54 protein-coding genes, 2 pseudogenes and 2 riboswitches (1 of these 58 running past the window's edge) are annotated in these 57,671 nt (G+C 38.6%); of the genes and pseudogenes, 43 read left to right on the forward strand and 13 right to left on the reverse strand.

The genetic code is table 11. The features are described 5' to 3' along the window. Nucleotides 1–26: 26 nt before the first annotated feature. The 9 genes from cyoE to OLD84_RS05340 all read left to right on the forward strand — a co-directional run bounded on the left by cyoE (nt 27) and on the right by OLD84_RS05340 (nt 6,825). Nucleotides 27–935 carry a heme o synthase gene (cyoE, locus tag OLD84_RS05300; RefSeq protein ID WP_209463771.1) on the forward strand — a complete coding sequence of 303 codons (909 nt, stop codon included), beginning with the start codon at nt 27–29 and terminating at the stop codon, nt 933–935. A gap of 500 nt (nt 936–1,435) precedes the next feature. Continuing rightward, entirely contained in the window at nt 1,436–1,711 is a 276-nt protein-coding gene (locus tag OLD84_RS05305) for a GNAT family N-acetyltransferase (RefSeq protein WP_209463770.1), read from the forward strand. Between the two features lie 116 nt (nt 1,712–1,827). Continuing rightward, nucleotides 1,828–2,058, forward strand: coding sequence for an excisionase family DNA-binding protein (locus OLD84_RS05310; protein WP_209463769.1), 231 nt, complete (start codon nt 1,828–1,830; stop codon nt 2,056–2,058). A gap of 115 nt (nt 2,059–2,173) precedes the next feature. Continuing rightward, nucleotides 2,174–3,082 (forward strand): RluA family pseudouridine synthase, encoded by a 909-nt coding sequence (locus OLD84_RS05315; protein WP_209463768.1) that lies wholly within the window; start codon nt 2,174–2,176, stop codon nt 3,080–3,082. A 219-nt stretch (nt 3,083–3,301) separates the two neighbouring features. Next, nucleotides 3,302–3,625 (forward strand): PadR family transcriptional regulator, encoded by a 324-nt coding sequence (locus OLD84_RS05320; protein ID WP_209463767.1) that lies wholly within the window; start codon nt 3,302–3,304, stop codon nt 3,623–3,625. Continuing rightward, nucleotides 3,618–4,178, forward strand: a complete 561-nt coding sequence (locus OLD84_RS05325; protein ID WP_209463766.1) for a DUF1700 domain-containing protein — start codon at nt 3,618–3,620, stop codon at nt 4,176–4,178. Before OLD84_RS05320 ends, OLD84_RS05325 begins: the two co-directional genes overlap by 8 nt. Continuing rightward, nucleotides 4,171–4,971 carry a DUF4097 family beta strand repeat-containing protein gene (locus OLD84_RS05330; RefSeq protein WP_209463765.1) on the forward strand — a complete coding sequence of 267 codons (801 nt, stop codon included), beginning with the start codon at nt 4,171–4,173 and terminating at the stop codon, nt 4,969–4,971. Before OLD84_RS05325 ends, OLD84_RS05330 begins: the two co-directional genes overlap by 8 nt. Nucleotides 4,972–5,338: 367 nt before the next feature. After that, nucleotides 5,339–6,091, forward strand: a complete 753-nt coding sequence (locus OLD84_RS05335; RefSeq protein WP_209463764.1) for a hypothetical protein — start codon at nt 5,339–5,341, stop codon at nt 6,089–6,091. 2 nt (nt 6,092–6,093) lie between these two features. Then, nucleotides 6,094–6,825, forward strand: a complete 732-nt coding sequence (locus OLD84_RS05340) for an ATP-binding cassette domain-containing protein (protein WP_245301621.1) — start codon at nt 6,094–6,096, stop codon at nt 6,823–6,825. Nucleotides 6,826–6,888: 63 nt separating this feature from the next. On the opposite strand, the gene OLD84_RS05345 is transcribed toward OLD84_RS05340, so the two are convergent. Beyond that, nucleotides 6,889–7,875 carry a DmpA family aminopeptidase gene (locus tag OLD84_RS05345; RefSeq protein WP_209463762.1) on the reverse strand — a complete coding sequence of 329 codons (987 nt, stop codon included), beginning with the start codon at nt 7,873–7,875 and terminating at the stop codon, nt 6,889–6,891. A gap of 253 nt (nt 7,876–8,128) precedes the next feature. Next, nucleotides 8,129–8,276, forward strand: a riboswitch (FMN riboswitch). 227 nt (nt 8,277–8,503) lie between these two features. On the opposite strand from OLD84_RS05345, the gene ribD reads away from it, so the two are divergent. From ribD to OLD84_RS05385, 8 genes are all read left to right on the forward strand, one after another. After that, complete coding sequence (gene ribD / locus OLD84_RS05350; RefSeq protein WP_209463761.1) at nt 8,504–9,619, forward strand: bifunctional diaminohydroxyphosphoribosylaminopyrimidine deaminase/5-amino-6-(5-phosphoribosylamino)uracil reductase RibD; 1,116 nt, start codon at nt 8,504–8,506, stop codon at nt 9,617–9,619. Beyond that, nucleotides 9,600–10,193 (forward strand): riboflavin synthase, encoded by a 594-nt coding sequence (ribE, locus tag OLD84_RS05355; protein ID WP_209463760.1) that lies wholly within the window; start codon nt 9,600–9,602, stop codon nt 10,191–10,193. The genes ribD and ribE overlap by 20 nt, the downstream gene beginning before the upstream one ends. A gap of 40 nt (nt 10,194–10,233) precedes the next feature. Continuing rightward, nucleotides 10,234–11,433: a bifunctional 3,4-dihydroxy-2-butanone-4-phosphate synthase/GTP cyclohydrolase II gene (locus OLD84_RS05360; protein WP_209463759.1), complete on the forward strand. Its 1,200-nt coding sequence runs from the start codon at nt 10,234–10,236 to the stop codon at nt 11,431–11,433. Nucleotides 11,434–11,447: 14 nt separating this feature from the next. Beyond that, a complete protein-coding gene (gene ribH, locus OLD84_RS05365) occupies nt 11,448–11,918 on the forward strand; it encodes a 6,7-dimethyl-8-ribityllumazine synthase (protein ID WP_209463758.1) in 471 nt (156 codons plus the stop codon). A gap of 385 nt (nt 11,919–12,303) precedes the next feature. Beyond that, nucleotides 12,304–14,181: an ABC-F family ATP-binding cassette domain-containing protein gene (locus tag OLD84_RS05370; RefSeq protein ID WP_209463757.1), complete on the forward strand. Its 1,878-nt coding sequence runs from the start codon at nt 12,304–12,306 to the stop codon at nt 14,179–14,181. Nucleotides 14,182–14,287: 106 nt separating this feature from the next. Next, nucleotides 14,288–14,857, forward strand: a complete 570-nt coding sequence (locus OLD84_RS05375) for a hypothetical protein (RefSeq protein ID WP_209463756.1) — start codon at nt 14,288–14,290, stop codon at nt 14,855–14,857. Between the two features lie 89 nt (nt 14,858–14,946). Next, nucleotides 14,947–15,996, forward strand: coding sequence for a C45 family autoproteolytic acyltransferase/hydrolase (locus OLD84_RS05380; protein WP_209463755.1), 1,050 nt, complete (start codon nt 14,947–14,949; stop codon nt 15,994–15,996). A gap of 218 nt (nt 15,997–16,214) precedes the next feature. After that, nucleotides 16,215–16,883, forward strand: coding sequence for a hypothetical protein (locus OLD84_RS05385; protein WP_209463754.1), 669 nt, complete (start codon nt 16,215–16,217; stop codon nt 16,881–16,883). A gap of 72 nt (nt 16,884–16,955) precedes the next feature. Here the strand turns inward: OLD84_RS05385 and OLD84_RS05390 are convergent, their stop codons facing one another. The 5 genes from OLD84_RS05390 to kynU form a co-directional block, all read right to left on the reverse strand. After that, a complete protein-coding gene (locus OLD84_RS05390) occupies nt 16,956–18,296 on the reverse strand; it encodes a CoA-disulfide reductase (protein ID WP_209463753.1) in 1,341 nt (446 codons plus the stop codon). Between the two features lie 34 nt (nt 18,297–18,330). Continuing rightward, on the reverse strand, nt 18,331–19,674 hold the full coding sequence (locus tag OLD84_RS05395; protein ID WP_209463752.1) for a sodium-dependent transporter: 1,344 nt from the start codon (nt 19,672–19,674) through the stop codon (nt 18,331–18,333). Nucleotides 19,675–19,775: 101 nt separating this feature from the next. Then, a complete protein-coding gene (gene kynA, locus OLD84_RS05400) occupies nt 19,776–20,627 on the reverse strand; it encodes a tryptophan 2,3-dioxygenase (protein WP_209463751.1) in 852 nt (283 codons plus the stop codon). After that, on the reverse strand, nt 20,624–21,265 hold the full coding sequence (gene kynB, locus OLD84_RS05405; protein WP_209463750.1) for an arylformamidase: 642 nt from the start codon (nt 21,263–21,265) through the stop codon (nt 20,624–20,626). Before kynB ends, kynA begins: the two co-directional genes overlap by 4 nt. After that, on the reverse strand, nt 21,265–22,533 hold the full coding sequence (gene kynU, locus OLD84_RS05410; protein WP_209463749.1) for a kynureninase: 1,269 nt from the start codon (nt 22,531–22,533) through the stop codon (nt 21,265–21,267). Before kynU ends, kynB begins: the two co-directional genes overlap by 1 nt. A gap of 1,457 nt (nt 22,534–23,990) precedes the next feature. Between kynU and OLD84_RS05415 the strand changes: the two genes are divergently transcribed. The 4 genes from OLD84_RS05415 to OLD84_RS05430 all read left to right on the forward strand — a co-directional run bounded on the left by OLD84_RS05415 (nt 23,991) and on the right by OLD84_RS05430 (nt 28,910). Beyond that, nucleotides 23,991–25,628, forward strand: a complete 1,638-nt coding sequence (locus OLD84_RS05415) for a thiamine pyrophosphate-dependent enzyme (protein WP_209463784.1) — start codon at nt 23,991–23,993, stop codon at nt 25,626–25,628. A gap of 80 nt (nt 25,629–25,708) precedes the next feature. After that, nucleotides 25,709–27,205: an aldehyde dehydrogenase family protein gene (locus tag OLD84_RS05420; protein WP_209463748.1), complete on the forward strand. Its 1,497-nt coding sequence runs from the start codon at nt 25,709–25,711 to the stop codon at nt 27,203–27,205. 60 nt (nt 27,206–27,265) lie between these two features. Then, a complete protein-coding gene (locus OLD84_RS05425) occupies nt 27,266–28,438 on the forward strand; it encodes a saccharopine dehydrogenase family protein (protein ID WP_209463747.1) in 1,173 nt (390 codons plus the stop codon). A gap of 163 nt (nt 28,439–28,601) precedes the next feature. Beyond that, the gene (locus OLD84_RS05430) at nt 28,602–28,910 is read left to right on the forward strand and encodes a DUF3870 domain-containing protein (RefSeq protein WP_209463746.1); all 309 of its coding nucleotides are present in this window, start codon (nt 28,602–28,604) and stop codon (nt 28,908–28,910) included. A gap of 228 nt (nt 28,911–29,138) precedes the next feature. Here the strand turns inward: OLD84_RS05430 and OLD84_RS05435 are convergent, their stop codons facing one another. The 5 genes from OLD84_RS05435 to mreBH form a co-directional block, all read right to left on the reverse strand. Next, nucleotides 29,139–30,578, reverse strand: coding sequence for an NAD-dependent succinate-semialdehyde dehydrogenase (locus OLD84_RS05435; protein WP_209463745.1), 1,440 nt, complete (start codon nt 30,576–30,578; stop codon nt 29,139–29,141). A gap of 27 nt (nt 30,579–30,605) precedes the next feature. After that, nucleotides 30,606–31,811, reverse strand: coding sequence for an acyl-CoA dehydrogenase family protein (locus tag OLD84_RS05440; protein ID WP_209463744.1), 1,206 nt, complete (start codon nt 31,809–31,811; stop codon nt 30,606–30,608). 24 nt (nt 31,812–31,835) lie between these two features. Further along, complete coding sequence (locus OLD84_RS05445) at nt 31,836–32,987, reverse strand: CaiB/BaiF CoA transferase family protein (RefSeq protein ID WP_209463743.1); 1,152 nt, start codon at nt 32,985–32,987, stop codon at nt 31,836–31,838. Nucleotides 32,988–33,241: 254 nt separating this feature from the next. Continuing rightward, a complete protein-coding gene (locus OLD84_RS05450) occupies nt 33,242–33,595 on the reverse strand; it encodes a DUF1428 family protein (protein WP_209463742.1) in 354 nt (117 codons plus the stop codon). A gap of 212 nt (nt 33,596–33,807) precedes the next feature. Then, nucleotides 33,808–34,815 carry a rod-share determining protein MreBH gene (mreBH, locus tag OLD84_RS05455; RefSeq protein WP_209463783.1) on the reverse strand — a complete coding sequence of 336 codons (1,008 nt, stop codon included), beginning with the start codon at nt 34,813–34,815 and terminating at the stop codon, nt 33,808–33,810. 443 nt (nt 34,816–35,258) lie between these two features. On the opposite strand from mreBH, the gene OLD84_RS05460 reads away from it, so the two are divergent. From OLD84_RS05460 to OLD84_RS05495, 8 genes are all read left to right on the forward strand, one after another. After that, nucleotides 35,259–36,326, forward strand: coding sequence for a CAP domain-containing protein (locus tag OLD84_RS05460; protein ID WP_209463741.1), 1,068 nt, complete (start codon nt 35,259–35,261; stop codon nt 36,324–36,326). Nucleotides 36,327–36,509: 183 nt separating this feature from the next. Continuing rightward, on the forward strand, nt 36,510–36,713 hold the full coding sequence (locus OLD84_RS05465; protein ID WP_209463740.1) for a hypothetical protein: 204 nt from the start codon (nt 36,510–36,512) through the stop codon (nt 36,711–36,713). Between the two features lie 137 nt (nt 36,714–36,850). After that, nucleotides 36,851–37,018: riboswitch (M-box (ykoK) riboswitch) on the forward strand. A gap of 250 nt (nt 37,019–37,268) precedes the next feature. After that, nucleotides 37,269–38,633: a magnesium transporter gene (gene mgtE / locus OLD84_RS05470; RefSeq protein ID WP_209463739.1), complete on the forward strand. Its 1,365-nt coding sequence runs from the start codon at nt 37,269–37,271 to the stop codon at nt 38,631–38,633. 287 nt (nt 38,634–38,920) lie between these two features. After that, nucleotides 38,921–39,916: a glutaminase gene (locus tag OLD84_RS05475; RefSeq protein ID WP_209463738.1), complete on the forward strand. Its 996-nt coding sequence runs from the start codon at nt 38,921–38,923 to the stop codon at nt 39,914–39,916. Between the two features lie 24 nt (nt 39,917–39,940). After that, nucleotides 39,941–40,606 carry an SOS response-associated peptidase gene (locus OLD84_RS05480; protein ID WP_209463737.1) on the forward strand — a complete coding sequence of 222 codons (666 nt, stop codon included), beginning with the start codon at nt 39,941–39,943 and terminating at the stop codon, nt 40,604–40,606. 137 nt (nt 40,607–40,743) lie between these two features. Next, entirely contained in the window at nt 40,744–41,214 is a 471-nt protein-coding gene (locus tag OLD84_RS05485) for a low molecular weight protein-tyrosine-phosphatase (protein ID WP_209463736.1), read from the forward strand. 18 nt (nt 41,215–41,232) lie between these two features. Then, nucleotides 41,233–41,505, forward strand: a complete 273-nt coding sequence (locus tag OLD84_RS05490; RefSeq protein ID WP_209463735.1) for a YtxH domain-containing protein — start codon at nt 41,233–41,235, stop codon at nt 41,503–41,505. 213 nt (nt 41,506–41,718) lie between these two features. Next, nucleotides 41,719–42,537, forward strand: coding sequence for a YihY/virulence factor BrkB family protein (locus OLD84_RS05495; RefSeq protein ID WP_209463734.1), 819 nt, complete (start codon nt 41,719–41,721; stop codon nt 42,535–42,537). Between the two features lie 16 nt (nt 42,538–42,553). On the opposite strand, the pseudogene OLD84_RS05500 reads toward OLD84_RS05495, so the two are convergent. Both OLD84_RS05500 and OLD84_RS05505 read right to left on the reverse strand, forming a co-directional pair. Continuing rightward, a pseudogene (locus OLD84_RS05500) lies at nt 42,554–42,872 on the reverse strand (heavy metal translocating P-type ATPase); the annotation flags it as partial. 24 nt (nt 42,873–42,896) lie between these two features. After that, on the reverse strand, nt 42,897–43,130 hold the full coding sequence (locus tag OLD84_RS05505) for a hypothetical protein (RefSeq protein WP_209463733.1): 234 nt from the start codon (nt 43,128–43,130) through the stop codon (nt 42,897–42,899). Nucleotides 43,131–43,228: 98 nt separating this feature from the next. Between OLD84_RS05505 and OLD84_RS05510 the strand changes: the two genes are divergently transcribed. The 14 genes and pseudogenes from OLD84_RS05510 to OLD84_RS05575 all read left to right on the forward strand — a co-directional run. Continuing rightward, nucleotides 43,229–44,101, forward strand: a complete 873-nt coding sequence (locus OLD84_RS05510) for a transporter substrate-binding domain-containing protein (RefSeq protein ID WP_209463732.1) — start codon at nt 43,229–43,231, stop codon at nt 44,099–44,101. Nucleotides 44,102–44,188: 87 nt separating this feature from the next. Continuing rightward, nucleotides 44,189–45,055, forward strand: coding sequence for a transporter substrate-binding domain-containing protein (locus OLD84_RS05515; protein WP_209463731.1), 867 nt, complete (start codon nt 44,189–44,191; stop codon nt 45,053–45,055). Nucleotides 45,056–45,067: 12 nt separating this feature from the next. After that, on the forward strand, nt 45,068–45,751 hold the full coding sequence (locus OLD84_RS05520; protein ID WP_209463730.1) for an amino acid ABC transporter permease: 684 nt from the start codon (nt 45,068–45,070) through the stop codon (nt 45,749–45,751). Nucleotides 45,752–45,934: 183 nt separating this feature from the next. After that, nucleotides 45,935–46,657 carry a hypothetical protein gene (locus OLD84_RS05525; RefSeq protein ID WP_245301620.1) on the forward strand — a complete coding sequence of 241 codons (723 nt, stop codon included), beginning with the start codon at nt 45,935–45,937 and terminating at the stop codon, nt 46,655–46,657. A 229-nt stretch (nt 46,658–46,886) separates the two neighbouring features. After that, complete coding sequence (locus tag OLD84_RS05530; protein ID WP_209463729.1) at nt 46,887–47,279, forward strand: OsmC family protein; 393 nt, start codon at nt 46,887–46,889, stop codon at nt 47,277–47,279. A 97-nt stretch (nt 47,280–47,376) separates the two neighbouring features. Continuing rightward, nucleotides 47,377–48,180 carry a YfkD famly protein gene (locus OLD84_RS05535; protein ID WP_209463728.1) on the forward strand — a complete coding sequence of 268 codons (804 nt, stop codon included), beginning with the start codon at nt 47,377–47,379 and terminating at the stop codon, nt 48,178–48,180. Between the two features lie 686 nt (nt 48,181–48,866). Continuing rightward, complete coding sequence (locus tag OLD84_RS05540; protein ID WP_209463727.1) at nt 48,867–50,177, forward strand: Na+/H+ antiporter family protein; 1,311 nt, start codon at nt 48,867–48,869, stop codon at nt 50,175–50,177. A gap of 109 nt (nt 50,178–50,286) precedes the next feature. Beyond that, nucleotides 50,287–51,075, forward strand: coding sequence for a delta-lactam-biosynthetic de-N-acetylase (gene pdaA / locus OLD84_RS05545; RefSeq protein ID WP_209463726.1), 789 nt, complete (start codon nt 50,287–50,289; stop codon nt 51,073–51,075). A gap of 423 nt (nt 51,076–51,498) precedes the next feature. Beyond that, entirely contained in the window at nt 51,499–53,079 is a 1,581-nt protein-coding gene (mbcS, locus tag OLD84_RS05550; RefSeq protein ID WP_209463725.1) for an acyl-CoA synthetase MbcS, read from the forward strand. A gap of 173 nt (nt 53,080–53,252) precedes the next feature. After that, a complete protein-coding gene (locus tag OLD84_RS05555) occupies nt 53,253–55,388 on the forward strand; it encodes an ATP-dependent Clp protease ATP-binding subunit (protein ID WP_209463724.1) in 2,136 nt (711 codons plus the stop codon). A 261-nt stretch (nt 55,389–55,649) separates the two neighbouring features. Next, on the forward strand, nt 55,650–56,072 hold the full coding sequence (locus OLD84_RS05560) for a hypothetical protein (RefSeq protein WP_209463723.1): 423 nt from the start codon (nt 55,650–55,652) through the stop codon (nt 56,070–56,072). A 2-nt stretch (nt 56,073–56,074) separates the two neighbouring features. Continuing rightward, complete coding sequence (locus OLD84_RS05565) at nt 56,075–56,356, forward strand: YwqI/YxiC family protein (RefSeq protein ID WP_209463722.1); 282 nt, start codon at nt 56,075–56,077, stop codon at nt 56,354–56,356. 84 nt (nt 56,357–56,440) lie between these two features. Continuing rightward, a pseudogene (locus OLD84_RS05570) lies at nt 56,441–57,030 on the forward strand (T7SS effector LXG polymorphic toxin). Between the two features lie 137 nt (nt 57,031–57,167). Further along, nucleotides 57,168–57,671, forward strand: partial view of a hypothetical protein gene (locus OLD84_RS05575; RefSeq protein WP_209463720.1) — the 5' end (the start) only. The gene runs 522 nt beyond the window's last position; the window shows 504 of its 1,026 coding nt (coding positions 1–504); it begins with the start codon at nt 57,168–57,170; the stop codon falls past the right edge of the window.

The raw sequence follows: 57,671 nt of genomic DNA on the forward strand, positions 1-57,671 counted from the left end.
TATGCAGTAATCAGAGGGGGATAGAGATGAACAACGAGATGACGTCTTCAGAGAAGATGGTAACAACGAATAACATAATCAGTGATTTGAAATCAATTTTAAAATTGAAAGTTCTAATAGCTAATATACTGCCTGTCTTTACTGCTTTCTGGTTAGCCATTTATATTACTGGCTCTTCTTTTACAGAGCATTTGGGCTTATTTTTGTTAACGATGATAGGAAGTACGCTCATTGTGGCTGGTGCATTGCTGTTTAATAATTGGTATGAAGTTGATCTTGATAAGGAAATGCTACGGACGAAATCACGGCCGACTGTGACAGGTAATTTTTCACTTCAAGCGGTATTTAGAACGGCAGTAGCTTTGACAGTACTTGGTTTAATCTTGATGCTATTCACCACGATAGAAGCGGCTGTTTATGCTTTCCTTGGATGGTTTGTATATGTTGTACTGTACACGGTATGGTCGAAAAGAAGGTATACACTTAATACGGTCATTGGTAGTTTATCAGGCGCATTTACACCTTTAATAGGTTGGGCGGCTATCGAACCTGCTTTTCATATAGTGCCAATTGTGTTATTTATGATGTTGTTCATTTGGCAAATACCACACACATTTGCAATAGCCATAAAAAGGCATGATGAATATAAAGCTGCAGGCGTTCCCATGCTTCCAGTTGTACATGGAATTGCATTTACCAAACGACAAATTCTTGTATATATTGCTTGTTTATTCCCATTACCTTTTTTCCTGTCAATGTTTGGGTCAATATTCATCGTAATTGCTACATTGCTCAATGTTGGTTTCTTATACTTGGCTATAAGAGGTTTTTACACGAATAATGAATTGAAATGGGCGCAACAAATTTTCATTTATTCACTAGTATATTTAATCGCCTTTTTCCTAGTAATGATTATCGCTTCGTTACTTGTGTGAAAATAGGAGCAAATCAGGATTTCTCTGTGTAGAGATTCTGATTTTTTATGGCCGTTTAACGGGCGGGTCGACTACATACGGCACGTCTTAGACTGCGCGGCTCGCCCAACCGAAACCGTTTGTACGTCGTAGAACCCCCACGGAATGAAATATGCTTATGCGCGCATTAGGTCGTGTAGAGTAACTGATTATTATCTTATTCGTCTTGAATTAGAAAATAATGGAATAAAATATGGAGCTACGATGACATATAGTACAGGGAAAGTTGACTTATGATCGGTATAGTTAGGAAGACCTGGTGAATGTCCTCTTGCTTATGGTTAGAGATGAACCGCGTTAGTTATTGCTAGATGATAGATTGTAATGTAATTCCATGGTACAATAAGTCCTAAAGTAAATAGTGAGTTTATTTTGGCAATATGTTATCCAATACTTACTTTATGTTGTGTTAACCGTATACAGGTGATAATTCCTAAAATTTTTTCAATGGAGGTTTCCAGATGGCTACTATTAATAAAGGGGAAAATAAATTTTACGTAGGCGATAGTATAAAGGATCCAATGGCAGAAATTACATTTGTACAGAATGGTGATAACAGGCTTATTATTGATCATACTTATGTATCGGACGAGCTTCGTGGACAAGGAATTGCTGGGGATTTAGTAGAAAAAGTAGTGTTGTTTGCACGGGAAAAAGGAAAAAAAGTTATGCCTCTATGTCCGTATGCTAAGGATAAAATTAAAAAAACGCCAGCGTATCAAGACGTGGTGGAGTAGTAAAGATTAGCGAACAGTGCCTGGCACTGTTCGTTTTCGGTAAAAAGAGAGATACTGCATTTTAAAAAATGAAAAGTATAGAGTAAATTGAGTTACAAAGAAAGGAATCATGCTCGATGTACCTTACAATAGAAGAGATTGCAGAATTCCTATCTATAGAAGAATCAAAAGTTAGAGCGTTTGTCATACAAGGTCGTATTCGTGCCATCCATGACGGCGAGCAGTACCTTATAAATAAGGATCAGTTCGATACACATTTTGAACAGGTTGAAAAATACAGGAAAATGATTCAAGATTATCTTAATGAACCGCTTCCTGAAGATATCGATGTGAAGGATGAGGATTAGATTCGCATCTAATCGGTTAAATTAAAGAGAAGAAGTTGATGTTTAAACTGTCCTTTTTAGTTCCTTTTGAAACACGCACTATAACGTATTATTTTTACATTAGAGGAGATCATACATGTCTAAGAAGCACAAGTCCACAAATAAAAAGCAAGCAAATTCGCTTATTTATACGGTGAAGGAAGAAACAGAATTATTGCCTTTTTTATTGGAGTCCATGTCCAATCGTAGTAGAAATTCAGTGAAGTCCATTCTCACAAGAGGTCAGGTTACGGTTGATGATCACATTGAAACAAAACATAATTATTCACTAAGCGCCGGACAAACCGTTACTATTTTAAAAAATAAAGCAGCGGTGAAGGAAAGTGCGTTAATTGGTATGTCCATTTTACATGAGGATGAAGACATTATTGTCATTAATAAGGAAGCCGGCTTACTTTCCATTGCTACAGAAAAAGAAAAGAAGCAAACCGCACATCATCAATTAATGGAATATGTTCGGCGTGAAGATCCACAGAACCGAATTTTCGTTGTGCACCGTCTGGATAAAGATACGTCAGGTGTCATGATGTTTGCTAAAAGTGAGAAAGCGAAGCGCACCCTTCAAGATGCATGGAAAGAAAATGTAAAAGAACGGACCTATGTTGCGTTGGTGGAAGGAGAAGTAGCGAAGGAAAAAGGGTATGTTTCGTCATGGATCAAGGAGAGCAAAACCCATCTGATGTATTCGAGTCCAACTAGAAATGATGGACAGCATGCAATTACGCATTATCAAGTCATCCGTTCCAATAAAGATTTCTCCTTACTGGATGTCCAGTTAGAAACAGGTAGGAAAAATCAAATTCGTGTTCATATGCAGGATTTGGGTAATCCAGTTGTCGGTGATAAAAAGTATGGCTCCAAACAAAATATAATTAGACGTCTTGGCCTTCACGCGAAAGTATTGGCTTTTACACATCCAACTACGGGTGAATTATTGCGATTTGAAGCGAAAGTTCCGAAATCGTTTTTGGTGAAGTCTAAGTGATGATGTTATTGGTATTGTATAACTAATTCGTCTCTCTCTAAAGAAATTGAAATAACGAGCACGAAAGCTTGAAATAATTTGAATGCCCCTGTTTATAGGGGTTATTTTTTATGAATTTTAATATAGTACCTTGCATAAAACAGTAGTAAGATGTATAGTATTTATTAAGGTACTGTTTATTATATAGTAGTGAACGGTGAAAAGAGGTGTAATTGATTCTTGAACATACAATTTAAAAAAGGTGTTTTAGAACTATGTGTGCTTGCGCTTTTAGATAAACAAGATCGATATGGCTATGAACTTGTACAAAAAATTTCTGACCGGATAGCTATATCCGAAGGCTCTGTATATCCATTATTAAGAAGGTTGAAAAAGGAAGAATACTTCACGACATACTTGCAGGAATCCAAAGAAGGTCCTTCGCGTAAATATTATAGGCTGACTGAAAAGGGAAGAGGTTACCTTCATCAGCTTATCGAGGAATGGCAGCAATTTTCTATTGGTGTGACTGAATTAATAAAGGAAGGTGTTCGTGATGAATAAAGAGCAATTCGTAAAAAAACTAGATGTGGCATTAAAAAAACTTCCTGAAGGGGAACGGCTGGATATTTTACAAGATTTCCAGGAGCATTTTTCCATCGGGAAAGAAGAAGGAAAAAGCGAGGAAGAGATTGCTGAGTCTCTGGGATCACCCAATCAAATTGCAAAGGAATTACTTGCTACCTATTATTTAGAAAAAGTGGAAGATGTATCCACAACTGGTAATATTCTGCGAGCCGTGTGGGCTGTTATTGGATTAGGATTTTTCAATTTAGTCATTGTGCTTGGGCCATTTATTGCATTTGTTTCGGTCTTACTTACAGGCTGGGTGTTGGCAGTTGCATTTATTGCTACTCCACTACTGGTTGTAGTTAATCTGGCCATTTATCCGGACACATTTCAATACTTTGACTTATTTTTCTCGCTCGCACTCGCGGGTCTGGGCCTATTGATTGCTATTGGAATGGTGTATGCAACACGTTTTGTTGCTACAGGATTTGTGCGTTATTTGCACTATAATGCAAAACTTGTGAAGGGTGGTTTGCAACATGGGTAACGTAAAAAAAGTAGCTGTTGTTGCTTTGCTGTTATTACTCATTGGTGGACTTGGAAGTATTTTTACATTTAATTTTAATGAACGGACGGCTATTGCTGAAACCAAAACTGCGGATACGGATAATATAACAGCTATTGATATTCGGATGAACAATGAGAAAGTAATCATTAAGCCTACAGAAGAACCCCAAGCAAGAATAGAGTTAACAGGAAACGAGGCAAACGATGATAAAACGGAATTGTCGGTGAAAGAAAATGGCAACACATTATCCATTGAAACAACGAAGCAGAGAGAGAAACTCTTTCAGTTTTTTTCTTGGGGAGGCGCGATGACGCTCACAGTATATCTCCCTGAAAAATCATATGAATCGTTAGTTGTCGATATAGATAATGGAAGTTTTCAAGCAGAACAATTAACGATAGAAGATATTAATGCATCAACAAATAACGGGGAAATTGCAATGGCCGATATTACAGCTGGAACTGTCAACGTGCATTCGAACAATGGAAAAATAAAGCTAGATCATGTCGCTGGAGAAATCAACGGCAAGACAAATAACGGGGCAATCTCTCTTGTAACCGAGGGACTGGAACGCTCCATTGATTTTGATACTGACAACGGGAGTATTACCATCCAGACAGACGAAGAACCAACAAATGCGGTATTAGATGTACGGGTGGATAACGGGAAAATCAATATCTTCGGAGATTCGGACTGGGATACTGTGATTGGGAATGGTGATAACCAGATTAAATTGACTACGAATAATGGGAGTATTACGGTGGAGAAGTAGGTTATTTAGAAAAGCAAAGCAATAAATTTTAGAAAAAACATAAAAAGTATTGAATCTATCGTTACGTAACCCTGTATAATGAACGTAACGGAGGTTGAGTAACTTGGCTTAACTTCGCTTCAAGATGCAAGGAAAGAGAATGTAAAAGTATTGGCTTTTACACACCCAACTACGGGTGATATAATGAAGTTTGAAGCAGATGTTCCGAAGCCATTTTTATCAACGTCAAAATAGCTAGGTAAGAATAGAATCTCACTTGTATCATGACGTGATGGTGGGATTTTATTTTCAATCAAAATTAACTTAAAATTCCAAGTTTTAAGTCATGAATCCAAAAATTAACAGTGAACCGTGGAGGAGGTTATGTATGTTAGCCAAGATTTTAAAAAGCTACGAATTCTTTCTAGTATTTAATAAAGAAGTTTTTTATAATAAGTTTTCATACCTATGGACGTTAGTAATACCAGGCTTCTTTCTTGTTATTAACACATGGGGGATTGGTAGTTCTTTCACCTACTCCGAATTTAGAGATGTGATGTTTTTCTATTGGAGTTTCATTATTTTAATGACAGCGGCTAATGGGATTGGGGTGGGGATTCTCGATATGCGAGATAATAATTATTTAAAAACGTATAAATATATCTCTGGTAGTAAAACACCTATCCTATTAGGGAGGATTGAATCACAATGCTTCTTTCTACTTGTTAACATTATATTTTTTACATTGGTAAGTGGGTTCGTATTCAATCAGCCAACAGGTTCCCTTCTTCTTACTGGAGCTTTTGTTTCGGTACTAGTGGCGATACCAGTATTCTTATTGCTGTTGATTGTTACGACTTTGCCTTTTGAATCTAATTCCGTTGCACAAGTCTTGATATTGTTTATTATAATGCTAGCTAATTTAACCAGCTTTAATTCTGACTTTCAACTGATGACCGATTACATACAAGTGTTTAACCCGGCAGTTGTCATAGGAAATAGCGCTACAGTCTTACATGATTTTTTCTTAGGAAATAGCAATAGTATGTTTATCATTTCGGTGGTTCCATTAATACTCTACTCCCTTATCGGGATGTTGGCATACTATCGTCTAGATATTATATCTAAGAAAGGAAGATGAATTTGAAAATTGATTCTTTACGTTTTTCATACAAAAGACATTCACCTCCAGTATTAGAGGATATAACGACAGCATTTTACCAAGATAAACTTAATGTGATCGTGGGCTTAAATGGAGCGGGAAAGACAACATTGCTTGATGTGATTACCGGTGTTCATACTGTAAATGGGTTTACACCCCCCTTTGAGGAAGGTGAAATTGTTTATCAATTACAGGGGATATTTATGCCGAATGTTTTAAAAGGGAGGGATGTTGTCAGACTGATTTTAAAGTCTGATTCAACTTCACCGTTTAAAGTATTAAAAGATCACTTTGTTCAGGACTTAGCAGATAGGGAAAAAGAAATGCTTGACCAATTATGGGATAGGAAAATAGGTGATATGTCAGTTGGTGAAAGAAGATGGTTGCTCATTAGATCCATCTCGCAGCTCAACAGAAAGCTGTATATCTTTGATGAACCAACAGCTGGGATCGACCCTGATGCTCGAACATATATTATGGAAGCACTGTCAAAATTGGTACAGAAAAGAAACACGCTTGTTATTATGTCTACACATATTTTGCATGAATTGGAATACATCAATTGTCATATAAACTTTTTACATAAGGGAAAAATGTTATACCATGGCGATTATGATAGATTTTTGAAGATAAATGGAACAAAGAATCCGGATACAGCATTTCGTAACTTTATCGAAACAGACGGTGAAAAGGTAAGTGATATCGGAAGCTGATCAGTATAATAAAATGAAAAGGATTGCTGGCAATAAATAAAGCTATCAATCCTTTCCTCTATACTATAGCGGTGCTTTTTCTAAATGTCGTCCTTTTCGACCTTCTGTAGTTTCAGCACTTTTCAACGAACTTATAATCGCTTCTTCCGTCGTTTCGATAACAGCCTGAAACAGTTGATTCATAATCGTATGGTCGTCGCGAAGAAATGTCATTGATTCAATCGATGTACCAGCATTATGATCGTAAGTATTGGCTGTTGTAAAAGCGATGGCAATGTCTCCGCTCTCATTGGCGATATGGCTGCCAGTTCTTGCTAACCCCACGGCACAACGCGTTGCCAGTCGCTTTAATTGACGGTCATAAAGTGGTACATCTGTTGCGATAACCATTATAATCGATCCGTCTGGAGTGTCTAACTGCATTTTATCCCAATTCGCAAATAATGCCTCTTCCCGTTTACCGAAATTGGTTAACACAAGGCAACCTACTGTGTATTTTTCATTACTGGTGGATACGACTCGAGAAGCTGTGCCGATCCCACCCTTATATCCAAAACAAACCATACCTTTCCCAGCACCAACAGCGCCTTTTTCTACAGGGTCGCTCGAGGCACCTTTAATTGCTTGGATAGCGTGTTCAGGTTTAATAGCTTGGTGTCGAATCGAGTTCAAGTAACTATCATTACATTCCCCTACAACGATATTAATCGAACTTGTTGTATCCCCAATTTCTTTTGTTTGATCGAGCATATATTGCAGTGCACCCTGCCAGACAGCACCTACACTAAAGGTGTTCGTCAACATGATTGGTGATTCCAAAAGCCCTAGCTCTTCAATTTGTACAAGTCCAGCCGCTTTGCTATATCCATTAATCACCGTTTTTGCTGCACGCGTTTTTTTGTTAAATAAATTATCTGGATGAGGGAGTATGGCTGTTACGCCTGTACAAATTGTGTTTTCCTCGTCCATTTTTTCATATAAAGTTACATGTCCTACCTTAACGCCCTTCACATCAATCATACAATTGGATTTACCTTTCGAGAGAGTCATCTATAGCCTTCCTCCTTTTTATCACAGTTTAACGGGCAACTAACCCCACATTGAATGAAGATTTACTTTATCGATAACAATTACTATAATCATTCACATTCTTAATATACTTTAAACAAGCATCACTCTGTCAAAAGTCCCCTCTTTTAAACCTATTCGACAAAAATTGTGGTTATCCTGCTATATGTTTTCCAAATCAGATGATTGCATTCTTATAAAAGGAAGTGGTATAATAATGAAAACTTAAATAGTAATATTCCTTCGGGGTGGGTGAAATTCCCAATCGGCGGTGATGAAGTAGTATTCTTAGTCCGCGACCCGTGCGGTTTTAATAAAACCAAGCGGTTGATCTGGTGCAGTGCCAGAACCGACAGTTATAGTCTGGATGGGAGAAGGAATTTTTGACAAGCAAGTAGCACATCTAATGAATGAATGGTGCATGGCATCGTTGTATGATTCTGCCAATGTATCATTTTTTAGGATACGTCTCTTACTTGCTGTGATAAAATTCTAACCTATGCCTCTGAAGCGATTTCAGGGGTTTTTTGTTTATATGAGAAGAATATGAACTAACGTCTCTTTTGAAAAATGAAGCCTTGCTAGCTAAAAAAGAAAGGGAGGGATAAGCGTGAAAGATGAAGATTATATGAAAATTGCGCTGGAATTAGCTCATGCGACCTCAGCGCAAACAAGTCCGAATCCTCCCGTTGGTTCAGTTGTTGTGAAAGATGGAGTCATCGTGGGGATGGGCGCACATTTAGAAGCAGGTGAAGCACATGCGGAAGTGCATGCACTGCAAATGGCAGGAGATAAAGCAATCGGTGCGACAATCTATGTCACCCTCGAGCCTTGTGCACATCATGGAAGAACCCCGCCGTGTGCGGAACTTATTATTGATAAAGGAATAAAGCGTGCGGTCATTGCAGTCACCGATCCAAATGAAAAAGTAGCAGGGCAAGGGATAAACATGCTTCGAGAAGCTAATGTGCAGGTTGATCTCGGTGTATTGGAAAAAGATGCTGAAGAATTAAATGCCGTTTTTTTCCATTATACAAAAACAAAAACCCCATTTGTGACCGTGAAATCTGCCATTAGCTTAGATGGGAAAACGGCAACTGTAACTGGTGAGAGCAAATGGATAACGGGTGAGGAAGCACGTTTGGATGTCCATCATTACCGTCGTACTCATGACGCGATTCTAGTAGGCATTAATACAGTCCTCACAGACAATCCAAGCTTGACCGCAAGAATTCCAAATAGTGGAGGAAATCCCGTGCGTATCATTTTGGATACGAACTTACGAACTCCACTTGATGCTAACGTTGTGACCGATAATGAGGCACCTACTTGGATTTTTGTTGGTAAGCATGTAGAAGAAACCAAGATGGAACCCTTTTTTAAAAAGCCTCAAGTGGACGTGATCCAACTGGAGGATGAAGAGATACGTATAAATAACGTACTAGAAATGCTAGGTGAGAGAGAAATCACGTCTTTATTTGTAGAAGGCGGTGCAGCGATTAATGGCTCCTTCTTAAAAAATGGACAAATTAACCAATTACTTATGTATATGGCGCCAAAATTAATTGGAGGCAAATTAGCACCAACTTCTTTTACAGGTGAGGGGATTAGGCAAATTTCGGATGTGCTGGAATTAGAAATTAAAGAAGTTGAAATGATAGGTGAAGATATAAAATTCAGGGCTGAAACAAGGAAGGAAGAGAAAGATGTTTACAGGAATAATTGAAGAAATGGGAACCGTGAAAAGCATGGAACATGTATCCGACCAGGCAATACAGATGGTAATTGGTTCAGAGAAAGTTCTTTCAGATATAAACACCGGAGACAGCATCTCAGTAAACGGTATTTGTTTAACGGTTACTGACTTTAATTCCGAAAGTTTTCACGTTGATGTGATGCCTGAGACGATTAAATCCACTTCGTTAAATGCTCTAGAGTCAGGTTCCAAGGTGAATTTGGAACGATCGATGGCAGCGAACGGCAGATTTGGTGGTCATTTTGTTTCAGGCCATGTCGATGGAACGGGCGAAATTGTTCGTAAAGAAAGACAAGAGAATGCGATTTATTATGATATTCAACTTTCTAAAGAACTTTATCCATTTTTATTGAATAAAGGATCCGTGTCAGTAGATGGAATCAGCTTGACTATTTTTAATGTCGCGGAGGATATATTCACCATTTCACTTATCCCGCACACGGTATCAGAAACAATTCTTGGTGAAAAAAGCACCGGAGATATCGTTAATATCGAGTGTGATATGCTCGCAAAATATGTGCAACAGATGATAGCTAATAAATAGTCAATATGATTACGCGACTTATGTGAAGGAAGGGAAGCTAATGTTTCATACAATTGAGGATGCAATTTTTGACTTAAAAGCTGGAAAGCCAGTAATTGTTGTTGATAGTGAAGATAGAGAAAATGAAGGGGATTTAGTAGCTTTGTCTGAAATGGCTACACCAGAAATTATTAATTTCATGATTACACATGCAAAGGGGTTAGTTTGTACATCCATTAAAGCGGATTTAGCTGAAAAGTTAGGATTATCTTTAATGACTAATCAGGCTACAGATCCATTAGGTACAGCCTTTACTGTAACGATTGACCATAAGGATACAACGACTGGTATTAGCGCAAGCGAACGATCGAAGACGATTCAAGCCTTACTAGATGCTGACGCGGATATGGCAGACTTCAAGCAGCCAGGACATGTATTCCCATTAATCGCAAAGGAAGGCGGTGTTTTGAGTCGTCCTGGCCATACAGAAGCCTCAGTTGATTTAGCTTCATTGAGCGGAGCGTTTCCTTCTAGCGTCATTTGTGAAATTATTAAAGATGATGGCGAGATGGCGAGGGTACCAGATCTAATGGAAATGGCCGAAGCCTTTGACTTGAAACTTATAACCATCGAAGATCTGATTGACTACCGTAAAAACAAGTCGAGTCATATCAAACGAGAAGTTGAAACCATTTTACCAAGTGAATTTGGGACATTTAAAATATTCGGCTATTCAAATGATCTGGATGATAAAGAACATATAGCGTTAGTGAAGGGGGACATCGATACAAGTGACGCTGTCTTAACGCGGATTCATTCTGAATGTTTGACAGGTGATGTCTTTGGATCACATCGTTGTGATTGCGGACCACAACTTCATCAAGCACTCGCGGAAATTGAAGAAGCTGGTCAAGGAATCCTGATATATATGCGCCAAGAAGGACGTGGCATCGGACTGATCAATAAGCTACGCGCATACAAATTGCAGGATGAGGGATTTGATACGGTCGAAGCAAATGAACAACTCGGATTTGCACCGGATCTGCGTAAATATGATTTTGGCGCACAAATTTTAAAAGATCTTGGCGTGCAAAATATCAATATCTTAACCAATAATCCTGAAAAAATGAAAGCACTGGAATCATTTGGGCTAAAGGTTGAATCACGGGTTCCAATAGAGACAGATACGCGGAAAGAAAATGAAAGTTACATGAAAACAAAGTATGTAAAATTAGGACACTTACTATCATTTCATAACTAGAAGGAGCTATACACATGGGAAAAACACTTGAGGGAAACTTAGTTGGCAGTGATTTAAAGATAGGAATTGTAGTCGGCAGGTTTAATGAATTTATCACGAGTAAATTATTAGAAGGAGCAGCAGGCACGCTGAAAAGACATGGAGTAGATGAGGATAATATTGATATTGCATGGGTTCCTGGTGCATTTGAAATTCCATTAATTGCACAGAAAATGGCAAACAATCCAGCATACGATGCAGTTATTACATTAGGGACTGTGATTCGAGGCTCAACACCACACTTTGATTATGTTTGTAATGAAGCTGCTAAAGGTGTCTCAAATGCATCTACTCAATCTGGCAAGCCAGTAATCTTTGGAGTGCTAACAACCGAAACGATTGAACAGGCAATGGAACGTGCAGGTACTAAAGCAGGAAATAAAGGTGCAGAAGCAGCAGTCTCTTCGATTGAGATGGCAAATCTCATAAAAGTGATAGAAGAGTAAAAGGAAGTCGAGAAAGCAGGTTGGTTCTGCTCTCTCGACTTTTTAAATGGAAAATTATCCGTTAGTACGATAAACTAGTAATGTGTGTTAAAAGCCTACAGAATCAGTATGTAGAGTCGAGCTTTTGAACACCCCTATAAGGAAGCTATTTAGAATCGGGGGAGATTGCAATCAAACTATTAATCGTACAATTGGCCATTACAGCTGTTGTTTGGACAGGAATGGCATTCTTTTTTTCTGAAATGGATCAAGTGAGTAAAGCAATATTCTACATTGTTACATCATGGCTACTGTTATTAATTGTTATCACTTTGAAAGCATATATTCGTAATAAAAAGGGCGACACACAATAGCTGCTAGCTTAAAGCGTGAGGAAGGTATGTAAATGCTTAATATAGAAAATTTATATAAATCATATGGAGAAAAGGTACTATTTCGTGATATTACATGTACGATTTCCGACCGTGAACGGATTGGTCTAATCGGTGTAAATGGTACGGGAAAGTCCACTTTTTTAAAAACGATTGCCGGAATAGATACACCTGAAAAAGGAACGATCAAGCATGCCAAAGATTATCACATTGAATATTTGGCACAGGATCCTGAGCTAGATGAAAATTTAACTGTTATTGAACAAATTTATCATGGTGAAGCTGCAATTATGAAGGTGATGCGTGACTATGAGCAGGCTTTGTACCGTCTTCAATCAAAACCAGATGACGATGAGGTGCAATCTCACTTACTTAAAATGCAACAAAGGATGGATGAGTATGAAGCCTGGGAGGCAAATACGACTGCTAAAACGGTACTTACAAAATTAGGAATCATGGATTTTGAAAAGAAGGTTACAGAGCTTTCCGGAGGGCAAAAGAAACGAGTGGCGATCGCAAAAGCGCTCATTCAACCTGCTGATCTACTAATATTAGACGAGCCGACCAACCATTTGGATAACGAAACAGTCGAATGGCTAGAGAAATATTTACAAGTATATAAAGGATCTCTATTACTCGTTACGCACGACAGATACTTTTTAAATCGTGTTACCAATCGAATTTATGAATTGGATCAAGGTAACTTATATATTTATGAGGGTAATTACGAAGTCTTCCTGGAGAAAAAGGCAGAGCGTGAAGAACTAGAAGCGAGTAATGAACAGAAGCATCAAAACACGTTGCGACGTGAAATTGCCTGGTTAAAACGAGGAGCAAAAGCTCGGTCAACAAAACAAAAGGCGAGAATTGATCGTGTTTCCGAGATGAAGGAAGAGACGTTTCATACAACAAAGCAAAACGTCGATTTCCAAGTAGGCTCCACACGGTTAGGCAAAAAAGTTATTGAATTAAAAGATGTTGAAAAGTCATTTGAAAATAAACAGTTATTAGATGGGTTTAACCATCTGGTCGTACCCAGAGACCGTATTGGTATAATTGGTCCAAATGGAACAGGGAAAACAACATTATTAAACATAATGGCTGAGCGGATTCAGCCTGATCAAGGAGAAGTAGAAATAGGCGAAACGGTTAAAATTGGCTACTATACCCAAGGCGACGAAGAACTCGATGGAAATATACGGGTTATCGACTATATAAAAGAAGTTGCAGAAGTTGTCCATACGAAAGATGGTTCCGTCATTACTGCAGAACAGATGCTGGAGCGGTTTTTATTTTCCCGACCTGAACAGTGGACCTATATTCGCAGGCTTTCCGGCGGGGAGAAGCGGCGTCTTTATTTATTAAAGGTTTTAATGACAGAACCCAATGTGTTGTTTTTAGATGAGCCAACGAATGATTTGGATACCCAAACATTGAGTGTGCTTGAAGAGTATTTGGAGCAATTTCCTGGTGTTGTCATCACCGTTTCCCACGATCGTTACTTTTTGGACCGGGTCGTGGATCATTTACTTGTTTTTATAGGTAATGGTAAAACCCAGCATTTCTTTGGAAATTATAGTGACTACCTGGAGCAGAAAGAGCCAGATGAAGAGAAACCCGCGAAGCAGGAAAAAGTAGAGAAGAAACCGAAACAAAAGAAAAAGCTTTCCTACAAGGAACAAAAAGAATGGAATGAGATTGAAGATAAAATTATGGATTTGGAAGCAAAAATAGAAGAGATACAAGCAGGCATTGTAGAAGCTGGAAGTGATTCAGAAAAAGTTCAGGATTTATTCACCGAGCAGCAGAAAGTGGAAGAAGAATTAGAGATAAAGATGGAGCGTTGGGAGGAACTATCCCTAATAGTCGAGGAATTGGAAAACAAAGCATAACACGCTTGTAAGAGATTGCAAATTTTCTAAAGTTCACTGCATAACCTGAATAAGATTATGGATATAGATGAAAACTATCATCATAACTTATTTAGGTGGGTCATATATGAATAAAAGGCAATTGTATAATGAAATTTATGAACGAAGGGAGCAACTAGATAGCCTATATACTGAATTCTGGAATTCTTATTCGGGATTAGATACATGGTATTTTTGGTTTCTTATTACGTGTATCGTGCTACCATTGGTTTTCCTTTACTTTGTAATAGACAGAAATAGGTTATTCGAAATTGCTTTTTATGGTTATACAGCACATATCCTCTGGCTAATGATTGATACTATTTTAACTGCACAAAATTATTTTGTTCATCCACATAGTATCAGCCACCTCACTCCAACTGGAATATCGGTAACAGCTGTTTTATTTCCAGTAACTTTTATGTTACTGTATCAATATTGTACCAATAAAGGGAAAAATTTCTATCTGTATGCCGTGATGACATCGATTGTATTTGCTTTTGGATATGGTGGAATTTCTAATGTGGTAGGCTTATTGGAAATGCACAAAGGTATGAATTTAGCCTATTTATTTCTTATTGATATAGCAATCGCATTCATTGCTCTATGGGCGACGAAGGTATTCTTGAAAATAAAGAAGACAAATAGGAAAATATAATTTTTTTGATATTTTATTAAATTTTCCATTTCATTCCCTGTTGCGATCGGTTAAAGTAAAGATAGAAAATTAAAATGAGGGATGGATACATGCAGCAGATATATAGTGATATCATGCAATTTCGTGGGAGTCATTATGCGTTCGGATATCGGCAGGGAGAATTAGTAAAGGATTCTGTTATGCTAACGAATCGGCAAAGGCAATGGAAAATAAGAAAGCCGCGTTTTAGCATTCGTGAAGATGAGGTGAAAGAGGCAATTTTACCGATCGCACCCGGAATTTGGGATGAGTTAATCGGTCTTTCGGATGGTTTAAAGATATCGATGGAAGAAGTATTGAAAGAATTCGGTGGATATCGGCTGGATTATGTAAAAAGCGGGTGCTCTATTTTTACAACCTCTGATTATATGGTTCGAAATTATGATTTTCATCCTAGAACATATGAAGGACGGTATACGATTTTTCAGCCAAGTGATCAGGGCTATGCTGTTATTGGGCCTGCTCAGCGAATTACAGGGCGTATGGATGGAATGAATGAGCATGGGCTTACAATGGGCTATAATTTTATCCACCGGAAGAAGCCAGGTGCGGGGTTTATCTGTAACATGATTGGTAGAATCATTCTGGAAAATTGTGCAAATGTGGAAGAAGCAATTACACTTTTAAAGCAAATACCACATCGTCATTCTTTCAGTTACACGGTGCTGGATGAAAGTGGGGAAACGTTTGTTATTGAGGCGACTCCAAGAGGGGTTGAAGTGCGACAGTCAAATGTATGTACAAACCACTTTGAAATATTGGGGGAAGAAAATCGCCATCATTTAGATGATTCTTATCAAAGGATGCATGCTATCCAACAGCAACAAAGTCAGGCAACGGATGGATACCAAGCTTTTCGAATGATGAATGATTCCGATAAAGGCATTTTTTCCGATAAATATAAGAATTGGGCTGGAACGATTCATACATCTGTATACTTTCCAAAAGAAAAGAAAGCTTGGTTCGCTCTGGGAGGTGACCGGAAGCCAGTTATTTTTGACTTTGCAAGATGGCTGGAGGGGGAAAGAATCTCAACAAAGCGGGTTTTAGGTGAAGTTGATACAGATTTACCTTTTATGCACATGGCGAATGTACGCTGATTACTATATTATTTCTCTCTTATTTGGTATAATTAATCATATTTTTAATAGACTAAAAAGGAAGTAATAATCTAATAACATTACATTTTGATCTATTTTAAGGTTTAGTCTTCATACGAATAAGGGAAACTGTAATCAGACTTTCTTTTTTTGGAAGTAAGCATTTTCTAAGAAATACAGTTATAATAAGTACAGACAAGTATAATGGAGGTATTATTATGAAACTTTACCAAGTAAGAAAAGGACAATTTGTTTTTTATAAAAATGAATTGCACAAAGTTTATTCTGTAAAACCTGTTTTTAAAAAATCGATCCACTTGTATCGCTTGAAAGATATGCAGCAAGTCTTAACTAGAGCCAGCGAGATTGAACTGTATAGACCACAAAATAATGATACCTTTATTTTTTATGGGAAGCGATATACCATCGATAAAGATAAGAAGCCGGAATCTGGTGATTATATTTTGATTACGAAGCCAGCACCTGATTTTCTAGATCATTACTCGCTGAATGAAATTGAAAAAGTAGAAAGTGTTGAAGATGGAAATGTTGTAACTACGAAAGACAATGGTGTAAAACATAGCGAATATGTTGTTCTGGTTCCTGGGAAAACAGATGCTAGTCAGGAAATAGCTTATCTTGATAAAAATTTAGTACCTGAAGCACAACAAATTGAAGATGAGTCCATTACTTATTTGTCAGAAAAAGATACAGCACTGAGACCGGCTGTTAGTGATATCTATATTGATGTTAGAAATGATACGAAAGCAATGGTTGTTGCAATGACAGAAGATGAAGTAATCTTTGGTCATGGCGTACGCGTACATGTTGCAGAATTGTTGGATGAAAATAATTTTCAGCTTATTTATCGAGATGAAGACTTGTAAACATTGAAATCCCAGCTTGTGCGCATAGCTGGGATTTTATATTTGTTGTATTTTAACGCGCAGGCTATTTAATTAGTCAAGCATGCTTGATGCTTTATAACCGAGAATATTGACAGGATCTTTTGCGCTGGAATAAGGTGGTGCGTAGGCAAGTTCCAATTCTGGGAGATCAGCTACCGTTAACTTTGCCTTGATTGCGGTTGTTAGGACAGCTAGCCTTTTATCGGCCCCGTCAAAACCAACAACATGCGCGCCGTACAGTTGCCCTGTATTCTCATCAAATAGTACTTTAAGCCAGAGTTTATCAGATCCAGGATAATATCCAGTGTGCGAGTAAGATTGTAAGGTGGCTTCTTTAAATGTATATCCTGATTGTTTCAACGAAGTACTGTTATTTCCTGTTGCCCCAACTGTTAAATCAAATATTTTTAAAATAGCGGATCCCATTGTCCCCTTATAAGCAATAGCTTCTCCATTAAGGTGGCTAGCGATGATAAATGCTTGTCTATGTGCAGGCCAGGCTAGAGCAACGTGACGGGGTTCTTCTATAATTAGACCTTTTGTTTCAATCGCGTCACCAAGTGCATAGATATTCGGATCGGTTGTCTGCATATAGTCGTTCACAGCAATAGCACCAGTGCTTCCAAGCTTTAAAGAGGCATCAGAAGCAAGACTCGTATTTGGCTTAACGCCTGTTGCTAATATTGTCATATCCGCCTGTACGGTGTCCCCACTGTTGAGGTGGATCGTCTTCCCATCATCGGAGTAGCTTTCCATCCCATCATCCAAAATTAACGTAACATCTTTTTCTTCTAGATGATCCTCAACAATCGCAGCCATATTTTTATCCACTAATTTCATGACCTGGTCTGATCGATCGATAATTGTACAATCTAATCCAAGGGCATGTAAGTTTTCAACCATTTCTAAACCGATAAAACCTGCTCCTACAATTGCAACTGTTTTTGGCTGTTCTTTTTTAATGTAGGAATATATGTCATCCATATCCGGAATTGTGTGAAGGGGAAACATACATGATTCCTTCATTCCTTCTACAGTTGGAATAGAGGCAGATGCCCCTGGTGATAAGATTAATTTATCATAGGTTTCCTCATACGTACCTGCATCACTTTTATAGTGAATTTGTTTCGTGGAGCGGTTAATACCAGTGACTTCACAGTTCGTGCGAATCGTAACATCGTATTTATCGATAAACGTGTCGGTAGGTACAAGTAAATCGTCTCTTTCCTTTACAACCTCTCCGATATAATAGGGCATACCGCAATTTGAAAATGCGATATGATCCCCCTTATCAAAAATGATAATTTGCGATTCTTTATCTTTTCTCCTAATTTGTGCTGCTACGGTTGCGCCACCGCCAACTCCTCCGACAATTATTATTTTTTGGCCCATTCGAAAACGCTCCTTTTTATAGTTAACTTTAGATTTAAATGTCGAATATTGTACTTAGGAAAACGATTATGATGGTAATAGGGGCGACCCACCTCATAATTTGAAACCATACCTCATAAAGGCCGGTTGACAATTTATTGCTATAGGCGAACTCTTTTATCATAAGCGTCTTATCCATTTTAAAGCCAATGAATAAAGCAATTAATAAACAGCCACCTGGTAGTAGAATATTACTTACAAGGTAGTCAGTTGCATCAAACACGGTTAAACCGAAAATCGTAAAATCTGCTAAGACATTTGATGACAATGCTGCTGGTATACCTGCAAGGAAAACAATTGAACCAGCGATAACTGCGACTTTCCTGCGCGACCGCTGTTTCCCCTCTGTGAACGCAGAAGTAATGATTTCCAGCATGCTAAAGGACGATGTCATAATAGCGAATAAAAATAATAATAAAAACAGACTCAGGAAGAGTTCTCCAAATGGCATTTGGGCGAATGCTTCTGGTAAAACGATGAACAATAAACCGGGTCCTTCTGCTGGTTCAAGCCCGAATGAAAAGACAACCGGAAATATGGCTAGACCTGCTAAGAAGGAGACAATGATGTTCATGATGGAAACAGACCCTGCAGACATGGGAAGACTTATATCCTTATTTAAGTAAGAACTATAGGTGACCATCACCGAAAATCCAACAGCTAAAGAGAAAAAGGATTGTCCAAGTGCATACAAGACACCTTCTGTTGTGATCATGGAAAAGTCAGGTTGAAGGAAGAACGTTACGCCTTCCATAGCTCCTTCAAACGTTAATGCACGTATCACAATAATAATGAAGAAGATAAATAATAAGGGCATTAGTAATTTACTTGCCTTTTCAATCCCATTTTTTATCCCAAGCGAAACGACGGCTATGTTAATAATTAAAAAGGATGCAAGGCCTACAATTACAATTAGTGGATTTTCCGTAATCGTTGCGAATAGCTCGGAATAATCTGTGTTGTCCTGAATGATCATGCCAGGAATGGACAAGGCGCTGTAAATTAACACCCAGCCACCTACCACACTATAAAAGGACATGAGAAGAAAGGCACCAACTACACCCCAGCGCCCGATGATGGACCAGCCGCTTTTAGGTGCTAGTGTTTGATAGGCGCTGATTGCTTCCTTTTGTGAACCTCGTCCGATAATGAATTCGGCAAGTAATATAGGTAGTCCAATAATTATAGTGAATAAGATAAATAATAAGAAAAAAGCACCGCCACCGTTCATTCCTGTCATATAAGGGAATTTCCAAATGGCTCCCAGGCCGATGGCTGCACCTGCTGATGATAAAATAAAGCCAAGCTTCGTTGACCACTGATCTTTTTGAGCGGGCATAATATGATTTCCTTTCTAAGGTATACTTCGTTTCTATTATTGGGCAGATTTTATCGTAGTTTAATGGGCAAGAAGCCCCCACTGAATGAAGTTTTACTTTACTACATTTTTGTTCGAATGTCCCATAATTCTGGGAAGAAATAATGATCCAATACTTTTTTAAGGTAGCCAACACCGGAAGAACCACCTGTCCCTGTTTTGTGGCCAATAACCCTTTCTACTGTTTTCATATGTTTGAAGCGCCATTGCTGAAATGAATATTCAATATCCACTAGTTTTTCTCCTAACTGATAGAGCTCCCAATATTGATCAACATTTTTATAAATCGTTAGCCACGCTTGTTCAACGGAGGCATCTTTAACATATGTTTTTGAAACATCTCGATTCAAAAGACTTTCATTAATAGGGAATCCTTTTCTTGCCAACGTTTCAATTGCAACATCATAAAGCCCAGGAGACTGGTATGCCTTTTCTAGTGTGTCATGAATCTCCGGTTGTTTTTCATAGATATCCAGAATGAATGGTGTCTTATAGCCAAGAACAAATTCAACGAGTCGATATTGATAGGATTGGAAGCCAGATGCATTCCCTAGTTTATCACGGAATTCCATGTACTCAGCTGGAGTTAATGTTGAAAGTACATCCCATGCTTGAATCATTTGATCTTGGATGTTAGAAACACGTGCCAGCATTTTAAAGGAAGCCTGTAAGTCGTTACGCTGTATAGCAGCGATGGCCCCTTGAATTTCGTGAATGGTGAGTTTAAGCCAAAGCTCGCTAACGTGATGAATAATAATAAATAACATTTCATCATGGTGATTGGATAACCCTTTCTGGCTAGATAATAATGTATCGAGTTGCAGGTAATCGCCATAGGTCATTTTTTCGATGAAATCTGTATGTATGCCTTTTTCTGATTGAAATGTATCCTTTAGGTGCTTATCATCAGTCATGATGGAATCTCCTCATTGATGGGACGTAACACTGCACGAACAGGACTACCGTCTGCACCATGAATTGCTAAGGGAAGTGCTATTAGTTCATAATGCCCTGTATTGACATGATCCAGCATTACGTTTTCTAAAATATGAATGCCATTCCTGTAAAGGGCATGATGTGTCTCTAAGTCTTTACTATCTGGAGCATCGACGGACGGAATATCTACACCAATTAATATGACGCCTTTCTCCTGTAAAAAACCTGCAATATCTGGGTCAAGATAAGGAAGTTTGTCAGGAAAATAGGCTGGGTTATTAGGCAACGAAGTATGTAAAAGGACTCGCGTTACATTTTCCCATTCAAATTCCTGTAATACGTCGGCAGTAATCCAGTTCGTATGGCTAACATCAATGACCATTGCTTTTCCAATATAATGATCTATATTCAGTTGTTCCACTGTCTTACCATCTGAGTCATAATGAAATGGTGCATCGATATGTGTGCCAATGTGTAAACTAGCTGTCATTTGTCCGATGTTGGCAGATCCTGTTTCTTCCTTTGTAAACGTAGGGGAGTAGGAGAAAGGAGTATCTCCTGGAAATTGCGCAATATCATTCGTTAAAGGTTGTGAAATATCTATCCAGTTAGCCATTATGCAATGACACCTCGCTTATTTTCAAATTTTTTATAACGCTCTTCATTCATAATTGTTTTCAGTATTTGTATCATCTGCCAAACTTCTTCAAATGTATTATACAAGGCAACAGGCGCAAGGCGAATGCCATTTGGATTACGGAAATCAGGAATCACGCCATCTGCTTTTAATGCTTTGCATATACGAGCGGCTTCTGGGTGTTCAAGGAAAACGTGACCACCTCGTGTGTTATCATTTCTCGGGTTAGCGATTGTGAAGGTAAACCCCACTAATTCAGTTTCAACCAATTTCATTAAATAATTCGTTAGCTGGAGCGATTTTTGGCGTATTTTATTTATCCCAGCTTCTTGAAACATTTCTAAGGATCCAAGTAATGGCGCGGCACTTAATACGTTCGGTGTTCCAATTTGGTATGCACTTGCATCGTCAGCCGGTGTGAGTGTATGGTCCATATCGAATTGTTTTTCCTTTGATGAGCTAAACCATCCTGCGAGGCCTGGATCATTGCCAAAGTGCTTTTCATTTACATACAGACCCCCGACACTTCCAGGTCCTCCATTCAAGTGTTTATACGTACACCAAAAGGCAAAATCGACACCCCAGTCTATTAATTGATGGGGGATAGATCCAATCGAATGGCACAGATCAAATCCAATTAAAATACCGCGTTTATGTGCTTCTTTTGTTAAGGTCTGCATATCTAAAATTTGTCCACTGCGATAGAGTATGCTTGGCAATACAATTAATGCGACATCGTCTGTCATAGCATCAATTATATCCTGTGTATCGAGTGTGTTATTAGTGCTCTTAACCTGAATCAAATGCTCTTCAGGGTCCAGTCCCTTTTGCTTCAGTTGGCTCTTAAGTGCATATATGTCTGAAGGGAAATTCAGTTCATCGGCAAGGATTTTCGTTTTATTTCCTTCAGGTTGGAAAAAGCTCGCAACGAGTTGATGAAGGTTGGTTGTCGTGGAACCTGTTACGATAACTTCTTCTGGCTTAGCACCAACTAAGGAAGCAGACATTTTACCAAGTTTCTCGGATAAGTAAAACCATGGATGTGTTCCTTCTGTCCATCCATCTATTGCATGCATTTTCCAGGATTCCATAATTGTATCGACGGCTTGTTCTGCCCGTATTGACAGGAGTCCCAATGAGTTACCATCAAAATAAATCGTGTCCTTCGGGATATAAAATTCGTTGCGGTAATGCTTAAGTTCGTCTTGTGCGTCTAAATGTCGTGCGTGTTTAATCCCAGTATTCATTCTCAGCACACCTCCTTTTCGGTTAGGTTATAGTATCATTCTAACAAATGTTTCTATTTTCGCGTAAGGAAAACTGTGAAAGGCAAAAATGTATTTAATCGCTGGATTCATTATATTCGAATAATAGTGATCTTTATTTAAATAATATAGGTTATAAGAAATGAGGCGTTCATTTCTTTGTTAAATATTGCAAATAATAAGACGATGTTTTATGCTAGTGTTAGGTAGTTGAAATGTGGTTTGATTTATTGAAATAGATAGGTTGGTACGTCATTTATGTAATCGGTTTCATTTGCCGAGAAGGCTCTTTTCGTAAGGATTGTTACTTTTAGATCTTCTTAGTTGATATAAAGTGCGACGTAACTACTGTCTGCTATAAGTATTTGCTATAATCGCCGTTCGGGGTCGCTACGGGCGGATGCTTTCCGCGGGCACGGCTTTGCCCTGGCAAAGGGTATGTCGACGTTGTTCGCAAAGAACGGTTTTAGTCGACCTTCCTTAGGATAATGCTGCGGGGTCTTCAGACTCGTGCTGGGGCTGCGCGTAAATGCTCGCCCCACCGAAAACCATTGTTCCCGCAGGAGTCACCGCCCTTCGCTCACCCGAACTGGTGAGGTGGTTCGTTGTTTTGAATATTGATTACTAATGCTATTTAGCGGCAGTAATACCAGCGGAGGAAACACATGAAGACTCCTGCGGGAGGAAAGGCCTCGGTGAGACCCCGCAGTGCGCCAGCACAAGGAGGCTCACCAGCCGCCCGCGGAAAGCGAAATGTGTTTCCGTAGCGAATCTCCGCTCTCAACCAGTGTTTGCAAAAGAATTCTCACTGCGTCGTCTACTATTGATTTTGTGTTTAGAAAACTTGGCATTCGTTAAAGGGATTCTTAGAAAGTGTTCTTTGCTTTGTAAGAAACCCTTATGCTTTGGAGTGCGAGCTTTTAATGGCGAGTGCCTTAGTTACACTTATGCAGTAGGAAAGTTTTCCTGTCTGCCAAAAACAAAAATCATTTAGAAAATAGCCATCAAGAAAAACGCCCTTATACTTGTACAATGCTGCGGCTTATGACCTCGTGACACTCGATTATTATAAGGTTTCGAGCGTGTTATAAGTCTCTGGCGCCAAGGGTACTGCGGTTGAATGTGGATCATTATCCAAAAGTCTCAACATGAACTGGATGGTCGGGAATAAGGAAGTTTTACAAGCATTAGCGACTTTCGGCATTGATGCAGAAAAACCAAGTGGAACGATATTTCTTTGAGCTAAAGTTCCTGACGGGTATTATTCCATTGATTTAACGAATAAGCTATAGGGTGAAGCTGATGTTATTGTTACTCGAGAACAGCCTTTGGGGATTCTCGTGAAGAAGGTTATTTTAGGATAGCGTTACGGTAACAACAGATAGCAGTACAGCGTCTTTAACAAGCTTAATTTGAATGGAGGTCAGTTGCTCGTGAAAATGACCGCAGCTCAAGCAATTATAGAATGTATGAAAAAAGAGGGTGCTCGAAAGACGTTTTGCGTGCCTGGTGAAAGTTATTTACCTGTTCTTGATGCGTTACATGATGAACCTACCATTGATGTAATTTCAGCCAGACATGAAGGCGGGGCTGCATTTATGGCAGAAGGGTATGCAAAAGCTGCTTTAAAGGCGGGCATTGTGCTTGCTACAAGAGCAGTTGGTGCAGCGAATTTGTCCATCGGTGTACATACGGCCTACCAAGATTCCACACCAATGATCGTTTTCTTAGGGCAGGTTCATCGTAAAGTCAGGGGGAGAGAAGGGTTTCAAGAAGTGGATTTAGTCAGGTATTTCGAGCCTATTGCGAAATGGACCACAGAAGTCAGTGATCCTGAACGTATACCAGAAATCGTTCAGCGCGCGTTTCGGATTGCACAATCAGGTAGACCAGGTCCTGTCGTCATTTCATTGCCGGAAGATGTTTTGCCACAAGAAGCAGAAATGGAATTTGGGCCTGTCACAGTTATTCCGAAGCCTGCACCATCGCAGACAGAAATAGCACGCGTTGAAGAACTTCTTAAAACAGCAAAAAAACCATTAATTATAGCTGGGGGAGGGGTGAAAAGTGCTCGAGCGGAAGAGGATTTGATTCGTTTTGCAGAGAAGTACAACATACCCGTCGTTGCAGCATTTCGTCGTCATGACGCATTTCCACATGATCACCCCTCCTATGTAGGTCATCTTGGCCTTGGTACGAATAAAGAAATTCTGAAAACTGTAGAAGAAGCAGATGTCATTCTGGCACTGGGTACAAGGCTTTCAGAAGTGACGACGCAAGACTATTCGATTATAACACCGGCTAAAAGATTGATTCATGTAGCAATTGATTATGACACGATTGGTAAAGTTTACCCACCGGAAATTGGGATCGTTGCTGACTTAAAAGAGGCATTACAGCTGTTCATTCATATGGAGGTAGATGGGGACTGGGGGAGCTGGATTAATGAAAGGCGAAAAGCATATGTGAATATAAGTCGTTTGAATGTTTCAGATAATGATGTAATCAATAAACATATTGTCGCTATCATGGCGAAACATCTTCCCAAAAATGCGCTTCTAACAACAGATGCAGGTAACTTTGCAGGGTGGCTTCATGGTTTCTATCCATTCCGTGAAAAACATACGTATGTTGGTCCGACTTCAGGGGCAATGGGTTATGGGATGCCTGCAGCACTAGGGGCGAAGCTTGCTTTTCCAGAAAAAATAGTCGTTTCGTTATCTGGAGATGGTGGATTTATGATGACAAGTCAGGAACTGGAAACAGCTGTGAGAAATAATATTCCTGTCATATGTCTTGTTTTTAATAATAATATGTATGGTACCATCCGTATGCATCAAGAAATGCATTATCCGGAAAAAGTAGAAGCGACCGATTTAGGTGACGTTTCGTTTAAGGATTTAGCAATTAGTGTTGGAGCTGACGGATATGCCGTAAATACGATAGCGTCATTTGAAATAGCATTGGAAAAAGCAATGACTAGCGAAAAACCATCCGTGATCGAAATTATAACGGATAAAGAGCAAATTTCTGTTTCATCAACGATTACAGAAATCCGTAGCCGGAATCTGAAATAGTAGTAATGCGTGTTCGGAAGGGGGACGGACTTTTTGAACGTGCTCTATTAATAAAATTTCTATATAGGAGGTATTTTTTCATGACAGTCGTATCATTGGAAACAAACAAACTAGCAAACTATATTAACGGAGAATGGGTAGATATAAGGAATGCTGCATTAGTGCTTAATCCGGCAACAAGAGAAACGATTGTGGAGGTACCGCTATCGGACGCATCGAGCGTGGATCATGCTGTCTCTGCTGCTAAGAAAGCCCAAAAGGATTGGGCGTTAGTTCCTGCACCACAACGTGCTGAAGTACTCTATCAAGTTGGTTATCTAATGAAAGAACGTAAAGAGAGGCTTTCTCAGTTATTGACGATGGAAAATGGGAAGGTTCTGGAAGAAGCGCGTGGAGAGGTACAGGAAGGTATTGATATGGCCTTTTATATGGCGGGTGAAGGACGTCGTCTCTTTGGGCAGACGACACCAGCCGAATTGAACGATAAATTTGCTATGAGCCAACGCTCTCCAGTTGGTGTGGTTGGGATTATTACGCCATGGAACTTCCCGATTGCTATCGCAACATGGAAGTCGTTCCCTGCGATTGTTTCCGGTAATGCAGTGATCTGGAAGCCTGCGACTGAAACACCGATTATGGCCCATGAACTTGCGAAGATATTTGAAGAGGCAGGGTTGCCTAAAGGCTTATTGAATGTCGTCTTTGGTGCTGGTTCTACCGTTGGAGATGCAATGGTTCAACATCAGGATATTCGTGTTATTTCATTTACAGGTTCGGATGTGACAGGTCGAACTATTGCTAGTGAGTGCGGAAAGCAGTTGAAGAAAGTATCCCTTGAAATGGGTGGGAAAAATGCTGTTATTGTCATGGATGATGCTGACTTGGATCTGGCTGTGGAAGGTATCTTATGGAGTGCGTTTGGTACGAGTGGACAGCGCTGCACAGCCTGTAGTCGTGTTATCGTGCATGAAAAGGTAAAAGAAACGCTGGAGGAGCGCTTACTTGCAGCGATGGAAAAATTGACTATTGGTAATGGGCTTGACGAATCGAATAAAGTTGGGCCAATTATTAATAAAGCTGGCATGGATAAAATTAAGGAATACATGGAAATCGGAAGGGAGGAAGGTGCTAAATTACTTGCTGGTGGTTATGTGTTGAATGAAGGAGAGCACGGGAAAGGAAATTACTTTGCACCAACACTATTTTCGGATGCTACTTCCGACATGCGCATTGCTCAGGAAGAAATCTTCGGACCAGTTGTTTCCTTAATTTCAGTCCCAAATTTTGAAGAAGCGATTGAAGTAAATAATGGGGTGACATTTGGACTTTCAAGCTCGATATTCACAAGTGATGTCAATCGTGTATTTAAAGCACAGCGCGATTTGGATACTGGAATTGTTTACGTGAATGCAGGTACTACTGGAGCGGAAATTCATTTGCCGTTTGGTGGAACAAAAGGTACAGGGAATGGTCATCGTGATTCAGGTGTGCAGGCACTGGATGTATTTACGGAATGGAAAGCGATTTACGTAGACTACAGTGGAAAATTACAACGCGCACAGATTGATGTAGATTAATATAGGAATGTGTAAGATCTCTTGTTCAGGTTTGATTAATTTTTCACAGGGAGGAATTGCATGAAAATCGGTGTATTAGGTTCAGGCTTAATGGGAAAAGAAGCTGCACGTGATTTAATAGATAGTAATGGTGTAACAGCTGTTGGTTTAGCAGATATTGATCTAACCCGTGCACAGCAAGTTGTTGATCAATTACATTCATCTAAACTGACTGCATATCAAGTGAATGCAAGTGATGAAATGGAATTGGCAACATATATGCGGCAATTTGATGTGATTATTAATGCACTATTTTACTCCTTTAATGAGACCGTTGCAAAAGTGGCAATTCAAGTAGGCGTGAATTCGGTTGATCTTGGTGGACATATTGGTCATATGACAGACCGGGTGTTAGCACTGAAAGAAGATGCAAAAGCAGCAGGTGTTACGCTCATTCCAGATCTAGGTGTTGCACCAGGTATGATTAATATTTTATCGGGACACGGAGCTAGCAAACTAAACCAATTAGAATCTATAAAATTGTATGTAGGCGGAATTCCTGTTAAACCAGAGGCCCCAATTGAATATAATCATGTATTTTCAATGGAAGGGGTTTTTGACCATTATACAGATCCCTCCCTCATTATTCGAAATGGAATTAAACAAGAAATCTCCTCTTTGACAGAGGTAGAGCGCGTTTACTTTAAACAATTTGGCCCGTTGGAAGCATTCCATACTTCAGGCGGGACATCAACATTATCCCTATCCTACCCTAATTTAAAAACATTGGAGTATAAAACAATTCGTTATCCTGGTCATGCTGAGAAATTCAAATTACTAGTGGATCTAAACCTGACCAAGGCGGATTATGAAGTCGATGTAAATGGGCAAAAAATTAAACCACGCGAAGTATTCCTTAAAGTGTTGGATCCGATCGTTGAACTAGGGGAGAAAGACGATGCAGTCTTATTAAGAGTGGTGGTTTCTGGCGAAAAAGAAGGGAAACCAGCAACCTATGAATATGAAATGACAACTTATAAAGATAGAAATACAAATGTAACCGCAATGGCTCGAGCTACTGCGAATACAATATCCGTTGTTGCTCAAATGATTGGGACTGGAACCATTTCCCAAAAAGGTGTTTATCCACCAGAGAAAATTGTTATTGGCGATACGTATATGAAGGAAATGGAAAAGCGTGGCGTAACGATTACAGAAACAGAAAGTGTAGAAAAACCCTGGGTAAATACGTAAATGATTTCCCTCTGCTTTTTGGTAGAGGGAGTTGCTTTTAGGATAAAAATCGAAGCAAAGGATAGACGAAAAGAAAATACTTTAATAGTGAAAGTCGTATCTAATCATGATCGGGTTATCAAGAAGAATTTAAACCACTAAAAGATGAAGGAATGATTATAAAATGAATACTGTATTTATTGCAGGACATGCACGCCTCCCTTCAGGAATGGCTGCAAAAAGTATATACGAAACCTTAACGATAACAGCGGAAATAGACAAGAAATATGGTGTAGTCGTAACAGCCAGTTGCACATTGGCGACCGTTCATGGTAGAGAATTTGTTCAACAACTACTTCGTGGCCATAGTTTACAAGATGGCATCGATAAACCAGTGGAAGAAATAAAAGAACATTACTTAGGAAAAGCTGGTGGCGCTCTAGCTTCAGCATTGAAGGATTTGTATAAGCAGTATGAGGGGTATATTGCATGAATAATCACGTGGATCGATAGAACCTCAGGTCGACTCGAGAGCAGCCCCAGGTCGACTCGAGAGCAGCCCCAGGTCGAGCATTAGAACGCTTTTCGCTTGAGCAGGAGAGGTTGTCGCTCGAGTAAGACTCGTCCTCGCTCGAATGAGCAGCAACATTCGAAACTCGCGCGGTAGCATCGCGTCCCCACAAAAAAAGCGATCCAAATCAATCAAGGATCGCTTTTCAAATTAGCTTATTCCAATCGATACAAATTTCTTTTCTAGAAATTCATCCATTCCGTGATGTCCGCCTTCTTTGCCGTTTCCGGATTGCTTTATTCCGCCAAATGGTGCTTCCGCAACGGCAGGGAAGACGTCATTTATGCCAACAATGCCGAATTCTAATTTTTCGGAGGCGCGAATGGCCTGATTTGTGCTTTCTGTAAAAATATACGCAGCTAAACCATAATCTGTATCATTCGCTTTGTGTAAAACTTCTTCCTCATCCCGAAATGTTTGTATGGGTATAATCGGGCCGAATGTCTCCTCGTTCATAATCAGCATATCATCTGAAACATTGGTGAGAACAGAAGGGTTGTAGAAGCAGCCTTCCAAATTACCTTCCCATTCACCACCACCAACGACAACCTGTGCGCCTTTTTCGATAGCATCCTTAAGGTGTGATTGGACTTTTTCCAGAGCCTGTTGATTGATCAGTGGCCCAAGATCAACATCTTCTTCCAGACCAGAGCCAACTTTTAATTGGGAGACTTTTTCGGTAAGTAATGCTGTAAATTGGTCGGCAATCGATTCATGCACATACAAACGGTTGGTACAAATACAGGTTTGCCCATTATTTCTGAATTTGCTAGCTAATACTAGATTGGTAGCCAGGTCGATATCTGCATCGTCAAAAACAATACTGGGTGCATGGCCACCAAGTTCAAGTGAAAGCTTCTTTACATGCTCGGCGCTTTCCCGCATTAAGTATTTTCCCACCGCAGTAGAACCTGTGAATGTCAATAATCGTACGTCTTTGTCTAAAAGCAGTGCATTTCCAATTGCTTGAGCATCACCAGTTACTAAATTAACAACACCTTCAGGCATTCCAGCACGATCGAAAATCTTTATAATTTCAATTGCTGATAATGGTGTCTCAGGCGCGGGTTTTAATACTACCGTACATCCAGCCGCTAAAGCAGGGCCAATTTTTCGTGTGACCATGGAAGAGGGGAAATTCCAAGGTGTGATCGCACCGACAACTCCTACAGGTTGTGGAATAACAAGCATTCGTTTTGATTTAATGGAGGAGGGGATCCACTCCCCATAGCCTCTGCTAGCTTCTTCTGCGTACCATAATAAAAAGTTCGCAGCACCTTTCACTTCACCTATTGCTTCATTTAAAGGCTTTCCTTGTTCTAATGTTAAAATTTCTCCTAGTCGATCGGCTTCTTCTAACATAAGTTGAGATGCTTTGTATAAAACACGTGAACGCTGTCGGCCTGTCATGTCACTCCACACGGTAAATGCCTTAGAGGCAGCCTGAATTGCTATCTCCGTTTCTTGAGCTCCACCATATGCAACCTCCGTAATTGGTTCTAGTGTAGTAGGATTATATATGGTTTCTTTCTCCTGAACATCGATCCATTTACCACCAATAAAAATACTCTTTGTTTGTTTGTCAAACATTACATCCGATACCTCCCAATGCATAAGTTATTTTACTGTTTCTGGATTTCCCCATGCTGGCAGCATTTTATTTAACTGCTTATCCTGGCGATATCCTAACACGTACTCTGCTTGCATAACTGTATGGATCTCACGAGTCCCTTCATAAATGACAGGTGCTTTGGAATTGCGCAAATACCTTTCAACTGGATACTCATCGGAATAGCCGTAGGCACCATGAACCTGAACAGCGTCATCAGCAGCTTTATTAGCAAAATCACATGCCTGCCATTTTGCCAGAGATGTTTCTCGAGTGTTTCGCTTCCCTTGATTTTTTAATTCACCTGCACGATAAACAAGCAAGCGGCTCATTTGTAGTCCTGCTTCCATGTTAGCAATCATTTGTTGTACCAACTGATGCTTCCCAATTTCTTTACCAAATGTCTCGCGTTCATGACAATATTTCACACTGGCTTCCAGACATGCCATAATCTGTCCAACTGCACCTGCCGCAACCGTGAACCTTCCATTATCAAGTGCTGCCATTGCAATTTTGAAACCTTCACCTTCTTCACCAAGCAGATTTTCTTTTGGTACCTTTACATGATCAAAGAAGATTTCGCCAGTATTACCAGAACGAATGCCATGTTTTCCTTTGATAGCTTTTGAAGAAAACCCTTCCCATGTACGTTCGACAATAAATGCTGAAATCCCTTTATGTTTTTCCGATTTGTCTTTCGTATAGGCAAAAACTAAAAAATGATCGGCTGTATCGCATAAGGAAATCCATGTTTTTTGGCCATTTAAAATATAGTAATCGCCTTCCTGAACGGCAGTTGATTGTAAGGCGGAAACATCGGATCCAGCTCCTGGCTCAGTCAGTCCGAATGCACCAAGTTTTTCTCCTTTTGCTTGTGGAGTGAGGTACTTTTTCTTTTGTTCTTCGTTCCCCCATTGGAGCAATGTCATGCTGTTTAACCCAGTGTGAACAGATACCGCAGTTCGAAATGTGGTGTCTCCACGCTCTAACTCTTCACAAACAATCGCGAGTGAATTATAATCCATTCCACTTCCGCCATATTCTTCGGGTATACAGACTCCCATTAATCCTAGGTCTGCAAGCTTCGGCAGGATAGATGGATCAAATCTTCCCTCGCGATCCCATTCAGCTATATATGGCATAATTTCCTTATCTGTAAAACTTCTCACGGTATCTCGCAATATTGCTTGTTCTTCAGTAGATTCAAAATTCATTCTAGTCATCTCCCTAAATTTAATTTATTTTACAATCCCTAAACGGCTGAATATATCTTCATTATGCTCTCCTGCATTTGGTGGGTGATGGTTCATCGATACTGGTGTTCGTGATAACTTTAATGGACTTCCTATCATATTAATTGCACCAGCAGTAGGGTGTTGATAATGAATAAACATATTTCTCGCTTTTAATTGTGGATCCTTTGCCACTTCTTCAATCGTATGAATGGGTCCACATGGTATGTTATTTTCCTGGCATTTTCCCTGCCAGTAGGCTGTTGTTTTCGTTGAAAAAATATCTTGTAGTAACGGGACTAAATCCGCTCGATGCTGTACCCTGTCTGGATTTGATTGAAATCTTTTATCTGTACTTAATTCCGTTTTTTCTAAAACAGTACACAATGCCTTGAACTGATTGTCGTTACCTACTGCAATGACCATTTCCCCATCTAACGTTTTGAAGGTTTGGTACGGGACAATATTGGCGTGATGATTACCAAGTGCTGTAGGTGTTTTTCCTGACATTAAATAATTACTGCCGATATTCACAAGGGAACTTACTGCAGAATCATACAACGAAAGATCTAACTTTTGACCTTTACCGGATATAGTACGTTCCAGTAAAGCACTTTGAATGCCAATACAGGCATATAACCCTGTTAGAATATCCGTAATGGCTACCCCTAGTTTTTGTGGACCTGAATCTTCATCGCCTGTTATACTCATTAATCCACTCATTGCTTGAATAATAAAATCATAGCCTGGCATGTCCTTATAGGGACCTGTTTCTCCAAACCCCGTAATGGAGCAATCTACAATTCCAGGATTAATTTGAGCAAGTGTCTCGTAATCCAGTCCAAACCGTTCCATGGTGCCAGACTTGAAATTATTAACGATGACATCGCTTTCGGTGACGAGTTTCTTAATGATTTCTATTCCTTCATCTGTCTTTAAATCAACCGTAATACTCTTTTTATTACGGTTAGCAGATAGGTAATAGGCACTTACATCGTTTTGAAAGGGTGGCCCCCATCTACGTGTCTCATCACTTCCGCCGGGAGCTTCAACTTTAATTATTTCTGCCCCCAGGTCACCTAGAATCATGGTACAGTATGGACCCGCAAGAACACGCGATAAATCTAGCACTCTAATATTCCCCAGTGCACCATTCATTATGTCACTCCTTCCATGTAGATACTAAAAAAAGCCAATTCAAATTGATTACAGTACTTCTGCAATTCAACTATGAACTGGCTTTTATCTGTTGGAACGACTCCAGAATTAGAACCGTGAACAGATTAGGCAGCATTATAATTTTTTAAGCGATCATGTGTGATAAACGTGGATGCGTTTTAAACATGATTCATTATTTTCATTATACATTATTCTGAATAAAGTGTAAATGTTTTGTGAAAAAATAGAATCTTCTACACTCGAGTCGTGAAGGATGCAGTGATGGTTTCGGATAAATCAATATTTTTCTTTAATTCTTCAAGTAATTGATTCATTTCGTCGTTATGATTAACCTGATTTTTAACATCCTCATAATGAGACTTGTTGCGATAAATACTTTGTCCGAAGAAAATTTGTTCATTGTTGTTGACACTTATAAGACTATGTAGACCATTGCAACCATGGTGTCCGTCTAAATTATCGACATGATAAATTGTTTTTTCTAAAGTACCATTTAGTAAGTGAATTTCATTAATCCTATCCCTAATATCAAGAAATATTTCTACATTCTCTTTCTTAACCCGGTATAAGTGAATAACTGTATACATTTCACGTCACCCCCACTATGCTTTCTCTAAAAGTAGTTCGATATAAAAGAGAAAATTCCTTTAAATTATCTAAGAAACTTGTAAGAAGGTGGTTTAGAAAAAAATAAAAATGCTCGTGCACGGAAGGCATGAGCATTTTTAAGTAGTTTGAGGATTGGTCGACGACACTAGTACGTCCTGTACATCGTCACCCCGTACGGATGAGTTTTCCTTTATTTTGCAGCTTTTTGCAGTTTTTCAATCATTTTTAAGGCACGACCCGTCCCAATAGCAACAGATTCAAGTGGGGTTGGAGCAAGGTGTACAGGGACGAATATTTCATTTGCTAGCCATTCCTGCATACCTGCTAAGAGAGAGCCACCACCAGTTAGAACAATTCCGTGATCGACAATATCACCACTTAATTCGGGTGGGCAACTTTCTAATGTAGAACGAACTGTTTCTAAAATATGCTCCAGTGATTCCTTCAAAGCATAATATATCTCGGTAGAAGTTATGGTAATCGTTTTTGGTAACCCAGTAACCATATCTCGTCCTCGTATTTCCATTGTTTCTTCTTTGTGATTCTTGTGTGCATAGCCGATTTCCATCTTAATATTCTCAGCCGTACGTTCACCAATTAGTATATTATAGTTTTTGCGGATATGTTGGATAATTTCCTCGTCCATTTTGTCGCCACCTGTGCGAACAGAGTTACATGATACAACGCCACCAAATGAAATAATACCTACTTCAGAAGACCCCCCGCCAATATCGACAATAACATTTGCGGTAGGTTCATCCACAGGAAGATCAGCACCAATTGCTGCTGCGACAGGTTCTTCTATTAAATGAACCTGTTTAGCGCCGTAACTTGTTACAGCATTATGAATGGCTCGTCTTTCTACGGAGGTACTTCCCGAAGGCGTACAAACAACAACAGTCGGCTTGCGCATGGACGAGCCAACTTTCTTGCTTACTTTTTTCAAAAATTCCTTCAGCATTTGTGCGGTTACATCGTAATCAGCTATAACGCCGTCTCTTAAGGGGCGTATCGGGACAATGTTCTGTGGTGTTTTTCCGACCATTTCTTTAGCTTCCGTGCCAACGGCTACTACTTGTTTTGTATTGATATTAATGGCCACTACAGATGGCTCATTTAAGACAATTCCTTTTGTTTTTGAATAGATAAGAATATTAGCTGTACCTAAATCAATCCCCAGTTCAGCGTTAGATAACATAGACATGTTGTGATCCTCCAATGATGACAGTTTACTTACATATAAATTCTATCATATTTCATGATTTATGGGGGTGTGTGCATACGTTACACTTTTTGGTAATAAGCGCACTTCTCCCTATACGACCTTCATTTAAAATAAAGCATGTAACGGGCGATATCAAGTAACAATTCAATGACAGTTTTGGAATTCTTGTAATAAAACAAGGTAGTTAGAAAGGGTGTCAATGGTAATTCTATTGTAATTTTTACCAGTACGTTAATTTTTTTCCTATACACTTGAATTCAGTTCGTTTCATATCTTTGAAAATAAAAGGTTTTTGAGTCGTAGAAATGGAAGAAAACCCCTCTATATATACCTTGGAAAAGACTGCCACAATTATTACAAAAAACTCGTGCTATGATGATTTTGCAAAACAAAACAAAAGGAGAGTGTGCAAAGAAATGTTTAAAAAATTAAGCATAGCTACGGCATTATCAACCGCATTATTAGTAAGCGGAGCTTTTCAGACTTCTGTTGACGCATCAGAAAGTGCCGATAAGTCACAAGTTCTATCATATAACGTCTATTATTCTGTGAATGGGAATTGGAATTCATTTTCAGAAGGTAATATAACTGGATTTTTAACTGGTATTTTTAATAAATTCCAATTAAACGAAAATACAGTTCAACAGAATGATGAAGCAAAACAAGAAGATTCAGAGCCAAAAGAGGAACAACCGGCTAAGGAAGAAGAATCAGAACCAAAAGAGGAACAACCGGCTAAGGAAGAAGAATCAGAACCAAAAGAGGAACAACCGGCTAAGGAAGAAGAATCAGAACCAAAAGAAGAACAACCGGCTAAGGAAGAAGAATCAGAACCAAAAGAAGAACAACCAGCTAAGGAAGAAGGTTCAGAACCAAAAGAAGAGCAACCAGCTAAGGAAGAAGGTTCAGAACCAAAAGAAGAGCAACCAGCTAAGGAAGAAGATTCAGAGCCAAAAGAAGAACAACCGGCTAAGGAAGAATCAGAACAAACAGAGGAGCAATCCGATCAAAATGAAGCACCAGTAGAACAACCGGAAGCTCCAGCACCACAGCAACCATCTAATAACCAGGAACAGCAAAACCAAAATCAAGAGCAATCTCAACAATTAAATCAATTTGAACAAGAAGTGGTAGATTTAACAAACCAGGAACGTGCAAATCATGGTCTAAGCGCACTTGAAATTGATGAAGAATTAAGTAACGTAGCTCGCGATAAATCAGCCGATATGGCAGATAGCAATTATTTTTCACACGATAGTCCAACACATGGTTCACCGTTTGATATGATGGATAGCTATGGAGTAGATTACCGCACTGCTGGTGAGAACATCGCCAAAGGCCAACAAACTCCAGCTGAAGTTGTAGATGGATGGATGAATAGTGATGGGCACCGTGCCAATATCTTAAGTGAGGACTTTACGCATATTGGAGTAGGGTATGTAGAACAAGGTAATCACTGGACACAGCAATTTATAGGCAAATAAACGATAGATTTAGGAGAGGCTAATTTTAAAATTAGTCTCTTCTTTTACTTTATATATTCAAAATAGTAAGTGAAGGTGCTATACTAAATAATCATCAAATTAGAAAGTGTGGCTATGTATCTATGTCATCCATGAACAACAGTAAACACATATATAATAGTTTCTTGTACGATCCTATTTCTCTTGATTTCTATATTATCAATCTGGAACAATCTGGATTTAATAGATCAATGGATTCATTCATTGCTAACGGATAATACGCCAACATTTGTTTTTACACTAATGGAAGGTGTAACAAAAATTGGTGCTTCGGAAATTATTTTAATAGCAACCTTTATTATATCTATTCTATTATTAATGAAAAAAATGTGGATACATATATTTTAGCAGCAGTCTTGATTTCAATTGCTTGGTTTAATTTCTGTTTAGTTGCTTTTCGATATCTGTTTAAGACCAGAGTTTCCCTATAGTAATTGTCAAGGTTGACATATAGGGAGGATTCATGTAAATTCTTCCTTGTAAATTGAATACTTCGTTAGGTGAGGCTCCTGTGCTGGAGATAAGCTACTGCCCAAAAATGTCCAAAGACGCCAATGGGTCAACAGGAACCATCGAAATAAGGTGGTTTTTAATGTAGCTGGAATATCGTTCCTATGCCGTACAGTGCTAAAGCTCTACGAATGGAGAATGTTAATAATAGTAGTTTATTTGCTGAGACATCTTCCATTCGAGGAAGGTGTTTTTTTGATGCATAGGAAACCAATATGGAGCCAAAAAATGTGAGGTGAAGTGGAATGGAAGCCAATTATGATCGTAAATGAAATGTAAAGCATCAGACGTTAGCCAGAAAAAAGAATAACATAATAGAAGTCCATTCCGATTCTCAGGCATGGGATTTTGAACCAAGATATTAATGGACTCCTAGTAGAAGGAGGAATTATTTTGGTAAGATTAGATGAACAAAATCGTGAGCAGTACGCTAAATTAATTTTAGATGCTTTAGAAACAGAAAATAAAGAACAATTTCGTGATAACTTCTTAGAATTGCACCCAACAGACCAAGTAGAGATTTTTGTATCTGTTGAAATAGAGAAACGCGTACGTATATATAGGTATCTTTTTCCTAAAGAATTTGCAGAAATATTTGGAGGCCTTGAGATCAAGCGGCAAAAGGAGATTTTTCAGGAATTAGATGAAACATACTCTTCCAATGTGTTTAACCACATGTCTGCCGATGATGTAGCATATTTTTTAGTCGAATTAAAAGATGAAAAAGCACAAGAAATCCTGCAAAAAATGAATAAAGAAGAAGCTGTGAGTGTAAAAGAATTACTATCCTATCCACCAGAAACTGCAGGGGCCATTATGACGAAGGAATTCGTAAGCCTTTCATCAACGGATCGTTCTTCCAATGTAATTGAGCAATTGCGAGAATCTGGTCCTGAAGCAGAAACAATATATTACCTGTATGTTGTTGATGAGCTAGATAAATTGGTAGGGGTTGTGTCCTTAAGGGATCTTATTATCGCACCACCAGATAAACGAATTGAAAATATCATGAGTACAAGGGTCGTCTCTGTACCAGATGATATGGATCAGGAAGAAGTAGCAATGTTAATCAAAGATTATGATTTCTTAGCCGTACCAGTTATATCAAAACAACAACATTTACTGGGAATCATTACATTTGATGATGTCATAGACATCATTGAAGAAGAAACAACTGAAGATTTAGGTGAAATTTCAGCAGCTAAAGGGGCAACGGACGTCAACGTTAGTTCTTTTACGGCCGCTAAAAAGCGTGCACCTTGGATTATTTTACTCATGTTTTTCGGATTAATTACCGCTGAAATCATTGGTCAATTTGAAGAAACATTGGAACAAATCGTTCTATTAGCTGCTTTTATCCCGCTTATTATGGACTCAGCTGGTAATACTGGCACACAGTCTTTAGCTGTTGCGGTTCGCGGTCTCGCACTGGGGACGATTCACAAAAAAAGTATTGGCAAAATGATTAGGAGAGAGTTTGGCACGGGAGTCATGTTAGGATTAATTTGTATGATAATGTTAGCAGCTATAATTACGATTCTATATCAAGGTAATTGGATGATAGCAGTGATTGTTGGTGTCACTATATTTCTCACCTTAAGTATTGCAACCGTTATTGGGTCTACGGTTCCGTTGATCATAAATAAATTGAAATTAGATCCAGCTATTGCTTCTGGTCCATTTATTACCACTGTAAATGATATTTTAGGATTGCTTATTTACTTTACCATTGCTACTTCATTGCTAGAGTTTTTATAAGAGTATGTTCAAAAAGCCCGGTAAAATTGACACATCGAACTTAACCGACGCGGTCCTTTTTATCCTCCTTTTTGAATACGCACTATAAATAAGGAAACTTTAGCGTTTTTCCTTTATACTTTGAGGGCAATACTATTTGTATATAGTATTGTAAGGACTAAACGGAACGTCCTTGAAAAGAAAACCCACTTTTTCTACGTAGGGTTTCTTTTCTTCAGGGAAGTTTTACGATATAAATGAAATGCATGAATAAGCATACAGATACTATTAGTGAGGTGGTAGCAACGATGGTACAAGGAGCGACAAATTGGAATACGGAGTTAACGCAGGAATGGTTACAAGAGTATGTGGATGATTGGGTTTCTTTCTATAGAAAGCGTACAGCCGATGGGGAAGTGGCATCCTATATACCCATTTTAGAAGAGGCGAATCGAGATCATTTAGGAATTTCAATTGTTGGAAATAATGGTATGACCGTTCGCTCTGGTGATGCTGATATACCATTTACCATACAAAGTATTTCTAAAGTGCTGACTTTTGTAGTTGCATGCATGGAACGTGGACTATCTTATATACTTGATCGTGTAGATGTGGAGCCGACAGGCGGTTCTTTTAACTCGATTATGCACCTGGAAATAAGTAGAGTAGAAAAACCATTTAATCCTTTCGTTAATGCAGGTGCAATTACAGTTACATCCATGCTTGAAGGCAAAACCTCTGATCAAAAATTGGAGCCTTTTTATGAATTACTGGAAAAAATGCTTGATTATCGCCCAGCCTTAAATGTGGATGTATATGAGTCAGAAAGAGATTCTTCTATGCGAAATCGGGCAATAGGCTATTATTTATTGGAAACTGGATTTCTGGAATCGGATCTTAATGTCACATTAGAGACATACTTTAAGCAATGTTCCGTTGAAATAACGATAGATGATTTAGCCAGAATTGGTATGATTATTGCTAATGATGGCGAAAATCCTGCTAATCAAGAGGAAATCATACCACGCCAAGTAGCTAGACTTGCAAAGGCGTTAATGCTGACGTGTGGCATGTATGACGCTTCTGGGAAATTTGCTGCCTATGTAGGTGTACCTGCAAAAAGTGGCGTTTCCGGTGGGATTATTGCGTTATCGCCATCAAGAGCTCGTGATGAAACATTACCGTTTATGAGTGGATGTGGTATTGGTGTTTATGGTCCGGCTTTGGACGATAAAGGAAATAGCATAGCAGGTATTCGGTTATTAAGACATATTGCTAACCAGTGGGACCTTAGTGTGTTTTAGAGGATTTTTAAATGAGGTGATAGTATGTGTGGTCGGTATACATTGCTTGCAGATGAGCTTGAGATTTTACAGGAATTTGGGTTAGAGAAGAATATTAAATCATACCAACCGAGCTTTAATATTGCACCAGGCCAAAATGTACTCGCAATCATTCATGATGGCAAAGAAAAACGAGCTGGCTACCTGCGATGGGGGCTTGTACCTTCATGGGCAAAGGATGAGAAGATCGGTTATAAGATGATTAATGCAAGAAGTGAAACAGCTCATAAAAAACCAAGCTTTAAAAAATTAATGGCCAGAAAAAGATGTTTGATTACTGCAGATAGTTTCTATGAATGGGAGAAAACAGATGAAGGAAAACAGCCAAAACGGATTCAATTGCCAGATAGACAAGTATTTGCGTTCGCAGGTCTTTGGGATAAATGGGTGCAAGAAGATAAGGTAATTTTCACATGCACGATTTTAACAAAAGAAGCTAATGAATTTATGCAGGGAATTCACCACCGAATGCCCATTATTTTACCGAAAAATAAACAAGATGAATGGATTAAACCAGAACAACAGTCGCCAGATCAGGCATATGACTTTTTACAAACGATCAAAGATGATCCATTAACAGCTTATAATGTGAACCGTTACGTAAATGCTGCAAAAAATGATGATGCAGCATGTATAGAACCAATGATGTAAAAGAAGTTGCAGCAATTTCATCAGTTGGAATCATAATCTAACGGCAGTTTGCTTTTCTTTTGATCTAAGGTGTTATTTTTGTTTATATCCTATATAGAAGCTTATAATATAACTAATGCAATGGGGAGAGGATAAGGATGATTCGTGTATTATTTGTTTGTTTAGGTAATATTTGCCGTTCACCAATGGCAGAGGCTGTATTTCGTGATTTAGTGGAAAAAGAAAATCTAGCTGGTAAAATAGAAGTAGATTCAAGTGGAACTGGTGATTGGCATATTGGCGCTGCTCCACATAAAGGAACAAGGGAACTATTGGATAAACAGCAAGTTCCGCATGAGGGTTTGTCAGCCAGACAATTTCATGATAGTGACTGGGATGATTTTGATTATATTATCGCAATGGATGATAAAAATATAAGTGATCTCAAAAAAGTTTATCAAAAAAATGAAGGGTTTGCCGTTAGAAAACTAATGGATTTCGTTGAAGAGTCAGAAGTTGGTAACATACCGGATCCGTACTTTACAGGAGACTTTGACCATACGTATGAATTGGTTTCAAAAGGTTGTAAGAATTTATTTACTTATATAAAAGAAAAGCATACTATCTGACTAAAGGAGAGAATACTTATGGGTAAACGTAAATTATTTATAGGAATTATAACAGGAGCTGCTATTGGAGGGTTCGCTGCACTACTCGATAGAGAAACAAGGAATTATACGAAAAACAAAATCAATTCAATGAAGCGGAGTACTGGAAATATTGTAAACAATCCATCTGAAGCGGTTCATAATGTACGAATTGCGTTAGACAAATTCAATGAGAACTTTCCGAGCGGAGCAACGAGTGTGATGAATGCATTGGAGCAAGTTGAAAATACATTGGACAAGACAAGAAAATAATGCTGTTTTCTAAAAGGTTGTTTTTGACGCGAGATATTTAAACTCCGACATAGTATACCGCTACGCAAATACACTGCGCACCTTAGGGTGACCCGTGAGCCTCCTTGCCCTTGCAAGGCCGTGCCCGCGGAAATCAACATAGCAGGTACGTCGCAATTTATATCATTTGCGAAGATTTAAAAGCAACGACTTAATATAGTAGGGGGAGAGTTGATGAAGCAGGTAATAGACTTTGTGAAGCAAGTATATCAAAAGGTTATGAATGATGATATTATGGGCTTAGCAGCGCAGTTGTCTTACTTTTTCTTACTATCACTTTTCCCGCTTTTAATATTTTTATTAACATTAGTTGGTTACTTGCCAATTGAAGAACAACGGGTATTAGGGTTGATTGCAGATTACGCACCAGCGCAAATAATGGATCTAATAAATACAAATATTAGTGAACTTCTCAATCAACAACATGGAGGACTATTATCAATTGGGATTATAGGTACACTTTGGTCTGCATCGAATGCGATTAAAGCACTTACGAAAGCGTTTAACAAAGGTTACGAGGTCGTAGAGGACCGATCGTTTATTGTTTCCAGGTTAATCGCTATTGCAATGACTATTGGAATGGTACTTGTTCTCTGTATAGCGCTCTTACTACCTGTATTTGGACGTGTGATTGGAGAGTATATATTTTCCTTTTTTGGTCTTTCTGAAGGTTTTATAACTGTTTGGGAAGGCTTGCGCTGGCTTGTTTCATCCATTATATTTTACATTGTATTTCTCACATTGTATAAAATAGCACCAAATGTGCGAATTTACTTTAGAAATGCGATCTGGGGCGCGCTGTTTGCTACAATCAGTTGGCAGGTGGTATCCCTCGGCTTTTCATTTTATGTCAATAATATGGGGAATTTCTCTGCAACCTATGGAAGCTTAGGTGCTTTTATCGTTCTTATGATATGGCTCTACATTTCGGGGATCGTTATCATGACCGGTGGTGTGATCAACGCAGTTATAAAGGAAAATAAACAAAAATAGCTAGCCAAATGGCTAGCTATTTTAGCAATCGTAACCCGTTTAGAATAACTAAGATGGTGCGATGTCCGATTACTCCGAGTAGTACATCTATCATCAGAAGGAAGTTTGTAATAATAAGTACAACGATAACCGCTAATCGAAAAGATAACATTTTGCCTAACTACGCTGTTCATACTACCTGACAGGATAATGGTATTTGAGATTTTAGATAGACGTTTTTTATTAAGGCGATATCCGCTGTTTCGAGTGCAACGTTTGTACCTTCTCCCATTGCTATGCCTGTGTGCGCTTGCCAAGGCGGAAGCATTATTGATCCCATCCACAACCATTGCAACGTATTTCCTCTATTTCTCTATTTCCTAATTATGACCGTCTACATAGGCGAATACACCATTCCCACTGATGTTTTCCATGTCAACAATATCGATTTTTGGTATGTTTCTGAGCTGTTCCACACTGTAATCGGTAATAGCTTGTGCCAATGGGTGAGTTGATTCATTTTCTATTGGACACACAATTGCTAGAACTTCATGTTTGTTGAAATCGTGATTGTAGTACACGTCGGTTACTACATATTCTTTAAAAATTGTCATTCAATTTACGGATTTAAAATTTTGAATTCAATAAAACAATCTGTTACTATAAATATAATATTTTTAATATAACAGATTAATTTGGAGGGGGATGTAGATTGAATAAATTAAAGTCATTATTGATTTTATCTGTAATAATAACTGTTTTAAGTGCATGTGGTAATGCAGATGAAACGGATACAAGTAATAGTGAAGTTGCTAGTACAGATGAGGTTTGGGAAGAAGTACAGGAGGCGGGGGAGATTGTTGTAGGAACTGCTGGTACGTTATTTCCGGCATCTTTCTATGATGGTGAAGAGGGAAACCAAAATCATTTAACAGGTTATGATGTAGAAGTAGCTCGTGAGATTGGCGACCGTTTAGATTTAGAGGTAAATTTTGAAATTATGAATTTTGATGCGATGTTGTCGGCTGTGGACACTGGCAGAGTTGACGTTATTTTGGCGGGACCTAGAGAAGGAAGTGAAGATTCGTTCGGGTTTAGTGAGCCTGTGAAATACTCCTATTCAACGATGGTAGTTAGATCAGATGATCATTCAGGAATAGAGACGCTTGAGGACTTAGAAGGAAAAGATGCTGGTGGTGCAGCAACTACCGTTTATAGTGATATTGCCAGAAAGTTTAATGCAGAAGTGGTTACATATGGTAATGCTCCAAATGAAGCATACTTGCGTGATGTGCATAATGGACGAACAGACTTAGTTATCAACGATTATTATTTACAACGATTAGGTATTAGTGAATTTCCAGACTTAGATATTGAACTACATCCAGACTTGAAATTTCACCCAACAACAAATAATGTTGTAATGGATAAAGAGGCTGATGTGTTTATGGAAAATGTAAATGAAGCAATTAATGATATGAAAGAAGATGGAACGTTATCCGAATTATCAGGTGAATTTTTCCATGGTGATGATGTTTCCCAGGAACCAGAAGAGGATATAATTGAAATTGAGGGCATTGAATAGCAACAGGTGTCAAGAGTGGATTATCAGTTTCAAACTGTTACACGAATATATACTATTAATCTAACAACAGGAGTAGGAGTGAATGTATTGAAAAGGCTTCATTTATTATTTATTTTACTAATAGCTATCGTGGTTTTAAGTGCATGTGGTGATTCAAATGAAGAGGACGCGGATAGTGATGAGACAGATGATGAAAAATGGGAAGAAATTCAGAATGAAGGTGAACTTGTTGTTGGAACTTCCGGAACGTTAATTGGTGGTTCTTATTATGACGGAGAAGAGGAAAGTGAAGATCAATTAACCGGTTATGAAGTTGAAACAATGAGGGAAATAGCTGAACGTCTTGACTTGGATATATCATTTGAAATCATTGGTGTTGATAATGTGATGGCGGCTATAGATAGTGGTCGGATTGACATATCAGCAGCCACTATTACAGATAAAAGGGAAGAAGATTTTAATTTTAGTGATCCGCACAAATATTCATATGTAACAATGGCTGTTCGAGAAGATGATAATTCCGGAATTGACTCTTTGGAAGATTTAGAAGGAAAAGCTGCTGGCGGTGGGGCAACTACAATATATAGTCAAATCGCTGAACAGTACGGGGCAGAAGTAGTTACTTATGGAAATGCGCCGAATGAAGCTTACTTACGTGATGTGCATAATGGTCGAACGGACGTCGTAATAAATGATTACTTTTTAACCAAATTTGGAGTAGCAGGCTTTCCAGATTTTGATATACATCTACATCCAGATTTAAAATTCCATCCAACGGAAACGGGTGTTATCATGCCAAAAGATGCAGATGTACTTAAGGAAGAAATTAACAGTGTATTAGATGAAATGCGAGAAGATGGAACCTTATCTGAGCTTGCCATACAATTTTATGAGGAAGATGCCTCACAAGTCCCAGAAGGTGAAATTGAAGAGGTAGAAGGATTAGAGCTGTAGGGAGAAATTACAATGGACTTTAATGGTTTTGATTTCGGTGGATTATTTGATATAGAACTGGCGATAGAAAGTTTACCTTTTATTCTTGAAGGATTGCCTATGACGCTTCTAATTGCGATAATTGGTATGGCAATCGGACTTGTATTAGGATTATTATTAGCGTTAGCGCGCGGCTCGAAACGGGGTGTGCTGCGCTGGCCAGCTCGTATCTATATATCATTTATGCGTGGAACACCAATGCTCGTGTTTTTGTTCATATTATATTTTGGTCTCCCGGTAGTTGGGATAGAGCTCACAGCAATAGTGGCGGCTTCTCTTGGATTTGGATTAAACAGTGCGGCATATATTGCTGAAATAGATCGTTCTTCATTAAACAGTATTGATATTGGACAATGGGAATCAGCGAGAGCTTTGAATATAAGTTACTGGCCAACATTAAGAAAGATCATATTACCACAAGCGACTAGAATTGCAATTCCTCCACTAACCAATGTGTTCATGGATATCGTTAAAGCAACGTCACTAGCAGCGGTTATCACGGTCCCAGAACTTTTTCAAAAGACACAGATTGTTGCTGGAAGAGAATTCGATGCAATGACCATGTACGTCTTAGTGGCATTCATTTATTGGCCGGTTTGTATATTGATAGGCTTCATGCAGGATAAACTGGAAGCAAAATATAGTCGATTTTTATAAGCTGGCTGGAGAAAGGCATTCATATGGTGAGTGTCTTTTTTTGATAGTAATGAGATATCGTACATCTGCAATGTTTTACGTACTCCTATACTAGGGTAAATATTTGTATCATCTTTGGAATTTAAAGGAGGATACTTTATAAAAGGGTGACGGATTACAAGATAAAACAGCTGGGAGCGTGATATGATGACGATAGATGCTGTTTTACTGGTGCTTGTTTATTTAACCGTACAGTTATTGGCTAATAAAATCATTTCATCTTCCACCATCGGACGATTTAAGTGGCTTTCTTTTTCAGGTGGAGTGGCTGTTTCCTATGTATTTGTTTATATATTGCCCTCCATGCATCGGGAGCAAGAAGGTCTTTCACAAGATGCAGCGCTTACCATGGAATCAGAACTTTATGTGTTAGGTCTGTTTGGCCTGCTTATTTTTTATGGTGTTCATAAAGCAGCAGACAGAGCGTCTAGGCAATATGAACATGGTGAAGGGCCATTTTTTTGGATTCAAATGGTGTTTTTTTCTATTTATAACATGCTCATTTCCTATATTGTGTTCGCCTCTGATATCGAGGGTGTGCAAGCAGTGTTTTACGGGTTAGCAGTCGGTTTGCATTTTATGGCTGTCGCCCACGATTTGTGGAGAGAAGACAGTCAACGCTATGAATCACTGGGTAGATATATACTAGCAGTTGGAATCATTATCGGCTGGGTAGTGGGAGTGTTTGCTCCCTTAGCTAATAATACGCTTGCAATTGTATTTGCCTTTATTTCTGGTGCAATGATACTTAACGTACTAAAAAAAGAGATCCCTAATGAGGAAAATGCACATTTCCCAACATTTTTAGTAGGATCCCTTGGTTACGCGTTCATTACGTTAACATTGAAATACTTCTTTAATTGGTGAGATACCAACCTATTAAGTAGTTAGCATTATAAAAATGACTGTTTTCTAAACGATTAGGGCTACGGTTACTCGTCCCACCGAAAAGAATTGTAACCACTAAAAAATAAATTATCTACATATAAACTGTGATGTAGCATGACGTGTGTTAAAAACTGCAATTCTTTAAAAAATTAGGTTATGATAGGCTTATAAAGGAAATATATAAGTAGAACCTAAAGGAGGAACTAATATGCAATTTTATTTGAAAGAAAATGGAATGCGAACAGATTTAGAATATGGTGAGTTATGTATATCTGGGAATGAGGATTATGGATTTAGACCATTCCAATTAATGGTAGCTTCTATTGCTGGTTGTAGTGCTTCCGTATTTCGAAAAATTTTGGCTAAGCAGCGTACGGAGGTGCAAGACCTTACCATTGATGCAGATGTAGTTAGAAATCCAGAGGAAGCAAACCGAATCGAGGAAATAAAATTACGTTATGTGATCAAAGGTTATAACCTAGATCCGGAAAAGCTCTATAAAAACTTAGAAATTGCAAGGAAAAACTGCTCAATGGTTCGTTCTGTTGAGAATAGCATTAAAATAGAGGAAAATATTGATACCATTGAATTAAGCCGCTAAATTCTTGGATAATCGCCTCTTCATTTTTAAAAGTTAAATTTTAGGTATAATATTCATGTGTCCGAAAAAACTATAAAAAAAGGAAAGGACTGGGCACATGAAATATAAAAGAAGTTATGTCATCGTATTAATTGTTTTCGTTTATGCTTTCTTATCACCGCTAACTGTATTGGGTGAAGAGGAAGAAGAAGAAAAAGGGGGCGAATTTGAGCCACCTAATCATGTTCTTACGATTTCAAAAGAAAATACGTTTCCTAATTCAAGTGAAGATCAAGAGGTCATTGAGCCTAGTGAATTAACACAGGAATTAATAGATGAAATGGACATCCCGATTGAAAATCCAGATTTAATAAAAATGCTTAATGAAACATCCTTGAATCCATCTCCCATTTCGTTTGGATATCGGGGAGAAGTTTATTTAGGGCGGTGGGCATTAAATTACGAATCATTAGAAACAACTGTGAACTGGGAATATCAGGATATAAATAAGAATGAACTTAATAATCTTGGTGGAGAAAATGATCAGGAAATGAATTATGTGCAGCAAGAGGATAAAGAAGTAAAAGGAGCATTAACAAACAAAATTACCGATCCTGAGGAAGTTAAAAAAATGATGCTGTTAACGACAGAAGCTAAGACAGAATTACCACTTACCTATGAGACAGTAATAGGGAAAAACACGAAAAAGAACAATTCATATAATGTTCCTGTAGAAAAATATGCTGAATTAAATGCACATGCTCCAGCTGTAAGCGAAAAAGGAGAAGTAACTTTTGGCGAGGTCTATATTGAATTAAAAGGGTCAAATAAATCTATTGTCATTAAGAATGTGACGAACCAGGGAATTGGAGCATGGATCCCAGTTGAGGATCATATATCATTCTCCTTTCAGCTTGAATAACAGTACACATCACTGCAAAACCCTGTGAGAATATCACAGGGTTTTTCGTTGCATAGCGTAGAATTTAAAAGCTGTGGATAACTTATATACTGGAATAGCCACGTCCAGCTCCAGCGCCCAGCAACTATCAATCTTTACGGTGGGGCGAGCATTTAGCGCAGCCCCAAACTTCACACCCCTCCACTACGATAAAGAAGACTTGCCGATTGGCTCCGCCAGAGGCTTAGTCGCACTTATGCCCTTGTGGTGAAAGTCAACATCGACTCCCTAGGCTTAAGGAAGGCCGACTAAAACCGGGCTTTGCGCTCAGGCGTCGGCATACCCCTATGAAGGGGCATGTTTCTTTTTCGCTTTCCAAGCATAAGATTCACTTTGATTTTCGCCACTACTGGCGATAAGTCAAGTTCATCTCATCTCATTGCGGCAGTGGAAGTTCAACTAAAACCGTCACTTTGCGTGGCAACGTTGAACCACCCGCAGCGCTGAGCGCAGTTTGTACGTTGCTAAACGGGCGCTTGCGCTTTTGTTATATAAAAGTATCAGTAATAATTTAAAACGAAGGGTTGATTTTTTCGCTTTAATACTTTATCATGATGAAGTATTAAAGTTTATTGAAGTGAATGTATAAGTGGTCATGGTTCGGTGGCTAGTTGAATATATCTATAGAGATGAAGGGGGAATGGAGTATGGGATGGGTCGTCGTTATTTCGGTATTGGTTATGACAGTGCTTAGTTTGTTACGTGTTAATGTTATTATCGCAATAATTGCTGCAGCACTGACTGCTGGTGTAATGGCAGGACTTGGTGTAGTAGAGTCAATTGAAATGCTGGTAAGTGGAATGGGAGGACAGGCCAACACCGCGTTAAGTTATATCTTGCTTGGTGCATTTGCCGTAGCTATCAGTTACACGGGAATAACTACTATTTTAGTAAACTATCTTATTCGAGTATTAACAGGGAAGAAAACAATGATGCTATTGGTAATAGCAGGTGTTGCCTCTTTATCACAGAATTTAGTCCCCGTGCATATCGCATTTATACCAATTTTAATTCCACCATTATTAAAGCTATTTGATGAAATGCGCATGGATCGTCGCGCAACTGCAGCTGCATTGACATTCGGTTTAAAAGCGCCATATGTCATGATTCCAGCCGGTTTTGGACTTATTTTTCATAATACGATCGTGGATGGGATGGAACAAAATGGAGTGCAGGTTACAGTGGGAGAATCCGCATTATCAATGTTAATACCTGGATTAGGTATGGTGATCGGTTTGCTGATTGCAATATTTATAACATATCGCAAAGACAGAGATGCTATACCTGGGGCGGGTGGAGCAGAAAGTACAATAATGGAGCCTGAAAATAAGAATGTGACATTTAATAGAAGTCATTTGTTTACACTAATTGCCATTGGCGCAGCATTAACTGTACAACTTATTACGGACAACTTAATAGCTGGAGCATTGACTGGATTGGTATTGATGTTTGCGTTCATTGCCGTACCATTTAAGAATGGGGATAAAGTAGTCTCTGATGGTATTAGTATGATGGGAACAATCGCATTTGTTATGTTAGTTGCTTCAGGGTATGGAGAAATTTTAACAGAAACAGGAGCAGTGAATGCATTAGTTGAAGTATCTTCCGGATTTTTAGGTGATAATCAACCATTGATTGCAATTATCTTATTACTTGTTGGGTTAATTGTAACAATGGGAATAGGTTCATCTTTTGGGACAATACCGATACTGGCGGCACTATATGTTCCAATTTGTGTAGCAGCTGGCTTTTCGCCAATGGCTACAGCAACATTAATCGGAACAGCTGGCGCACTTGGTGACGCAGGTTCACCAGCTTCAGACAGTACACTCGGATCTACAGCAGGATTAAACGCAGATGGAAAGCACCATCATATTTGGGACACAGTTGTACCAACATTTATCCACTTTAATATTCCGTTAATTCTATTCGGTTGGATAGCTGCAATTATATTATAAATGCTTGCACAAAAAGAGAATAAATAGGACCGAGTCGAAGATCGCTTTATAGCTGGATGAATAGTTAAAGCAGAAAAAGGAAAAGGTAAGGAAAAACAGGTGGGTTGTTATGCGAAAATATATTGTAGTGACACCAATTATTGCTTTTCTTACCTTTTTCATGGTTCTTATGCAACCTGCAGACTCCGGTGCTTATGGTTGGGGATTTAAAAAAAATACAGACCATCAAATACCAGATATCGGAGAATACAAGGAAATACTTAAGGAATATGGGGCGTATTATGTTGACGATTCAGGAGAAAAGAATATTTACTTAACATTTGATAATGGCTATGAGGCGGGTTATACAGACGAAATATTGGATGTACTAAAACAGGAAGATGTACCAGCAACTTTTTTTGTGACCGGGCATTATGTAGATAGTGAACCGGATCTTATAGCCAGAATGGTAGATGAGGGCCATATAATTGGAAACCACTCCTATCATCATCCAGACTTCACTATAATCTCTGAAGAATCGATGCAAGAAGAGCTTGAAACACTGGAAGAGGCGGTAGCAAATGTTTCCGAACAAAAAGATATAAAATACCTGAGGCCGCCCAAAGGGGTCTTTAACGAACGAACCTTGAATTGGGCGAATGAGTTAGGATATATTCATGTTTTTTGGTCGTTAGCTTTTGTGGATTGGGAGGAGCAAAAGGGTTGGGAATATGCATATGACCAGCTAATGAATCAAATTCACCCTGGAGCTATTATGCTTCTTCATACCGTTTCTTCTGATAACGCAGAATCACTGGAGCACATCATTGTAGAATTGAAAGAACAGGGATATACCTTTAAAAGCCTGGATGATTTCGTTCTGAAAGATAAGATGCCAGAGGGAATACATGGGTTCTAGTAGAGGATGTTCAAAAAAGTCTGGTAAAAATGACAAATCGAAGGGGACCTTCTGCTAAAACCGCCCACGTCCTGTGGGCAATGCAGAAGTCACCACATCCTGTGGAAGTCCGCTACTCAAAGCTACGCCGCCTCGAACTTTCGACGCACAGGACGTGCTAGTGTCGGCGTTGCAGGCAGGACGCCTGCGACTTTAGCCGACCCGGTCCTTTTTATCCTCCTTTTTGAACACGTACTAGTAGAGCTTTAAACCATGAAGAAAAAAAGGTGGACGCAAATAAATTATTGCGTTCATCTTTTTTTGCAGATACGTAGGGATATTTATCTGCGTTATCAAATGTTAAAATAGTCTATCTTATTTCATTTAAAATTTTCTCAACCTTTGGTATAATAAAACAATCAAACATGTACTGGGGTTGATAGAATGGACAAGGAAGAATTAATTGCTCCAAAAGCCTATAATATTGCGAGTGAAATGGAACAGTATGCAGCAGACCCGAGCAGAAAAGCTTTAATTTGGCAGGATGACAATGGTCATTCGAAAGAGATAACATATGCAAATTTAATGAAAAATGTAAACAAAATTGGAAATGCTTTTCTTGAGAAAGGTTTAAAAAAGGGGGATAAGATCCTTATTATGGTTCCTCGTATTATTGAAGCATACGAGGTATACTTAGCGGCATTAAAAACGGGAATCATTATTATACCAAGCTCTGAGATGTTGAAGACGAAGGATTTGCAATACCGTGTTAACCATGGAGAAGTAAGTGGGGTGGTAAGTTATTTTCCTTTCGTTGACCAATATAAGGGTATAAATGAATATGATCAATTAATCAAATTCGTGGTTGGGGAGCCCGTGGAAGATTGGCACTTCATGGACAGTTTGAAAGAGAAGTCCTCCGATCAGTTAAAAATAGCGGATACAAGCAGCGGTGATATTGCATTTTTACCATATACATCTGGTACTACTGGTAATCCAAAAGGGGTTGTACATACACATGGATGGGGTTTTGCCCATTTGAAAACAGCAGCTCCAAATTGGTTGTCTATTAATGAAGGTGATAAAGTATGGGCTACAGCAGGACCGGGATGGCAAAAATGGGTATGGAGTCCATTTTTATCTGTGCTTGGATCAGGTGCAACAGGTTTTGTTTATAATGGAAAATTTGACCCGAACACGTACTTACGTTTATTACAGGATAATGAAATAAATGTACTATGTTGTACACCGACAGAGTATCGTATCATGGCAAAAGTCGATAATTTAACGGACTATCAGTTTCCAGCACTTCATAGTATGGTTTCTGCAGGTGAACCATTAAACGTCGAGGTTATTGATATATTTCGAAAGAATTTTGATATAACGGTTCGTGATGGCTATGGTCAAACGGAGAATACACTATTACTAGGGTTCATGAAAGGTATGGAGGTAAAACCAGGTTCAATGGGGAAACCTACTCCGGGTAATGAGGTCGAAATAATCGATGAAGACGGACAACCTGTTGCAGATAATGAAGTAGGAGATATTGCTGTTAAACTAGATTCCCCTGCATTATTCAGGGAGTATTATAAAGATGTCGAACGAACGAAAATGTCACTACGAGGCAATTACTATGTAACAGGGGATCAGGCTCTGAAGGATGAAGATGGATACTTCTGGTTTGAAGGACGTAAAGACGATATCATCATTAGCTCTGGCTACACCATAGGTCCATTTGAAGTAGAGGACGCATTGATTAAACATCCTTCTGTTCAAGAATGCGCTGTGATAGCAGCTCCAGATGAAGTCCGTGGCAACATTGTAAAAGCATTTGTTGTCTTAAAGGAAAATGTGACGGTGGATAATTCAGGTTTAGTTAAAGAATTACAGGATCATGTAAAACAACTGACTGCTCCATATAAATACCCAAGACAAATAGAGTTCATCAAAGAGTTACCGAAAACGACATCAGGGAAAATTATGCGTGTGGAGCTAAGGAAGAAGGAAAAGCAGCGAATTAATTAGCAGAGGAAACAGGTGAGAGCATAAAGTTCTTATCTGTTTCTTTTTTTAAGCTTTTCTAAACAAAACACTTGAAAGTCAAAATAGGTCAGGTTATAATAAATTCACAAGGTCAAAGATAGTCAAAGTCAAATTTGATTTAAATAATAAATGAAAACCCTAAGGAGGAATAGAAAATGCAATGTCAACAATGTGGTACGAACGCTGCCGCTATTAATGTAGCGATGCAAATCAATAATGAGAAAATAAACATGCATGTCTGTAATGAATGTTTCCGTGAAATTCAAAATCAAATGATGAACACAGATGACTTTTTCTCAGATTCATCAAAGGAAAATGCAGATAACGCATTTTCTAATAAATTTTCCCAGGGAAATGGTTCAAATAAAATGGGAACACAAACAAAACAAAAACAAGGGAACAATGGTTTACTTGACCAACTAGCAAAAAATGTAACAGACGAAGCCAGAAACGGTCAGATTGATCCAATAATAGGCCGCGATAATGAAGTTAAACGAGTTGTTGAGACATTAAATAGAAGAAATAAAAATAATCCTGTCCTTATTGGTGAGCCAGGTGTTGGTAAAACTGCAATTGCAGAAGGGCTTGCACTCAAAATTATAGAAGGAAACGTAAGCGCAAAATTGATGAAAAAGCAAGTTTATCTATTAGATGTATCATCATTAGTAGCAAATACAAGCATGCGCGGGCAATTTGAAGAGCGTATGAATCAATTGATTAAAGAATTACAGTCCCGTAAAGATGTTATACTGTTCGTTGATGAGATTCATCTGTTAGTTGGTGCTGGCTCAGCAGAAAGCTCGCAAATGGATGCAGGAAATATCTTAAAACCAGCATTAGCCCGAGGTGACTTGCAGTTAATCGGGGCAACAACGTTAAAAGAGTATCGTCAAATTGAAAAAGATGCTGCGCTGGAGAGACGTCTACAACCAATTATGGTTAAAGAACCGTCGGCAGAGGAATCGATACAAATTCTAAATGGTATTAAAGACCGCTATGAGACGTTTCATGCCGTGCGTTATTCGGAGGAAGCAATTCGTGCATTCGTAACGTTGTCTGGTCGCTATATTCAAGATCGCTTTCTACCAGATAAAGCCATTGATTTAATGGATGAAGTAGGGTCACGATTAAATATAAAAAATGCAGAAAAAGATTCGAATTCTATTGGTAATCACCTTGATGAAATAATCAAAGAAAAAGAAGAAGCAGCTGAAAAAGAGGATTATGAACGTGCTGCCAACCTTCGTTATCAAGAAATTCAACTTCAAAAGCAGTTAGATCAAGCGAAAGATGAGGCTCAAGATATCGATGTAGATATTTCAGATATTCAATTAATTGTAGAAGAAAAAACAGGGATACCAGTCACAAAACTACAAACAGATGAACAAGAAAAAATGAAAAACATCGCTGGAAATCTTGGTGGCAAAGTAATCGGACAACAAGAAGCAGTTGGCAAAGTTGCAAAAGCAATCCGCCGAAGCCGTGCAGGTCTTAAATCCAAATATCGTCCAATTGGTTCGTTTTTATTTGTTGGACCAACGGGTGTCGGTAAAACGGAATTGACAAAAGCATTAGCTGAAGAATTATTCGGTTCACGAGACTTACTGACTCGCCTGGATATGAGTGAATACATGGAAAAACATGCTATATCCAAAATTATCGGTTCGCCTCCTGGTTACGTAGGTCATGAAGAAGCTGGGCAATTAACAGAACGTGTACGTCATAATCCATATTCAATTATTTTGCTTGATGAAATCGAAAAAGCACATCCAGACGTACAAAATATGTTCCTACAAATTATGGAGGATGGTCACTTAACGGATTCTCATGGAAGACAAGTGAGTTTTAAGGAAACGGTTATCATTATGACAAGTAATGCAGGTACCGGTGATAAACAAGTGAATGTAGGATTTAACAGAGACACACATGAATCTGTTTCTACATTGGAAAAACTAGGTGATTACTTTAAACCAGAATTCTTAAACCGATTTGACTCGATTATTAATTTCAACGAGCTATCTGAAGATAATTTAATGGAAATTGTGGAGCTAATGCTTCGTGAATTACAAGAAACAATTGAAGAAAACGACATTAAAATTAAGATCACAGATGAAGCAAAACGTGAGTTGGTACGAATTGGCTATGACAAGCGCTTTGGTGCAAGGCCTCTGCGTAGAGTAATTCAGGATAAAATTGAAGATCAATTAACAGATCTGATCTTAGAAGAAGAAACTGTTGAAAATGTTAAAATTGATATTGAAGATGAAGAAATTGTAATTAAAAATAAATAATGGTGAACCATGATCAAATAAAACCCGCTGCTTTTGTGCAGCGGGTTTTTATGTGTGTGCTCCATTATTGCATAAAACTTACAGATCCTCCAGATCGCAAACTCCGTACATTAATATATTATCTGCAATTTATTTTAAAAGAAGAAAATGAGTCAAAAGCACCCTATAAAATCCCCATTAATTCAAGTAATATGTAATTATTAGAAAAATATGGATGTTTTTATATATAAGTACAAAGTATTAGTTAAAAATTGAGGTGGAATGATGAGTACGGATTTGTATTCGATAAATACAGAGCTGAAGGAAGTGAAACGCCTTGTGGGTTCCTATCAATTTCAAATAAGCAATAAAAGGGAAGATCTCGATCGTCTGGAAAGAGCACTGACAGAGTTGGAATTAACAAAAGGTGATTATTATGAAACCGAAGACGAATGTTCAAAACCTGAATTCACACCAAAAACATTCCATGGTGATCAAGCGAAAGGTTTAACTTCCTTGAAAGAAGAGGAACTCAGGCCAAGTTTCGCTTTGATTTCTGAAGAGCAGATTACAAAGGCAGTAGAGAAAATAAGGGAACAAATTAAACTCCTGCAGGAACAAATAGGAAACTTGGGAAGCAGTATAACATCATTGGAATCACAGCAGCGAAGCCTGAATGCCAGGAAGCAGGAGGTGAAAAATTAGATATGAGTGAAGAAATTAAGGTACAGCCTGATGCTGCGAACCGGGGAATCACCGATATGCGATCATCGACAAGTGCGATCCCAACAACGTTTGCAAAAGAAATTGAAGGAGAAAATAAGCTTGATATGGTGCGCGAATACAATGAAATTAAGCAGGAATATGATGACCTTTTAACTCAATTTGAAAATATCTTTCATCAGCATTTGCAAGCGTCAGAAGAAGCTGTGGAGAAATATCAGGAGACAGATCAACACGTGGCCAATGCGATTAGATCGAGGAGTTAAGGGCACGGGATAATGTTATATGGGATTTGAATGATTGAAGATTTGGAGGTGCTATGAATGAAGGTTTTGGATGTAGATTCACTAATGACCGGACTTGAAGAAGGTGTTCGGGATATTGATGATATACACGAAAAAATCAGCGCAGTTCAGCGGTCTATTCGAGATTTCCACTCCATGGAAGATGCGTTGCGTGGAAAAGGCGGAGCGTCCATCCGTAATTTTTTCAATGAAGTCCAACAGCATTTCTCATTTTTCTGTATCAATCATTAGAAGATTATAAAAATGTGCTGTCAAAAACGCAAAATCACGTGGAAGGTTTTGAACCGAATCCAATCGGGTTTGTTAGACAGGACTTCCTGGAAAATGAAGTGATCGATGGTTTTGAAAAAGTCAAAAACCGTACTGTGGAATTAACCGATGATGCAAATAGTATTATAAGTAGTGTGCAGGATCTGGTCACTGTGGACCAGATCGATGATACAGAGGTGCTTGAAAATGTGGATTGGGGAAAGAAGAAGGTCAGTCATATCGTAGAGGACCTGCATACGCTTGATCAGGACCAAGTGAAAGCGATGGAAGCGGTAAGGGCAGATCTGCAGACGATGAGGAGTTATCTTGCGGATGTAGAATCGAAGGTGAAGCGTGGGGATTTGTCACCACCGATTTTAATTTAAAAGCATTAATGGACATTAATGGATATTCTGCCATGATGGAAAGTATATATGGAGAAGAAAACCTGAATAATGTTTATTTGGAAAGTTTAATTGAAAGAATGACGAATGGAGAAACGTTACCCTAAGATGAACAAGAAATGCTATTTACTTATTTTCGAAATGAATATCTGAATGCTGGAAGAGAAGATGAGTTGCAGGAAATCACTAAGTCTATTAGTGAAGATAAAATTGATGAGTTAAAAGAACGTTTAAATAATAAAGTGATTACGTCAAAAGAAAAATTAGAAGAGGAAATGGTAATGATTTATGCTTATTTATATATGGGAGATAAAGGAGTAGAAGGAATTGATGTAGAGCGAGATGATAGGGCGAAATTTGACGCTTATTTAATTTTACTAAATAATTATCATTCTGCAATGGACGATAATGTTGTTGCAGAGGTTGATATGCTTAATTATGAAAAAGACCCAAATGATATTTCTGGACACTTTTTTGAAACTGCATTGCAGACAGCTGAGTTTGATCCGGCATCAAGAGAAGTCATGAGTGAAGAGGAATTTCGTGATTATAAATTTGATCCAAATAACCCTATAGTTAAAACTTTTGATTTAACAGAGGTGACCTATTATTCATCAGCGAGT

Origin of the sequence: Virgibacillus natechei (assembly GCF_026013645.1) — a bacterium.
GTDB classification, from domain to species: domain Bacteria; phylum Bacillota; class Bacilli; order Bacillales; family Amphibacillaceae; genus Virgibacillus_L; species Virgibacillus_L natechei.

What these genes read in the sequence shown, in the direction of transcription:
- OLD84_RS05535 (WP_209463728.1), top strand. Translation starts at nt 47,377, where the DNA reads ATGAAATATAAAAGAAGTTATGTCATCGTATTAATTGTTTTCGTTTAT.
- OLD84_RS05435 (WP_209463745.1), bottom strand. Translation starts at nt 30,578, where the DNA reads ATGTTTGACAAACAAACAAAGAGTATTTTTATTGGTGGTAAATGGATC.
- OLD84_RS05305 (WP_209463770.1), top strand. Translation starts at nt 1,436, where the DNA reads ATGGCTACTATTAATAAAGGGGAAAATAAATTTTACGTAGGCGATAGT.
- OLD84_RS05495 (WP_209463734.1), top strand. Translation starts at nt 41,719, where the DNA reads ATGAAGCAGGTAATAGACTTTGTGAAGCAAGTATATCAAAAGGTTATG.
- ribH (WP_209463758.1), top strand. Translation starts at nt 11,448, where the DNA reads ATGGGAAAAACACTTGAGGGAAACTTAGTTGGCAGTGATTTAAAGATA.
- OLD84_RS05530 (WP_209463729.1), top strand. Translation starts at nt 46,887, where the DNA reads ATGCAATTTTATTTGAAAGAAAATGGAATGCGAACAGATTTAGAATAT.
- OLD84_RS05540 (WP_209463727.1), top strand. Translation starts at nt 48,867, where the DNA reads ATGGGATGGGTCGTCGTTATTTCGGTATTGGTTATGACAGTGCTTAGT.
- OLD84_RS05430 (WP_209463746.1), top strand. Translation starts at nt 28,602, where the DNA reads ATGAATACTGTATTTATTGCAGGACATGCACGCCTCCCTTCAGGAATG.
- OLD84_RS05380 (WP_209463755.1), top strand. Translation starts at nt 14,947, where the DNA reads ATGCAGCAGATATATAGTGATATCATGCAATTTCGTGGGAGTCATTAT.
- OLD84_RS05565 (WP_209463722.1), top strand. Translation starts at nt 56,075, where the DNA reads ATGAGTGAAGAAATTAAGGTACAGCCTGATGCTGCGAACCGGGGAATC.
- OLD84_RS05520 (WP_209463730.1), top strand. Translation starts at nt 45,068, where the DNA reads ATGGACTTTAATGGTTTTGATTTCGGTGGATTATTTGATATAGAACTG.
- OLD84_RS05485 (WP_209463736.1), top strand. Translation starts at nt 40,744, where the DNA reads ATGATTCGTGTATTATTTGTTTGTTTAGGTAATATTTGCCGTTCACCA.
- OLD84_RS05560 (WP_209463723.1), top strand. Translation starts at nt 55,650, where the DNA reads ATGATGAGTACGGATTTGTATTCGATAAATACAGAGCTGAAGGAAGTG.
- OLD84_RS05360 (WP_209463759.1), top strand. Translation starts at nt 10,234, where the DNA reads ATGTTTCATACAATTGAGGATGCAATTTTTGACTTAAAAGCTGGAAAG.
- OLD84_RS05490 (WP_209463735.1), top strand. Translation starts at nt 41,233, where the DNA reads ATGGGTAAACGTAAATTATTTATAGGAATTATAACAGGAGCTGCTATT.
- pdaA (WP_209463726.1), top strand. Translation starts at nt 50,287, where the DNA reads ATGCGAAAATATATTGTAGTGACACCAATTATTGCTTTTCTTACCTTT.
- OLD84_RS05375 (WP_209463756.1), top strand. Translation starts at nt 14,288, where the DNA reads ATGAATAAAAGGCAATTGTATAATGAAATTTATGAACGAAGGGAGCAA.
- OLD84_RS05370 (WP_209463757.1), top strand. Translation starts at nt 12,304, where the DNA reads ATGCTTAATATAGAAAATTTATATAAATCATATGGAGAAAAGGTACTA.
- OLD84_RS05395 (WP_209463752.1), bottom strand. Translation starts at nt 19,674, where the DNA reads ATGCCCGCTCAAAAAGATCAGTGGTCAACGAAGCTTGGCTTTATTTTA.
- OLD84_RS05445 (WP_209463743.1), bottom strand. Translation starts at nt 32,987, where the DNA reads ATGAATGGTGCACTGGGGAATATTAGAGTGCTAGATTTATCGCGTGTT.
- OLD84_RS05505 (WP_209463733.1), bottom strand. Translation starts at nt 43,130, where the DNA reads ATGACAATTTTTAAAGAATATGTAGTAACCGACGTGTACTACAATCAC.
- cyoE (WP_209463771.1), top strand. Translation starts at nt 27, where the DNA reads ATGAACAACGAGATGACGTCTTCAGAGAAGATGGTAACAACGAATAAC.
- OLD84_RS05425 (WP_209463747.1), top strand. Translation starts at nt 27,266, where the DNA reads ATGAAAATCGGTGTATTAGGTTCAGGCTTAATGGGAAAAGAAGCTGCA.
- OLD84_RS05385 (WP_209463754.1), top strand. Translation starts at nt 16,215, where the DNA reads ATGAAACTTTACCAAGTAAGAAAAGGACAATTTGTTTTTTATAAAAAT.
- OLD84_RS05345 (WP_209463762.1), bottom strand. Translation starts at nt 7,875, where the DNA reads ATGACTCTCTCGAAAGGTAAATCCAATTGTATGATTGATGTGAAGGGC.
- kynA (WP_209463751.1), bottom strand. Translation starts at nt 20,627, where the DNA reads ATGACTGATGATAAGCACCTAAAGGATACATTTCAATCAGAAAAAGGC.
- OLD84_RS05420 (WP_209463748.1), top strand. Translation starts at nt 25,709, where the DNA reads ATGACAGTCGTATCATTGGAAACAAACAAACTAGCAAACTATATTAAC.
- OLD84_RS05335 (WP_209463764.1), top strand. Translation starts at nt 5,339, where the DNA reads ATGTTAGCCAAGATTTTAAAAAGCTACGAATTCTTTCTAGTATTTAAT.
- OLD84_RS05475 (WP_209463738.1), top strand. Translation starts at nt 38,921, where the DNA reads ATGGTACAAGGAGCGACAAATTGGAATACGGAGTTAACGCAGGAATGG.
- kynB (WP_209463750.1), bottom strand. Translation starts at nt 21,265, where the DNA reads ATGGCTAACTGGATAGATATTTCACAACCTTTAACGAATGATATTGCG.
- OLD84_RS05555 (WP_209463724.1), top strand. Translation starts at nt 53,253, where the DNA reads ATGCAATGTCAACAATGTGGTACGAACGCTGCCGCTATTAATGTAGCG.
- OLD84_RS05450 (WP_209463742.1), bottom strand. Translation starts at nt 33,595, where the DNA reads ATGTATACAGTTATTCACTTATACCGGGTTAAGAAAGAGAATGTAGAA.
- mbcS (WP_209463725.1), top strand. Translation starts at nt 51,499, where the DNA reads ATGGACAAGGAAGAATTAATTGCTCCAAAAGCCTATAATATTGCGAGT.
- OLD84_RS05390 (WP_209463753.1), bottom strand. Translation starts at nt 18,296, where the DNA reads ATGGGCCAAAAAATAATAATTGTCGGAGGAGTTGGCGGTGGCGCAACC.
- OLD84_RS05415 (WP_209463784.1), top strand. Translation starts at nt 23,991, where the DNA reads ATGACCGCAGCTCAAGCAATTATAGAATGTATGAAAAAAGAGGGTGCT.
- mreBH (WP_209463783.1), bottom strand. Translation starts at nt 34,815, where the DNA reads ATGTTATCTAACGCTGAACTGGGGATTGATTTAGGTACAGCTAATATT.
- OLD84_RS05325 (WP_209463766.1), top strand. Translation starts at nt 3,618, where the DNA reads ATGAATAAAGAGCAATTCGTAAAAAAACTAGATGTGGCATTAAAAAAA.
- OLD84_RS05315 (WP_209463768.1), top strand. Translation starts at nt 2,174, where the DNA reads ATGTCTAAGAAGCACAAGTCCACAAATAAAAAGCAAGCAAATTCGCTT.
- OLD84_RS05460 (WP_209463741.1), top strand. Translation starts at nt 35,259, where the DNA reads ATGTTTAAAAAATTAAGCATAGCTACGGCATTATCAACCGCATTATTA.
- OLD84_RS05480 (WP_209463737.1), top strand. Translation starts at nt 39,941, where the DNA reads ATGTGTGGTCGGTATACATTGCTTGCAGATGAGCTTGAGATTTTACAG.
- OLD84_RS05330 (WP_209463765.1), top strand. Translation starts at nt 4,171, where the DNA reads ATGGGTAACGTAAAAAAAGTAGCTGTTGTTGCTTTGCTGTTATTACTC.
- kynU (WP_209463749.1), bottom strand. Translation starts at nt 22,533, where the DNA reads ATGAATACTGGGATTAAACACGCACGACATTTAGACGCACAAGACGAA.
- OLD84_RS05525 (WP_245301620.1), top strand. Translation starts at nt 45,935, where the DNA reads ATGATGACGATAGATGCTGTTTTACTGGTGCTTGTTTATTTAACCGTA.
- ribE (WP_209463760.1), top strand. Translation starts at nt 9,600, where the DNA reads ATGTTTACAGGAATAATTGAAGAAATGGGAACCGTGAAAAGCATGGAA.
- OLD84_RS05310 (WP_209463769.1), top strand. Translation starts at nt 1,828, where the DNA reads ATGTACCTTACAATAGAAGAGATTGCAGAATTCCTATCTATAGAAGAA.
- OLD84_RS05440 (WP_209463744.1), bottom strand. Translation starts at nt 31,811, where the DNA reads ATGAATTTTGAATCTACTGAAGAACAAGCAATATTGCGAGATACCGTG.